This window comes from Enterobacter cloacae complex sp. P40C2 (genome assembly GCF_014930695.1).
GTDB classification, from domain to species: Bacteria; Pseudomonadota; Gammaproteobacteria; order Enterobacterales; family Enterobacteriaceae; genus Enterobacter; species Enterobacter pasteurii.
Window position 1 is genome coordinate 1 of sequence record NZ_JADBRP010000016.1, and the last position, 55,466, is coordinate 55,466.

Consider the following 55,466-nt stretch of genomic DNA (forward strand, 5'->3'; position numbering starts at 1 on the left):
GGGCTGGTGCCCTCACCCCGGCCCTCTCCCACGGGGAGAGGGAGAAAACACTAAAAATGGCAACGTGCGTTGCCATTTTGCTTTTACCTATCCGCCTAAATACGCGCTACGCACCGCCTCGTTCGCCAGCAGCGCGTCGCCGGTATCGGAGAGCACCACGCGTCCGTTTTCCAGCACGTAGCCGCGGTCCGCGAGCTTCAGCGCCTGGTTGGCGTTCTGCTCGACGAGGAAAATGGTCATTCCCTCTTTGCGCAGCTGCTCGATGGTGTCGAAAATCTGCTGGATGATGATCGGCGCAAGGCCCAGCGACGGCTCGTCCAGCAGCAGCAGGCGCGGCTGGCTCATCAGCGCGCGGCCAATCGCCAGCATCTGCTGCTCGCCGCCGGACATGGTGCCCGCACGCTGAATGCGGCGCTCCCACAGGCGCGGGAAGAGTTCGTACACCCACTTGATGCGGGTCTGGTATTCATCGCGGTGAGCAAAGAAGCCGCCCATCGCCAGGTTCTCTTCCACCGTCATGCGGGAAAATACGCGACGCCCTTCCGGGACAATCGCCACCGCTTCACGCATGATTTTGGCGGTCTGCCAGTCGGTAATGTCTTTGCCATCAAACACAATCCGCCCGCTGGTGGCGCGCGGGTCGCCGCACAGGGTGCCGAGCAGCGTGGTTTTACCCGCGCCGTTGGCCCCGATTAGCGTAACGATTTCGCCCTGATTGATGTGCAGGCTGACGTCGTGCAGCGCCTGGATCTTGCCGTAGTGCGCGTTGACCTTGTCGAACGTTAACATCGCTTTTTCCATCTTATGCCTCACCAAGGTATGCGCGGATCACGTCCGGGTTGTTGCGGATCTCTTCCGGCGTGCCGTTTGCCAGCGGTGTCCCCTGGTTCACCACGTAGATACGGTCCGAAATGCCCATCACCAGCTTCATGTCGTGCTCAATCAGCAGAATGGTGGTGTCGTGACGATCGCGCAACTCGGCAATCAGCTCGTCCAGCTCTTTGGTCTCTTTCGGGTTAAGCCCCGCCGCCGGTTCGTCGAGCATCAGGATTTCCGGCTGCGTCACCATGCAGCGCACAATCTCCAGACGACGCTGATCGCCGTAGGCCAGGTTGCTCGCCTGCCGGTTGGCGTGCTGAAGCAGGCCGATGCGGTCGAGCCAGGTGGCGGCGCGATCCAGCGCTTCCTCCTGCGTGCGGCGAAATGCCGGGGTTTTCAGCAGGCCGGAGAAGAGGCCAGTTTTCAGCTGCTGGTGCTGTGCCACCAGCAGGTTCTCAATGACCGTCATCTCGCGGAACAGGCGCACGTGCTGGAAGGTACGCACCACGCCCATGCGGGCAATCTGCTGGCCCGGCAGCCCTTCCAGGTGCTGGTCGCGCAGCATGATGGTGCCGCCCGTCGGCTTGTAGAAGCCGGTCAGGCAGTTAAAGACCGTGGTTTTTCCCGCGCCGTTCGGGCCAATCAGGGAGACGATCTCTTTCTTGTACAGGTCCAGGTTGACGTTGTTGACCGCCAGCAGGCCGCCAAAACGCATCATCAGACCGTTAACGGATAATAATGGCTGACTCATGCCTGCTCTCCTTTCGCTTCCGCACTCTTAAGCTTCAGCTGTGGACGCGTCATCGGCAGCAGACCCTGCGGACGCCAGATCATCATCAGCACCATCAAACCGCCCAGCATCAGCATGCTGTATTCGTTAAAGTCGCGCATCAGCTCGCGCGAGACCACCAGCAGAATGGCCGCGAGGATAACGGCGAACTGCGAGCCCATCCCGCCGAGCACCACGATCGCCAGCACGAAGGCCGATTCGGCAAAGGTGAACGATTCCGGGCTAACGAAGCCCTGACGCGCGGCAAACAGCGTCCCGGCAAAGCCGGCAAACGCGGCGCTGATGGTGAACGCGGTCAGCTTGATGCGGGTCGGGTTCAGGCCCAGAGAGCGGCAGGCGATCTCATCTTCGCGCAGCGCTTCCCACGCGCGGCCCAGCGGCATGCGCAGCAGACGGTTGATCACGAACAGGGTAATGACCACCAGCAGCAGCGCGACCAGATAGAGCCAGATCACGCGGTCGGACGGGTCGTACTTGATGCCAAAGAAGTTGCTGAAGGTATCCCAGCCGCCTTCGCGGGCGGTACGGCTGAACTCCAGGCCGAAGAAGGTCGGTTTTGGGATCTGGCTGATGCCGTTCGGGCCGCCGGTCACTTCGGTGTTGTTGAGCAGCAGGATACGGACGATTTCGCCGAAGCCCAGGGTCACAATCGCCAGATAGTCACCGCGCAGGCGCAGTACCGGGAAGCCGAGCAGGAATCCCGCCGCGGCGGAGACCAGCCCCGCCAGCGGCAGGCAGGTCCAGAAGCCGAGGCCGTAATAGTGGTTCAGCAGCGCAAAGGTGTAGGCGCCGATGGCGTAGAAGCCGCCGTAGCCCAGCACCAGCAGGCCAGACAGCCCCACCACGACGTTCAGACCGAGGCCGAGGATCACGTAAATCATGGTCAGCGTGGCGATGTCCACCGTGCCGCGCGACACCATAAACGGCCACGCCACGGCAGCCACCAGCAGCGCTACCAGGAACAGCTTCTGCTTCACGGTCGTACCGTCGATGGCCGGCAGTACGAACTTCGGCCCGGAGACGTTTTTCAGCGACTTCTGGAACACCGGGCGCAGCAGCTGGAACAGGAACACCACGGCGGTGCCGATGAACACCCACTGCCAGCGGATGTCGGCGGCGGTATCCACCACCAGCTTAGTGCCCTCAAGCCCGAGCTGGACGCCCATAAAGACGCCCGCCAGCACGAAGAACATGGCGGCAGAGAGCAGCGCCATTGCAAAATGCATCGGTTTCATACTTTCTCTACCTCCGGACGGCCCAGAATACCGGTAGGCATTACCAGCAGAACCAGAATCAGCAGGGCAAACGACACCACGTCTTTATATTCGGTGCTCAGGTACGCCGAGGAGAGCGCTTCGGCCACGCCCAGGATCAGGCCACCGATCATTGCCCCCGGAATGCTGCCGATACCGCCCAGTACCGCCGCGGTGAAGGCTTTCATTCCGGCCATAAAGCCAATGTACGGGTTAATCACGCCGTAGAACTGGCCGAGCAGTACGCCAGCGACTGCCGCCATCGCCGCGCCGATCACGAAGGTCAGGGCAATCACGCGGTCGGTATTGATGCCGAGCAGGCTCGCCATCTTCAGATCTTCCGCGCAGGCGCGGCAGGCGCGTCCCATGCGGGAGTAGCGGATGAAAACGGTCAGGGCCAGCATCGCCAGGAAGGTGACCACCCAGATAACCAGCTGCATGGTCGTGACGGAGGCAGAGAAGTTTTCGCTGGCGCCGACAACCCACTGGCCGTTAAACAGGCTTGGCAGCGCTACGTCGCGCGAGCCTTCGGTCAGGCTGACGTAGTTTTGCAGGAAGATCGACATACCAATCGCGGAGATCAGCGCAATCAGGCGCTTGGAGCTGCGCACCGGCCGGTAGGCCACCCGTTCGATACTCCAGCCGTAGGCGCTGGCGATCACAATCGCGCCGACAAACCCGGCGGCGACCAGCAGCCAGCTGCTGTCGATGCCCATCATCATCAGCGCGGCGATGATCATAAAGGAGACGTAGCTACCGATCATGTACACCTCGCCGTGGGCGAAGTTGATCATGCCGATAATGCCGTAAACCATCGTATAGCCGATGGCGATCAGCGCGTAGGTGCTTCCCAGCGTGACGCCGTTAAACATCTGCTGCATGAAATAGAGAAACTGCTCGGACATATGCAAACCTTTTTATACCCGCCCGGCGGTCCGGGCGGTGGGATGATTATTTGGCGGCCGAGGACGAACCGTCGGCGTGCCACTTAAAGACACCAAATTCAAATCCCTTCAGATCGCCTTTCTCATCCCAGTTCAGCGGCCCAATCACGGTGTTCGCCCCGTGTGCTTTTAAATCTTTCACCAGATCCAGCGGCTCTTTGCTGCCGGTACGATCCATTGCCGTTGCCAGCGACTGCACGGCGGCATAGGTGATCCAGACGTACGGACCGCTCGGATCTTTCTTCTGCGCCTTGAGCGCGTCCACGATAGCCTTATTCGCCGGATCCTGGTCATAGCGTTTTGGCATCGTGACCAGCATGCCTTCGGCAGAATCCCCCGCGATGTTCGACAGGGAGGCGTTGCCCACGCCCTCTGGCCCCATGAACTGGGTTTTCAGGCCGGTAGCGCGCGCCTGGCGCAGCATCTGGCCCATCTCCGGGTAGTAGCCGCCGTAGTAGACGAAGTCGATATTCTCTTTTTGCAGACGGGCGATCAGCGCGGAGAAGTCTTTCTCACCGGCGGTGATACCGTCGAAGAAGACGATGTTCGCGCCGCCTTTTTTCAGGCCGTCCTGCACGGAGCGCGCCAGGCCTTCACCGTACTGCTGTTTGTCGTGAATAATGGCAATACGCGCTGGCTTGACGGTCTCAAGGATATATTTCGCCGCGGTTGGCCCCTGGGAGGAGTCCAGACCGGCGGTACGCATGATGTGCTGATAGCCGCGCTGGGTCAGCTCCGGGTTGGTGGCGCCAGGAGTGATCATCAGGATGCCTTCGTCTTCATAGATGTCAGACGCAGGCTGGGTGGAGGATGAGCACAGGTGGCCGATGACGTACTGGATGCCGTCGTTAACGATTTTGTTGGCAACCGCGACGGCCTGTTTAGGATCGCACGCGTCGTCATACTCAACGCCCACCAGCTTGTCGCCTTTGATGCCGCCTTTGGCGTTGATGTCTTTAATAGCCTGACGCGCGCCGTTGAACTCCATATCACCCCACTGGGCGACAGGGCCGGACATCGCACCGACCACAGCAACTTTAATCTCTTCCGCCATCGCCGCCTGCGAAATCGACAGTGCAACTATCCCCGCGATTAACGTCTTCGCGTTCCTTTTCATCTCAGAATCCCCATTCGTGAAGTGATGTTTATATTTTGTTTTATTATGGTTAAAAAGCATTCTGTACTTTTAATGCACAACGCTATTTTTACCAGTGCCTTTAATGGTTTAGCGCAGGTTTATATCAAAAACCAGACTAATATCTCTATTTTTCAGGCGATTAAGGAAAGATAATATTCTGAAATCAGGCAGAGATAAACAAATAAAAGCGCCTTTTGCAGCATAAAATAACGGTACAATGCACGGAATAAATCACTGCCTTTCAGGTTAAAATCCTGCTTATTTTTCAATCCATGTGTTTTCGAACTACACAATGCATTGTCAAAAAACTAATCGCCTGGCAAACGGGAATAAAAAGAGAAAGCCCCGGGGCAGGTAAATTGAGTACACTGGCCCCACTTTTATTGATTTGGACAAGCAGCTAATGAAACTGACTATCGTTCGTCTGGTGACCTTTAGCGAACAGGATCATATCGACCTGGGCAAGATCTGGTCGGAATATTCCCCTTCGTCGCTGGCCGTCGACGAGAACCACCGCATTTATGCCGCACGCTTCAACGAGCGCCTGCTGGCTGCCGTTCGCGTGACGCTGAGCGGCACGGAAGGGGCGCTGGACTCGCTGCGGGTGCGCGACGTGACCCGCCGTCGCGGCGTCGGGCAGTACCTGGTTGAGGAGATTATTCGCGACAACCCGAGCGTGACCTCCTGGTGGATGGCCGACGTGGGCGTGGAGGACCGCGGCGTGATGGCGGCGTTTATGCAGGCGTTAGGGTTTACGGCGCAGGTAAACGGGTGGGAGAAGCGCTAGATTTGTGCGGCCTGATTCGTGCGGCCTGATGCCCTCATCCCAGCCCTCTCCCACGGGGAGAGGGGGCAAACATTAAAAAAAGGCAACTTACGTTGCCTTTTTGCTTTTATTTTGCGTCAGTAGCAGTACCGTTCGCATGCCAGTCAAACACGCCGAACTCAAAGCCCTTCAGATCGCCCTTCTCGTCCCAGGAGAGCGGCCCCATCACGGTTTCCACGGTGTTCGCCTTCAGCCAGGTGGCAATCTCAGCCGGATCGGCCGACTGGTTCAGGCCCGCCTGCAAGGACTGTAGCGCGGCGTAGGTCGTCCAGACGAACGCGCCGCTTGGATCCTGTTTCTTCGCTTTGATGGCATCCACAACAGGTTTGTTCGCAGGCACCTGGTCGTAGTTCTTCGGCTTGGTCACCAGCAGCCCTTCAGCAGATTCACCCGCGATGTTAGACAGAGAAACGTTCGCCACGCCTTCCGGCCCCATGAACTGGGTTTTCAGGCCCGCCGCACGCGCCTGGCGCAGGATCTGCCCCATTTCCGGGTGGTAGCCGCCGTAGTAAACGAAATCGATATTCTCTTTCTTCAGACGCGCCACCAGCGTGGAGAAGTCTTTCTCACCGGCGGTAATGCCATCGAAGAACACCACGTTAGCGTTCGCTTTTTTCAGGTTGTCCTGCACCGCACGCGCCAGACCTTCACCGTACTGCTGTTTATCGTGAACAATCGCGATGCGCTGCGGCTTCACTTTTTCCACGATGTATTTCGCGGCGGTTGGCCCCTGATCGGAGTCCAGACCGGTGGTACGCAGGATCAGCTTATAGCCGCGCGCGGTCAGCTCTGGCGCCGTCGCAGCCGGGGTGATCATCAGAATGCCTTCGTCTTCGTAGATGTCAGACGCGGGCTGGGTGGACGAGGAGCACAGGTGGCCGATAACGTATTTGATCCCGTCGTTCACCACTTTGTTCGCCACCGCGACCGCCTGTTTCGGGTCACAGGCATCGTCGTATTTTACGATCTGCAGCTTTTCGCCCTTGACGCCGCCCTTAGCGTTAATGTCTGCAACCGCCTGCTCCGCGCCCGTAAATTCCTGGTCGCCGTACTGGGCTACCGGACCGGACATCGCGCCCACCACGGCCACTTTAATATCTGCCTGCGCCATGGTGCTGAATGCCAACGCGATACATCCTGCCAGTAACGCTTTACCCTTCATATTCATCCTGAGATTCCCCATTATTATGGTTATTACGATTGTTGTGATGTTGTTGTGTAGCGCTTTATTTCAGTTATAGGCGTGCTGTTCGCGCTTTTTCAGCATACTCTGCTAAAACATACCCCATTTTTATGATTTTGGAATAGCTAATTTGAAATGAAAATATGATAAGCCCGGCCGTCATTTAGCCGGGCTTTTGGCTTTATCGTGTCAGCGAGGCGGAAATAATATCCAGCGCTTTACGGAACTGCGCTTCGGGGATGGTGAGCGGGTAGAGGAAGCGGATAACGTTGCCGTAAACGCCGCAGCTCAGGAGCAGCAGACCTTCGTTCAGCGCGCGCTCCTGCACCTGACGGGTAAATTCCGGCGACGGCTGTCCGGTTTGCGGATCGGTAAATTCCACCGCCACCATCGAGCCCTGAGCGCGAATGTCGGCGATCCAGGGGCAGCCATCCTTCGCTTTATGCAGCACTTCCACCAGATGATGGCCAAGATGCGCCGCGCGGGTGCAGAGATCTTCTTCGTCAATCACGTCCAGCACCGCATGGGCCGCAGCAATCGCCAGCGGGTTACCCGCGTAGGTGCCGCCCAGCCCGCCCGGCGCGGGGGCATCCATCACCTCCGCCCGGCCAGACACCGCCGAGAGCGGCATCCCGCCCGCCAGGCTTTTCGCCATGGTGATAAGGTCCGGCTTTACGGTGTGGTTTTCCATAGAGAACAGCTTGCCGGTCCGGGCGAAGCCGGTCTGCACTTCATCGGCTATCAGCAAAATCCCGTGCGCGTCGCACAGGGCGCGAAGCGACTGCATAAAATCAGCGGGCGCGATGTTGAAGCCGCCCTCACCCTGAACCGGTTCAATAATGATTGCCGCCACCTGATCGGGCGCAATATCCGCTTTGAAGATGCGCTCAAGGCTTTTTAATGCCTCCGCGGTGCTGACCCCGTGCAGATCGTTGGGGAATTGCGCGTGGAACACCGAGCCGGGGAACGGGCCGAAGCCGAGCTTATAGGGGGCCACTTTGCCGGTCAGCGCCATGGTCATGAAGGTGCGCCCGTGGAAGGCGCCGCCGAAGGTGATAAGGCCGGGACGTCTGGTGTACGCGCGGGCAATTTTTACCGCGTTTTCGACGGCTTCCGCCCCCGTCGAGAAAAAGGCCGTTTTTGCCGGGCCGTCTATCGGCACGCGCTGGTTGATGCGCTCGGCAAGCGTCACGTAGCCTTCATAGGGGACAATTTGATAAGCGGTGTGGGTAAAGGCGTGGAGCTGTTTTTCGATGGCGGCGATAACGTCAGGATGGCGATGGCCGGTGTTCAGCACGGCGATCCCGGCGGCAAAATCAATGTACTCGTTGCCCTCCACGTCCCACACCGTGGCGTTTTCGGCTTTATCGGCATAGAAGTTACACATCACGCCGATGCCGCGCGGCGTCGCCTGCACGCGCCGGTCGTTCAGTTCGTTATTTTTCACCCTGTCCCCCTGAGAAAGTCGCCTGCTTAGCGCATCAGTAAGTGTTTGCCAGGGGGGAGAAATTCGCCAGAGCGGGCGCTAAAAAAACAAAACCCCCGAATTTGCATTCGAGGGTTCTCGGTGTACTTCGCGGAAATTACGCTTCGATAGCGGCACGAAGTTTTTTCATGGCGTTCTTTTCAAGCTGACGCACGCGTTCAGCGGAAACGCCGTAGCGGTCGGCCAGCTCCTGCAGCGTGGACTTGTTGTCTTCGTCCAGCCAGCGGGCGCGGATGATATCCTGGCTGCGCTCGTCGAGACCTTCCATCGCGAAGGTCAGCTTGTTCGCCGCCTGGTCTTCCCAGTTATCCTCTTCAATGCCGTCGGCAAAGTTAGAGGTTTTATCCTGCAAATACAGGACCGGGGCCATCGGCTGGCTGTCAGAGGCGTCGTCGTCGGCGGACATATCAAACGTCATGTCCTGCGCGGCCATGCGGGATTCCATCTCGCGGACGTCTTTGCTGGAAACGCCCAGCTCGCGCGCCACCATTTCCACTTCGTCCTGGTTGAACCAGCCCAGACGCTGCTTGGTTTTACGCAGGTTGAAGAACAGTTTGCGCTGCGCCTTCGTCGTGGCGACTTTCACAATACGCCAGTTACGCAGCACGTATTCGTGAATTTCTGCTTTGATCCAGTGCACGGCGAAGGAGACCAGTCGAACACCCACTTCCGGGTTGAAGCGACGTACAGCCTTCATCAGGCCAATGTTACCTTCCTGAATCAAGTCCGCCTGCGGCAGGCCGTAGCCCGCGTAATTACGAGCAACGTGAACAACAAAGCGCAGGTGAGACAGGATCAGCGTTTTAGCTGCTTCCAGATCGCCCTGGTAATGCAGCTTTTCAGCAAGCTCCTTTTCTTCCTCGGCCGTTAACATCGGCCAGGTGTTCGCAGCCCGGATGTAAGATTCCAGGTTACCAACAGGGGCTAAAGCTAAAGTTTGCATTTCTTTGGTCATTCATTCCTCTCAATGTTTCTTCTGGTCCAGGTCGTCCCCATCAGGCAACAACCATGCCAAAGCGTTTGAGCAGCGAGATTAGCATTCACTCTTTTATCAGACAGTGATTTTATCCACAAGTTCCAGGTGCAACCGTGAATAAATTACGCACAAAATGTGACATGAAGATGATTACAGGGGAAGAGACAACAGGGACGCTTTCCCTGCAGAGCGAACATCTCGGTGCAGGGAAAGATTATATCACGCTTTTATTAGTCGGGAGTAAAGTGGCGTAAATGTTGAACCGTCGCCAGCCATGCTGCCACCCAGCCGATCATCGAACAGACCAGCAGCAACAGCAGGCACTCATCGAAACCTAAGCCACTGATATCAAACTTAGTTCCGAAAACCTGTGCTACCTCAGTGACGGCGGACGACAGCCGCATGACCAAAATTTCTGACAAAATCAATGAAAGAAATGCACCAGAAAAACCTAATAACGCGCCGCCATAGAGGAACGGACGGAGGATAAAGCCATCCGTTGCGCCAATCAGCTTCTGCACGTTGATGGTATCGCGACGGGCAAAAATGCTCAGGCGCACGCTGTTACCGATGACGAGGAACACCGCCGCCACCATCAGCACGCCGATCATCGCCGACACGCGCCCCACCAGCCCGGTCAGCGCGGCAAGGCGGGCAAACCAGCTGTCGTCCATGCGCACTTCATCAATCCCGTTAATGCGGGTGATGCGGTCGCGCAGGGTGTTGAGCGAATCAGTGCCCTGGAAATCGAGCTTCGGGATCACCACCGCCACGGCGGGCAGCGGGTTCTCTTCGAGCATATCCAGCGCCCCGCCAAAGCCGGACCAGTTGCGGAATTCGCCCAGCGCTTCGTCGCGGGAAAGATAGTTGACCTTCTCCACGCCCTGCTCGGCCTGAATCTGCCCGACCACCTGCGCCGCCGCGTTATCGTCGAGCGCCTTATCCAGATAAACGGTGATCTGCGGCGACGGATAATACTGGGACGCCGCCTGGTTCACGTTCTTATAAACCATGTAGCAGACGCTCGGCAGCGTCAGGGAGATGGCGATTACCATCACCGTCAGGAACGTCGCCAGCGGCTTGCTTTTCAGATCCTGTAACGCCCCCTGGAAGGCGTAGCGCACCTGTTCGTTGAAGACGTTGGTTTTGCGGGAGTTCGGTTTCGGTGTCGCCCTGGCGCGCTTTGGCGCATTGCGACTGCCGTCGCCGCCGCCCTGCGGCTTGCGGAAACGGTCAAACCGGTTGCTGAACTGCCGAATCTGGTTCATTGCATCACGCTTGTTCACCGTGGCCTCCGTGCAAGTGCCCGTCGCTCAGGGTCAGCATGCGGTACGAACGACGGGAGATAAGCCCCATGTCGTGCGTCGCCATCAGTACCGTGACCCCCACGCGGTTAAATTCCTCAAACAGACGCAGGATCCCTTCGGACAGGGCATCGTCCAGGTTACCGGTCGGTTCATCCGCCAGCAGCACGGCAGGCTTGTTCACCACCGCACGGGCAATGCCCACGCGCTGCTGCTCACCGCCGGACAGCTGGATAGGAAAGTTCTTCGCTTTGTCCAGCAGCCCGACCTTATCCAGCGCCGCAGAGACGCGACGGCGGATATCATCGTAGCTGGCGCCGGCAATAATCAGCGGGATCGCCACGTTGTCGAAAACCGTGCGATCCATCAGCAGGTGGTGATCCTGGAAAATCATGCCAATCTGACGGCGCAGAAACGGCACTTCACGATTCTTTAGACGGCTAATTTCATGGCCGCTGAACCAGATTTTCCCGGCGCTTGGCCGTTCGATCCCACAGATAAGCTTGAGCAGGGTACTTTTCCCCGCGCCGGAATGGCCGGTCAGAAATGCCATCTCGCCTGGCTGCAGGTGGAATGTCACCCCCTGCAGCGCTTGTCTCCCACCGAGATAGGCCTTGCTGACGTGTTCAAAGCGAATCATTGTTAGTCCTCTCGGGCAAATAATGCCTCAATAAAGTCGTCCGCCTTAAACGGACGCAAATCCTCAATACGCTCGCCCACACCGATGTAGCGGATAGGAATGCCGAACTGGTCGGCCACGGAGAAGATCACCCCGCCTTTCGCGGTGCCGTCCAGCTTGGTCAGCGTGATCCCCGTCAGCCCTACCGCTTCATGGAACAGCTTCGCCTGGCTGATGGCGTTCTGTCCGGTGCTGGCGTCGATAGTCAGCATAATTTCATGCGGTGCTTCTTCGTCCAGCTTCTTCATGACGCGGACGATTTTCTTCAGTTCTTCCATCAGGTGCGATTTGTTCTGCAAACGCCCTGCGGTATCGGCAATCAGCACGTCCACGTTACGCGACTTCGCCGCCTGAATGGCATCGAAAATCACGGAGGCAGAGTCCGCCCCGGTGTGCTGGGCAATAACCGGAATGTTGTTGCGCTGGCCCCACACCTGGAGCTGCTCCACCGCTGCCGCACGGAAGGTATCGCCCGCCGCCAGCATGACCGATTTGCCCTGCTGCTCAAACTGACGCGCCAGCTTGCCGATGGTGGTAGTTTTACCCACGCCGTTGACGCCAACCATCAGAATAACAAATGGCATTTTGCCTTCAATATTAAGCGGTTCGTCAACTTTTGCGAGAATTTCGCCCATCTCGTCTTTCAGCAGGCCGTACAGCGCTTCGGCGTCGCGCAGCTGTTTGCGGCTCGCCCCTTCGGTCAGGTTGGTGATGATCTTACGCGTGGTTTCCACACCCACGTCCGCAATCAACAGCTGCTCTTCCAGCTCCTCGAACAGATCGTCGTCGATCTTCTTGCCGCGGAACAGACTGATAAATCCGGAACCTAAGTTTTCTTTGGTTTTTAACAGGCTGCGCTTCAGGCGGGCGAAGAAACCTTCTTTGGTCGGCTTCTCCTGCTCCTGGGCGATCTCTTCTTCGGCCTGCTCTTCGACCTGCTCTTCTACCGGCACGACGATAACCGCTTCTTCAGCCGCCTGCGCCGCCAGCGCCTGCGCTTCCAGCTCTTCGTCGGTCAGCTCCGGCTCAAGCGCGGCTTCTTCTTCCACCGCCTCAACAATTTCAACGGTTTCCGCTTCGGCCTGCCACTCTTCGGCAGAGGCTTCTTCGGCTTTCACCTCTTCCGGCAGCGGCAGCGCCTCGTGTTCGATAGCGGCCTGCGGCGTTTTGACAATCTCTTCGACAACAACCGGCTCGGGCTTCTCGCTCTCCTGAACCTGTTCAGTGACCTCAACCACCTCTTCAGCAAAGGTTTCAATCTCTTCTTTGCTATGCGCCGTTTCTTCCGCCTCGACAACCGCAGCGGTTTCTACAGGCGTTTCAGGCTGTGACTGCTCTTCTGCAACCTGTTGTTCTTCGGTTTTCTGTTCTGTTTCTTGCTCTTTTTCACCGAAACCCAACCAGGAAAAGAAGCCACGTTTTTTTTGTTTTGCCATCTGCGACTACACTCCTCGCGGCGCTATATACAGGGAAGCTAAAAAAATGATGAAATAGTCTAACACTTTACTTAATTGACATCACCGCCCGCAATCGCAGGGCATTGTTAACAGAGCTTTCCTGAGATGAAGAAACCCACCCGCGCCCCGGCCGGTCAAATACGAATTATCGGCGGTCAGTGGCGAGGCCGGAAATTACCGGTGCCGGATAGCCCCGGTTTACGCCCCACCACGGACCGCGTTCGCGAGACGCTGTTCAACTGGCTTGCCCCCTCAATGGTAGACGCCAGTTGCCTGGACTGCTTCGCCGGGAGCGGTGCGTTAGGGCTGGAGGCGCTGTCGCGCTATGCCGCCAGCGCCACGCTGCTGGAGATGGAGCGCGGCGTCGCGCAGACGTTGCAGCAAAATCTGGCTACGCTGAAAGCGAACAACGCGAAGGTGGTGAACACCAACACGCTGAGCTATCTCGCGCAGCCGGGCACGCCGCATAACGTGGTGTTTGTCGATCCGCCGTTCCGCAAGGGGCTGCTGGAAGAGACGCTACTGTTGCTGGAAAAAAATGGCTGGCTGGCAGACGACGCGCTGATTTACGTTGAAAGCGAGGTGGAGAATGGTCTGCCACCCGTTCCCGTTCACTGGGATCTGCACCGCGAAAAGGTCGCAGGCCAGGTGGCTTATCGTCTGTATCATCGTCAGGCACAAGGAGGCTCCGATGCCAGTACTGATTAACCTGGGACGTTTGCTGATGCTGGGCGTCTGGGCATTTTTGATTTTGAATCTGGTGCACCCGTTCCCGCGTCCGCTGAACATCTTCGTTAACGTGGCGCTGATCTTTACCGCCTTCATGCACGCCCTGCAGATGGTGATGCTGAAAAACGGCCTGCCGAAAGATAGCCCACCGATGACCGGCTGGCAGCAGCTGCGGGTGTTTATTTTCGGCGTGTTCGAGCTGCTGGTGTGGATGAAGAAATTTAAGGCGCAGGTGAAGAAGTAACGTGCGGCCTGATGCCCTCACCCTAACCCTCTCCCACAGGGAGAGGGGACCGCATTATTCAGCCCTGAACCCTTCAAACCGCGACCCTTTGTAGCTCAGCGTCCCTTTCTCTCCCACCGTCAGCTGATGGTACTGCTGCGCCTCCAGGCGGAAGGTCATCTCCAGCCCGCCGGTTTCCGGCTTAAAGCTCGCGTCATAGCGCATCGCTGTGCCGGCTGGCGTGACCTGCTGCTGGCGTGAACGGCGATCGTTGAGCGGTTTCTCGCGCTTGTTGGTCACCACCACGCGCTTTTGCACCAGCGGCGCGGCATCGTTATCCGCCTTCTCGCGGCGCTGCTGCACGAAGCGAAACGAGGCGGCAATAACGATAATCGCCACCACGATAATGAAAAAAAGCGGCATCTTGCTCATTCAAACGTCCCATCAGATTATGCGGAATTCAGGATACCTCGCCTGCCCCGGCATTGCCAAACGGCCGCTCGCGTCACTACACTGGATCAGAAACTGATTATTCAGCCTCAACAGTTACAGGGAGTTAATATGCTTTGGTCATTTATCGCTGTCTGTTTTTCCGCATGGCTTTACGTCGATGCGTCCTATCGCGGTCCCGCCTGGCAGCGCTGGTTGTTTAAACCCGTCACGCTGCTGTTGCTTCTGCTGCTGGCCTGGCAGGCGCCGATGTTTAACGCCATCAGCTATCTGGTTCTCGCCGGGCTGTGCGCGTCCCTGATTGGCGATGCCTTAACCCTGCTGCCGCGTCAGCGCCTGCTGTACGCCGTTGGGGCATTCTTCCTCTCCCATCTGCTCTATACCATCTACTTTGCCAGCCAGATGACGCTCTCCATCTTCTGGCCGCTGCCGCTGGTGCTGCTGGTGATTGGCGCGCTGCTGATTGCGGTGATCTGGTCGCGCCTGGAAGAGATGCGCCTGCCGGTGTGTACCTTTATCGCCATGACGCTGGTGATGGTGTGGCTGGCCGGTGAGCTGTGGTTCTTCCGCCCGACCTCACAGGCCATGTCCGCCTTCTTCGGCGCGGCGCTGCTGTTGCTCGGTAATATCGTCTGGCTGGGCAGCCACTATCGCCGCCGCTTCCGCGCGGATAACGCTATTTCCGCCGCCTGTTACTTTGCCGGACACTTCCTGATTGTGCGTTCGCTGTACATCTAAATAACGCTTGACTCTGGAGTCGACTCCAGAGTGTATGCTGCGGTTAATGAGAAAATTATCATTACCGGAGACTGCCATGTCGACTCCAGAAGCACCCAAAAAAGTCCCACAATTCTCGGCGCTTAAGCTCAGCCCGGTTCCGCCGAAAGACGACTGTTGCTGCGAGGGAGCATGCGAAACGCAGGCTGACGTCCTGCCGGAAAGCGGTAGCCGCTACAGCTGGCTCGTCAACGGTATGGACTGCGCCGCCTGCGCCCGTAAGGTTGAAAACGCGGTAAGGCAGGTGCCGGGCGTGAACCACGTTCAGGTCCTGTTCGCCACCGAAAAGCTGCTGGTCAGCGCCGATAGCAACGTCAGCAAACAGGTAGAAGCCGCGGTCAGCAAGGCGGGCTATACCCTGCGCAGCGAAACGACGCCTGTTGAAAAGACCTCCTCCCTGAAGGAAAACCTGCCGCTCGTGACCCTCATCATCATGATGGCCCTGAGCTGGGGGCTGGAGCAGGTTAACCATCCGCTCGGCAACCTGGCGTTTATCGCCACCACGCTGGTCGGCCTGTTCCCGATTGTCCGTCAGGCGCTGCGCCTGATGCGAAGCGGCAGCTGGTTTGCCATCGAAACGCTGATGAGCGTGGCGGCCATCGGGGCGCTGTTTATTGGCGCGACGGCGGAAGCAGCCATGGTCCTGCTGCTGTTTCTGATCGGCGAACGTCTTGAAGGCTGGGCGGCGAGCCGGGCGCGTAAGGGGGTGAGCGCGCTGATGGCCCTGAAGCCTGAAACCGCCACGCGGGTTCTGAACGATAAGCGCGAAACGGTGGCCATCAGCACCCTGCGCCCGGGCGACGTGATTGAAGTACCCGCAGGCGGGCGCCTGCCTGCCGATGGCGCGCTGCTTACCGCCACCGCAGGCTTTGACGAAAGCGCCCTTACCGGCGAATCCATTCCGGTTGAACGCGCGGCAGGAGAGAAAGTGCCCGCCGGCGCCACCAGCGTTGACCGCCTCGTGCAGCTTAGGGTGCTGTCCGAACCGGGAGACAGCGCCATCGACCGCATTCTGAAGCTGATTGAAGAGGCCGAAGAGCGACGCGCGCCGGTCGAACGCTTTATCGATCGCTTCAGCCGGATTTACACCCCCGCCATCATGCTGGTTGCCCTGCTGGTGACCGTCGTTCCTCCGCTGTTTTTCGGCGCGCCGTGGGAGGGCTGGATTTATAAAGGGCTGACGCTGCTGCTGATTGGCTGCCCGTGCGCGCTGGTGATCTCCACGCCGGCGGCCATTACCTCCGGGCTGGCGGCGGCGGCATGTCGCGGTGCGCTGATTAAGGGCGGCGCGGCGCTGGAGCAGCTGAGCCAGATCCGGCACGTCGCCTTCGACAAAACCGGAACGCTCACCGTCGGCAAACCGCAGGTGACCGGCGTGTACCCGCAGGATGTCAGTGAAGACGATCTGCTGACGCTGGCCGCCGCCGTGGAGCAAGGCTCTACCCACCCGCTGGCGCAGGCGATAGTGCGCGAGGCGCAGGCGCGCGGGTTAACGATCCCGGCGGCAACGGCGCAGCGCGCGCTGGTCGGGTCAGGGATTGAAGCGGTGGTCGACGGAAAAAAAGTGCTGATCGCCGCGGCGGGCCACTCCCCTTCCGCCCGGGTTCAGGCGCTGGAGCAGGCCGGGCAAACGGTGGTGACGGTAATGCAGGACGGCGTACCGATGGGCTTGCTGGCGCTGCGCGATACCCTGCGTAATGATGCGAAAGAGGCCGTCGACGCACTGCACAAATCAGGCATACAGGGCGTAATCCTGACCGGCGATAACCCGCGCGCGGCGGCAGCGATCGCCGACGAGCTGGGGCTGGCGTTTAAGGCCGGATTGCTGCCAGCCGATAAGGTCAGCGCCGTCACCGAACTGAACCGCCACGCCCCTCTGGCGATGGTCGGCGACGGCATTAACGATGCCCCGGCAATGAAGGCGGCGACCATTGGCATTGCCATGGGCAGCGGCACCGACGTGGCGCTGGAGACCGCCGACGCGGCGCTAACCCACAACCGCCTGACCGGGCTGGCGCAGATGATTAGCCTCGCGCGGGCAACGCGCGCCAACATCCGTCAGAATATCGGCATTGCGCTGGGCCTGAAGGGGATATTCCTCGTGACCACGCTGCTCGGCATGACCGGGCTGTGGCTGGCGGTGCTGGCCGACACCGGGGCGACGGTACTGGTGACGGCGAACGCGCTGCGGTTGTTGCGTCAAAGGTAAAAGTGAAACGGCAACCGGGTTGCCGTTTCTGGTGTTTGCCCCCTCTCCCCGCGGGAGAGGGCCGGGGTGAGGGCATCAGGCCGCACGCGTCACTGCATCCCTAACACCCCCGGCAGCCACAGGGAAATCGCCGGGATGTAGGTCACCATCCCCAGCACCACCAGCAGGATGCCGTAAAACGGCAGCATTGCGCGCACAACGTGCTCGATCTTCTGCTTACTCACCGCGCTCGCCACGAACAGCACCGACCCGACCGGCGGGGTGATCAGCCCGATCCCCAGGTTGACCATCATGATCATGCCAAAATGTACCGGGTCGATCCCCAGGGCGTTGGTCACCGGCAGCAGCACCGGCGTCAGGATCAGGATGATCGGCGCCATGTCCATCAGCGTGCCTATCAGCAGCAGCATGATGTTGAGGTACATGAGGATCACGTACTTGTTATCGGAGAGCGAGGTGAAGAACTCGGTGATGCGCATCGGCAGCTGCATGTAGGTCATTACCGCGCCAAACGCTGCCGCAAAGCCGATCAAAATCATCACGATGGTGACGGTTTTAACCGTGCGGCACATCAGCTTCGGCAGTTCGCTCCACCTGTAGTCGCGGTAGATGAACATGGTGACGAAAAACGCCCACAGGCAGGCCACGGCGGCGGATTCCGTGGCGGTAAAGATTCCGGACAAGATCCCGCCGAGGATAATCACCACCGTCATCAGCCCCCACAGGGCGTCGAGCATAATTTTCAGCGCCTGCCTGAACGGGATTTTATCCCCCTTCGGATAGCCGCGCTTACGGGCGAAGCACAGGCAAAGCACCATCAGGCTTACGCCAAGCAGCAGGCCCGGCAATACCCCTGCGATAAACAGCGTGGCGATAGAGACCGTTCCCCCCGCCGCCAGGGAGTAAATCACCGAGTTGTGGCTGGGCGGGATCAGGATCGCCTGCACCGACCCGCTCGCCGTGACCGCCGCGGCGTATTCGCGCGGATAGCCCTTCTTCTCCATTTCCGGGATCATCACGCTGCCGATGGACGCCGTATCCGCCACCGACGAGCCGGAAATCGCGCCGAAGAACGTCGAGGCGACGATGTTCACCAGCGACAGCCCGCCGCGAATAAAGCCGACAAACACGTAGGCGAAATTCACCAGACGCCGGGCAATGCCGCCTTCCGCCATGATCGCCCCGGCGAGGATGAAGAACGGGATCGCCAGCAGGGTGAATTTATTGACCCCGCTGGTTATCTGGATCATCAGCGCCTCCAGCGGCAGGTCGATCCACAGCGCGCCCGCCACGGCGCTTAGGCCAACGGCGAAGGCCACCGGCATACCCAGCGCCAGCAAAATGGCGAGGGTGAATAACAAAATAAAAGCATCCATCGTTCACCCCTTAACTGTGATTGCCGATCAGCACGACCGGACGGTTTTCCTGCGAGCCAAACAGCAGGCGCTCAAGCACAAACAGGATCAAAATAGCCGACCCGACAGGCAGCGGCAGATAGCTTTCGCCGGAGGTCAGGAGCGGAAACTCTGCCACCGGCTGATCCCACAGCTCGACGCACAGCCAGTAGCTGTACCAGCACATCAGGCCGGCGATCAGCAGCATCAGCAGGTCTACCACCCGCGCGCACAGCCGTTGCAGCGACGCGGGCAGACGGTCGGTAAGCATGTTGACCGCAATATGCGATCCGGCGCGGTAGCTCACCGCCGCGCCGATGAAGGTAAACGTCACCATGCAGATGATGGCGACAGGCTCGGGCCAGGATTCCCCGCGATTGAGCACGTAGCGTGAGAAGATGCCAATGGGGATCACAATCGTCATCACCAGCAGCGAGACGCCCGCCACCGTCATGGCGAGCAGGTACAGACGGTCCATCCACTTCAGGTAGAGTTCGGACATACGTACTCCGGCTTACTGAACGTCAGCGATGGCTTTCATCAGATCCTGATGCTTGTCGCCATACTGCGCGCGCACCGGCTCCGTCGCCTTGATAAACACCGCTTTATCGATCTCGTGGAACTGCACGCCGCCGGCCTTCATTTTCTTAAGCGCCTGGTCGTTATACGCGTTCCACAGCTTGCGTTGCTCTAACTGCGCCTCACGGGCCAGCGTCAGGATTTTTTGCTGATCGTCGGCGCTCAGCTTGTCCCATTTTACTTTTGAGTAGAGCAGCATTTCCGGGGTGATAAAGTGGCCGCTCAGGGTGTAGTTTTTCGCAACCGGCATGTAGTTATGGGCGATAAAGGTTGGCGGATTGTTCTCCGCGCCGTCGATTACGCCGGTCTGCATACCGCTGTAAACCTCACTGACGCCCATCGCGATCGAGTTAGCCCCCATCGCTTTCAGCGTGGCCAGCGCCACCGGGCTGCCCTGCACGCGGATTTTCTTCCCTTTCAGATCGTCCGGCTTCACGATCGGCGCTTTGGTGATCAGGTTGCGGGTGCCGGAGTCCATCCAGCCGAGGAAGACCAGCCGCGATTTCGGGTTGGCGGTGAGCTTGTCGCCGATCTGCTTGCCGATGTCCCCGTCGATCACCTTGTGCATGTGGTCTTCATCGCGGAACACGTAGGGCAGCGTAAACACTTCGATATCCGGCAGGATGGCGGCAACCGGTGCCATAGAGACGCGGATCATATCAATCGCTCCCATCTGCGCCTGCTCAATCATCTGCTTTTCATCGCCCAGCACGCCGCCCGGGAAGACCTTAATCTCCAGCTTGCCGTCGGTTTGTTGTTTGAGTTTTTCACCCATCTGCTGCACGGCCACCACGTTCGGATAGCCTTCCGGGTGCACGTCTGCGGCTTTAATGGTTTGGGCGGAGACGGTGCAGGCAAAAGCAGACAGGCACAGAGCGGCCAGTAACGGCTTGAGGGTCGTTTTCATTAAGTAGCTCCAGGGTAGTGAGATAAGCGTTAAAACGGTGTTTTAGTTTTAGACGTTTAAAAATTAGACTACGGCTGGAAAAGGGAGGGTGAAGCGCCTCACAAAAGCGCTAAATTTTGAAACGATGGTTTAGAAAGATGATCTCCCTCTCCCTGCGGGAGAGGGTCGGGTGAGGACATCAGGCCGCACTCAGCCCTTACGAATCATATACCGGTACGGCAAGGCTTCCGTTTCCTGCGCCACCAGCTCGTGTTCCATGAAGGTACAAAAACCGGGAATATCGCGGGTGGTGGCCGGGTCATCAGCGATAATCAGCAGCGTTTCGCCGCTCTGCATGTTGCGCACGGTTTTGCGCACCATCATTACCGGCTCCGGGCAGCGGAGGCCCAGGGCATCAAGCGTGTGGTCAGGGCTGGAAAACAGGTCGGTCATTTTCTTCTCGTTCAGGTAAAAACGGCTGTAGTTTACGCCCCGCCGCCGTCAATGCAAACCAGGTTAACGATTGCGTGAAAATTAGCCATTGCAAAGCGTCGTCAAAGCAGTATCATGCGGCGGCTTTATTGGGTTCCCTCACCCCAAATATTAATCAAAAAGGTACAATATGAACTCCTTTACACAATCGCAGCGCGTTAAGGCGTTGTTCTGGCTTTCGCTATTTCATCTGCTGGTGATCATCTCCAGCAACTACCTGGTGCAGCTCCCGATCTCCATTTTTGGTTTCCATACCACCTGGGGCGCGTTCAGTTTTCCGTTTATTTTCCTCGCGACCGATTTGACCGTGCGCATTTTCGGCGCACCGCTGGCGCGGCGGATTATTTTTGCGGTGATGATCCCGGCGCTGTTTGTCTCCTACGCCATCTCCTCCCTGTTTTATATGGGAAGCTGGCAGGGCTTCGAGGCGCTGACGCATTTCAACCTGTTCGTCGCGCGTATTGCCGCCGCCAGCTTTATGGCCTATGCCCTGGGGCAGATCCTCGACGTTCACGTCTTTAACCGCCTGCGTCAGAACCATCGCTGGTGGATGGCGCCAACGGCCTCCACGCTGTTCGGAAACGTGAGCGATACGCTGGCCTTCTTCTTCATCGCCTTCTGGCGCAGCCCGGACGCCTTCATGGCAGAGCACTGGATGGAAATCGCCCTGGTAGACTACGCCTTCAAGGTGCTTATCAGCCTGGTATTCTTCCTGCCGATGTACGGCGTGCTGTTGAATATGCTGCTGAAAAGGCTGGCAGATAAATCTGAAATCTCCGCATTGCAGGCAGGTTAAGGGTTCGCTTTATCAGTTGTGATAAGATGAACGAATGAGCCGCTATGGCCGTTTATCGAAAGGAAGAAGTCAATGCGCAATCTGGTTAAATATGTCGGGATTGGCCTGCTGGTAGTTGGCCTTGCAGCCTGTGATAACAGCGACACCAAAACGCCTGCTCAGGGCGCGTCAGCAGAAAGCAACGCCACCGGTCAGCCGGTGAGCCTGATGGATGGCAAACTCAGTTTCTCTTTGCCCGCAGACATGACCGACCAGAGCGGTAAGCTGGGCACCCAGGCAAACAACATGCACGTCTATTCCGATGCCACCGGCCAAAAAGCGGTGATCGTGATTGTCGGTGACGATACCAGCGAAGATCTGGGCGTGCTGTCCAAACGTCTTGAAGATCAGCAGCGCAGCCGCGACCCGCAGCTCCAGGTGGTAACCAACAAGTCCGTTGAACTGAAAGGCCACACGCTGCAGCAGCTGGACAGCATTATCTCTGCCAAAGGCCAGACCGCGTACTCCTCAGTCGTGCTCGGCAAGGTCGATAATAAACTGCTGACCATGCAGATCACCCTGCCGGCAGACGATCAGCAGAAAGCGCAGACCACCGCTGAAAACATCATTAACACCCTCGTGATCCAGTAACGCTTCACCAGGATGACGTGGCCTCCGTCGCTTGCGCCGGGGGCCATTTTTTTGCCGCGACTTTCAGACTAACGCTCCAGACGAAGCAACTCCGGCGCACTACAATTAGCAGGCCCCCCCGGAAAAAGGAATTCTTATGACTGCCAGCCCGCCCGATAAAGCCGGACTCCATATTTTATTAAAACTCGCCTGCCTGGTGGTTATCCTTGCGGGTATCCACGCGGCGGCGGATATCATTGTCCAGCTGCTGCTGGCGCTGTTTTTCGCTATCGTCCTCAACCCGCTGGTGACATGGTTTTTACGCCGCGGCATCAGCCGCCCGGTCGCTATCACCATCGTGGTGATGGTGATGCTGGTTGTCCTGACGGCGCTGTTCGGCGTGCTCGCCGCCTCGCTGAGCGAATTTTCCACCATGCTGCCGCAATACAATAAAGAGCTGACGCGCAAGCTGGTCGATCTCCAGCGAATGTTGCCGTTCGTAAACCTGCATATTTCACCGGAACGGATGCTGCGCCGGATGGATTCCGAGAAGGTGATGACCTACGCCACGACCCTGATGACGGGGCTTTCCGGGGCGATGGCCAGCATTCTGCTGCTGGTGATGACGGTGGTGTTTATGCTGTTCGAAGTGCGCCACGTGCCGTATAAGCTGCGTTTTGCCCTGAACAATCCGCAGATCCATATTGCCGGTTTACACCGCGCGCTGAAGGGCGTCTCTAAATATCTGGCGCTGAAAACCCTGCTTAGCCTGTGGACCGGCGTAATTGTCTGGCTGGGGCTGGTATTGCTGGACGTGCAGTTCGCGCTGATGTGGGGCGTGCTGGCGTTTTTACTGAACTACGTGCCCAATATCGGCGCGGTGCTTTCCGCCGTCCCGCCGATGATCCAGGCGTTCCTGTTTAACGGATTTTATGAGTGTATGCTGGTGGGGGCGCTGTTCCTCGTCGTGCATATGGTGCTGGGCAACATTCTCGAACCGCGCATGATGGGCCACCGCCTGGGCATGTCAACGATGGTGGTGTTCTTATCGTTGCTGATCTGGGGATGGCTGCTGGGACCGGTGGGCATGCTGCTCTCCGTGCCGCTTACCAGCGTCTGTAAAATCTGGATGGAAACCACCAAAGGAGGCAGTAAACTCGCCATTCTGCTGGGGCCGGGTCGGCCAAAAAGCCGTTTGCCGGGATAACCGGGTGCAAAGGGTTAAAAGTGACCTTTATTCGCCAGCGCGCCGACAACATTGTAGGATGTGCGCAGCAAATCGCGCTGGCGAACAAAAAGACAACGAAACAGGTTTATCGCGGACGCGCGCAGATGAAATTTACACTCACCATTATCGACTGGCAGGCACGAGCGCCGGGACTCAGCGATGCCGACGCATGGCAGGCGTGGTCACGCCGGTCTGACGCCATCGATCCCGCTGCGCCGCTGGCGAAACTGACCGATCTGCCGATGATGACCGCCCGCCGCCTTAACCCGGGCAGCAGGCAGGCCGTCGATCTTGGCCTGGCCATGCTTCGCAAACACCGCATCGACGCCGTCGTCTACGCCAGCCGCCATGGCGAACTGGAACGCAATTACCGCATTCTGGAAGCGCTGGCGGCAGAGGAGCCTGTTTCACCCACCGATTTTGCGATGTCGGTCCACAACTCGGCGGTTGGCAATTTGACCATCGCTGCCCGCCAGCCGATCGTCGCGTCGTCGGTGTCCGCCGGTATGGATACTTTTCAGCAGAGCTTATGCGAGGTGCTGAGCCTGCTGCATGCGGGCTACTCCCGCGTGCTGCTGGTGGATTTCGACGGCCTGCTGCCCGCGTTTTACCACGCCGGGCTGCCGCCCCAGATGCCCGTCTGGCCCTACGCGCTGGCGCTGGTGATTGAAGCCGGAGAGGCGCTCAGCTGTGAAACGCACGGTAAAAGCGCAGGTGAAGAGCCCGCGCTGCCGCAAAGCCTGCAGTTCCTGCGCCATTATCTGAGCGACGAACAACGCTTCACGCTGCCCGGCGAGCGCCTTGAGTGGCAATGGACGCGCCGGTGAGCGGGCTGCTTACTCGCCTCGAACGGCTATGGCGCGTGCTGATGACCGGATTCTGCTTCGCGCTGTTCGGCTTCGGCGGGCTGATGCTGTCGCTGGTGTGGTTTAACCTGCTGCTGATTTTCCAGCGCGACCGCACCAGGCGCCGCCGTCTGGCACGCCGCAGCATCTCCGCCAGCTTTCGCCTGTTCCTCGCGGTGGTACGCGGGGTGGGGGTGCTGGATTACCGCTTCACGAACCTGGACGCGCTGCGCGCCGAGCGCGGCTGTCTGGTGATTGCGAATCACCCTTCGCTGCTGGACTACGTCCTGCTGGCTTCGGTGATGAACGAAACCGACTGTCTGGTGAAAAGCGCGTTGCGGCGTAACCCGTTCGTCAGCGGCGCGATCCGCGCGGCGGATTATCTGATTAACAGCGAAGCAGACGCCCTGCTTTCCGCCAGCCAGCGGCGTCTGGCCCAGGGCGACACGCTGCTCATCTTCCCGGAAGGGACCCGCACCCGGGTGGGCGAAGGGATTACCCTGCAACGCGGGGCGGCGAATATCGCCGTTCGCTGCAACAGCGCCGTGCGCGTGGTTATTATCCACTGTAGCGAACGGATGCTGGATAAACAGAGCAGCTGGTATAACGTTCCCCCCAACAAACCTGTTTTCACCGTGGATGTTCGCGAACGCATCAACATTCATGATTTTTATGATGCGAGCCAGCACGAGCCCGCGCTGGCGGCAAGGCAGTTAAACCGGCATATGCAGCATCAGTTAACAACCGGTCTTCAATCTTTGTCAGGAACGAAAGATGCAAGCGCTCTATCTTGAAATTAAGAATCTCATTATCTCTACGCTGAATCTGGAAGAACTTACCCCAGAGGATATTGATACAGACGCCGCGCTGTTTGGTGACGGGCTGGGTCTGGACTCAATCGATGCCCTTGAGCTGGGGCTGGCGGTGAAAAATCAGTACGGCGTAGTGCTTTCTGCCGAAAGCGACGAGATGCGTCAGCACTTCTATTCCGTTGCCACGCTCGCTGCTTTTATCCATCAACAACGCGCCTGAGAATGACCCGCTATGACAGAACAAAAAACGATTTATCAGGAAGTCTCTGCGCTTCTTATTACGCTGTTTGAAGTCGCGCCGGAGGATATTACGCCAGAGGCACGGCTTTACGAAGACCTGGATCTCGACAGCATCGATGCCGTCGATATGGTGGTGCACCTGCAAAAGAAAACGGGCCATAAAATCAAGCCTGAAACCTTCAAAGCGGTGCGCACGGTGCAGGACGTCGTGGACGTTGTGGAACAGCTTCAGCGCGACGCGTAACGTGCGTTCGATTCCGGTACTTCCCGTCCTGACGGGGCTGATGCTGCTGGCATGGCCGTTTTTGGTCGGCTTCGGTCTGGCGAATAATAGTTTGCACGGCATCCTGCCCGTGATGGCGCTGGTGCTGCTGTTGCGCGTCTGCCAGGCCCGCCGGCAGGACGGCCCCCTGCGCTACACCCTCGTGGGCGTAGCGCTCGTGGGCATCGTGCTTTGCGCCGCGAGCTATGTCCTGCACGCGCACCGGTGGGTACTGTATTATCCGGTGGCGGTGAATCTGGTCATGCTGGCGGCGTTTGGCGGCTCGCTGTGGACGTCAATGCCTGTCGTCGAACGGCTGGCGCGCCTGCGTGAACCGGATCTCTCCCCCGCCGGGGTACGTTACACGCGCCGGGTGACTCAGGTATGGTGCGGCTTTTTTATTATCAACGGGGCGATTGCGCTGTTTACCGTGCTGCACGGCGATATCCGCCTGTGGACGCTGTGGAACGGGATGATTGCGTATCTCCTGATGGGCACGCTGGCGATCTGCGAGTGGCTGGTGCGGCAACGGGTGATGAAAAACGATGATTAATCCTCTTCCGCTGAGCCAGTGGCTCAACGCGCCCCGTCCTGACGATACGCCCGTTGCCTGGCGCGGGGAGCGCCTCTGGACGCTCGGCGACCTGCGCCACGACGTCACGCGCCTGGTCGACGCGCTGCGTCATGAAGGCGGCGATCGCTGGGCGCTGTGCGTTGAGGACGGCTATCTGTTTATTGTCGCGCTGCTGGCAACGCTGCACGCGGGCAAAACGCCCGTTCTTCCCGGCCACGCCCGCGGCGCGCAGCTTGACGAGCAGCGGGCGCTGTTCAGCGGCATCCTGAGCGATACCGCGCTTGACGTTCAGGGGCGACAGCTGCGGGTGACTTGCGCAACGCGGACGGACCGCGCCTTTTCACCGCTGCCCGATATCGACGAAACGCGCGTGATTGAGCTTTACACCTCCGGCTCGACCGGCACGCCGCAGCGGGTGAGCAAGCCGGTGGTCAGCCTGGATCGCGAAGCCCGCCTGCTGGCGAACCATTTTGGCGATCGCCTGGCGGGCCGTCACGTCGTGGCTTCCGTGGTTCTACACCACCTCTACGGCCTGACGTTTCGTGTCGTCCTGCCGATGGCGCTCGGCCTGCCGCTGCACGCCAGCCTGCTCAGCTATGCCGAACAGCTCTCTGCCCTTCCCGACGATAAACGCTATCTTTTCATCAGCAGCCCGGCGTTCCTCAGGCGGCTTGACCCGTCGCTGACGCCGCCGCCCGTCGACCTGCTTCTCTCCGCCGGCGGCGTGCTGCCCTGGCGGGATATTGCCGCGGTACACGGCTGGCTCAGCGTCTGGCCGGACGAGATTTACGGCAGCACGGAAACGGGGGTTATGGCCTGGCGCTACCGTCAGGAGGAAAGCACCCTCTGGCAGCCATTCCCCGGCGTGACGTTTCACGGCGACCGCGTTTTGTCGCCGCTGATCCACGAGCCGGAGGGGATCGCGCTGGATGATATCCTGCATTTCACGACTGACGGGCGGTTCAGCCTCGCCGGGCGTCGGGGGCGGGTGGTCAAAATTGAAGATAAGCGCATTTCGCTCGAGGAAGTCGAGCGCCGCCTGCTGGCGCTGGACGGCATCCGCGAGGCCGCCGCGCTGGCGGTCACGCGCGGCGGGCGTCAGGGCATTGGCGCGCTGCTGGTGCTCAGCGACGAGGCGCGCCTGCACAGAGAAAGCGTGGGTAAAAATGTTCAGGAATCCGCCTGGCGTCGCGCCCTTCGTCCCTGGCTTGAACCGGTTGCCGTACCGCGCTGCTGGCGCATCGTTGATGAAATTCCGGTCAACAGCATGAACAAGCGCGTGACCGCGCAGCTACAGGAGCTATTTCATGAAGATGCATGAGATCGAACGCCGCCAGCCCGAGCCCGGGCATCTGGAGATAACGCTCTATCTCGACCCCGGCCTGGTCTGGTTCAGGGGGCATTTCGCCGTACAGCCGCTGCTTCCCGGCGTGGCGCAGCTCGACTGGGTGATGCATTACGCCGCCGCGCTGGCGCCGGGCTATCGCTTTCACAGTATTCAGAACGTGAAGTTTGCGGCCCCGCTGCTGCCTGAGAATACGGTGTCGCTGCTCCTGGCCTGGCAGCCCGAACGCCAGATGCTCACCTTCAGCTATCAGCGCCATGCGGGCGGCGAGCGCCTTACCGCCAGCAGCGGGAAAATTCGCTTATGCCAGTAGCCTTCCGCCCCTGCGTGCTGATCCCGTGCTACAACCACGGCGCGACGATGCCCTCGGTGCTGGCGCGCCTCGCGCCGTTCGATCTGCCCTGCCTGGTGGTGGACGACGGCAGCGATGCCCCCACCCGCCGCACGCTTGAAGCGCTGGCGGCGGAGCGACCGCAGGTGACGCTGCTGCGTCTGCCAGAAAACCGCGGTAAGGGCGCGGCGGTGATGCGGGGTCTGGAAGCCTGCGCAGCGCGCGGCTTCACCCACGCCGTTCAGGTGGACGCTGACGGCCAGCACGCTATCGAAGACATCCCCAAACTGCTGGCGCTGGCCGAACGCCACCCGGAGGCGTTAATTTCCGGGCAGCCCGTTTACGATGATTCAATTCCCCGCTCGCGCCTGTACGGACGCTGGATCACGCACGTTTGGGTCTGGATCGAGACCCTCTCCCTGCAGCTGAAAGACAGCATGTGCGGTTTTCGCGTTTACCCTGTCGCACCGGTACTGCGCCTTGCGGCAGAGGCGCCGCTCGGTAAGCGGATGGATTTTGACACCGAGGTGATGGTGCGACTCTACTGGCAGGGCAACGCCAGCTATTTTCTGCCTACCCGCGTGACCTATCCGCCGGACGGGATATCCCATTTCGATGCCCTGAGAGACAACGTGCGCATCTCGCTGATGCATACCCGCCTGTTCCTCGGCATGCTGCCGCGCATGCCCGCGCTGCTGATGCGTCGCCGCGCGCAGCACTGGGCGCGGCAGCAGGAGGTGAAAGGGCTGTGGGGCATGCGCCTGATGCTGCGCGTCTGGCAACTGCTGGGGCGAAAGGCATTTACCGTCCTGCTGTGGCCGGTGACCGCCGTCTACTGGCTCACCGCCCGCTCTGCGCGTCAGGCGTCCCGGCAGTGGCTGGCGCGCGTCAGGCGGGTGATGGCGCAGCGGCAAATGCCGCAACCCGCGCGGCTCAACAGCTTTTCCCACTTCCTGCGCTTCGGTCATGCCATGCTCAACAAGGTGGCCAGCTGGCGCGGCGAAATGAAGCTGCATCGCGATCTGGTCTTTGCGCCGGGAGCGCAGGAGGCGCTTGGTCTCGACGATCCTCAGGGCAAACTGCTGCTGGCATCGCACCTTGGCGACGTGGAAGCCTGCCGGGCGCTGGCGCAGCGTGAAGGGGCAAAAACCATCAACGCGCTGGTCTTTAGCGATAACGCCAGACGGTTTAAGCAGGTGATGGAGGAGATGGCCCCGCAGGCGGGCATTCACCTGATGCCGGTCACCGACATTGGCCCGGATACCGCCATCCTCATTAAAGAGAAGCTCGATCGCGGCGAATGGGTGGCGATCGTGGGCGATCGCATCGCCGTCACCCCACAGCGCGGCGGCAGCTGGCGGGTGATCTGGAGCGAGTTCCTGGGCCAGCCCGCGCCGTTCCCGCAGGGGCCGTTTATCCTGGCGTCCATCTTACGCTGCCCGGTGGTGCTCATTTTTGCCCTCTGCCAGCAGGGAAAACTGACCCTGCACTGCGAGCGCTTCGCCGACCCGCTGGTGCTGCCGCGCGGCGAACGCCAGCAGGCGCTACAGCAGACCGTCGACCGCTATGCGCAGCGGCTGGAGCACTACGCGCTCACGTCGCCGCTCGACTGGTTTAATTTTTTCGATTTCTGGCGACTGCCAGAGGTCAACGAGAAGGAGTAAAGGGTGCTGACCGATCCCCGCTTTACGGCTGAAGTTGAAATCATCGTCCCCTTCCACGACGTCGATATGATGGGCGTGGTGTGGCACGGCAACTACTTCCGTTACTTTGAGATTGCCCGCGAAGCGCTGCTCAACCAGTTTGACTACGGCTATCGCCAGATGAAAGCCTCGGGCTACGTCTGGCCCGTGGTGGATACCCGCGTGAAGTACCGCGACGCGGTGACCTTCGAGCAGCGCATCCGCGTTCGCGCCCGGATTGAAGAGTATGAAAACCGCCTGCGCATCGCCTATCAAATCGTTGACGCGCAAACCGGGAAGCGCACCACCACCGGCTACACCATTCAGGTGGCGGTGGATGAAGCAAGCCGGGAGATGTGCTTTGTCAGCCCGGCCATTCTGTTCGAACGCATGGGGATCGCGCCATGAAATGGATACCTCTTATCGCTCTGCTGCTTAGCCCGCTGGGCAGCGCGGTGACGCTGGATGAACTGCAGCAGCGGTTTGCGGAGCAGCCGGTCGTGCGCGCGCACTTTGAGCAGACCCGCACCATCAAGGGCATGCCCCAGCCGCTGCGCTCGCGGGGGGAGATGCTGATCGCCCGTGACGACGGCCTGCTGTGGGATCAACAGGCGCCGTTCCCGATGACGCTGCTGCTGGATGACAAACGGATGGTGCAGGCGATCGGCGGCCAGCCGCCGCAGACCATCACCGCCGACAATAACCCGCAGATGTTCCAGTTCAACCATCTGCTGCGGGCTCTGTTCCAGGCCGACCGTAAGGTACTGGAAGAGAACTTCCGCATCGATTTTCAGGATCGGGGGGAAGGCCGCTGGTCGCTGGTGCTGACGCCTGTCACCACACCGCTGGACAAGATTTTCGCCACCCTTGATTTGCAGGGCGCCCTCTATCTGGAGTCTATTCGCCTGAACGACAGGCAGGGCGACACGACGGATATCGCCCTTTCCCGCCACCAGCTTACGCCCGCTCGCCTGACCGATGCAGAACGCCAACGCTTTGCCGCACCGTAACCCTCTGCGCCCGGCGCTGCTGTGGGCTGGGTTATGCCTGATCCTGCTCGTCGTGCTGCTGTCGCTGCTGCCCGGCGCGCGGCTGAACAGCAGCGTGCTCGCCATGCTGCCAAAACAGACGCTCGGGGCAGTTCCTCCGGCCCTCAACGACGGGTTTATGCAGCGCCTGGACCGCCAGCTCGTCTGGCTGGTCAGCCCCGGCAAACGGCCGGACCCGCGCGTGGCGCAGCAGTGGTTAACCCTGCTGCAGCGCAGCCAGGCGCTCAGCGAAGTAAAAGGCCCGCTGGACGCCGCCGGGCAACGGGCGTGGGGGGATTTTTTCTGGCAGCACCGCAATGGTCTGATCGATCCGGCCACCCGCGCCCGCCTGCAAAACGGCGGAGAGGCGCAGGCCCGGTGGATCCTGTCGCAGCTTTACTCCGCCTTTTCCGGCGTGAGCGGCAGGGAGCTGCAAAACGATCCGCTGATGCTGACGCGCGGCGCGCAGCTCGCGCTGGCGAAGAACAGCCAGAAGATGCAGCTGATGGACGGCTGGCTGGTGACGAAAGATGAGGCCGGAAACTACTGGTATCTGCTGCACGGCGAGCTGGCGGGCTCCTCGTTTGATATGCAGCAAACCCACCGGCTGGTGACCACCCTTAACGCGTTGCAGCAGACGCTGAAAGCCCGTTATCCACAGGCGCAGCTGCTCTCGCGCGGAACGGTGTTCTACAGCGATTACGCCAGCCAGCAGGCCAAACGGGATATTTCCACGCTCGGCGTCGCCACGGTGCTCGGCGCGATCCTGCTGATTGTGTCGGTGTTCCGCTCCGTGCGCCCGCTGCTGCTGAGCCTGCTCTCCATTGCCATCGGCGCGCTGGCGGGCACGGTCGCGACGCTCCTGCTGTTCGGCGAGCTGCATCTGATGACGCTGGTGATGAGCATGAGCATCATCGGTATCTCGGCGGACTATACGATTTACTACCTCACGGAGCGGATGGTGCACGGCGCGACACAGACGCCCTGGCAAAGCCTGGAGAAAGTGCGTAACGCGCTGCTGCTGGCGCTGCTGACCACCGTCGTGGCGTATCTTTTCATGATGCTGGCTCCCTTCCCCGGCATTCGGCAGATGGCGGTGTTCGCCGCCGCAGGGCTGAGCGCCTCGTGCCTGACGGTGATTTTCTGGCATCCGTGGCTGTGCCGGGGTATGCCGGTTCGCCCGGTTCCCCTGAGCGGGGTGATGCAGCGCTGGCTGAACGCATGGCGCAACGGTAGAGCCCTCTCCGTCGGGCTGCCGTTAGCGCTGGCGCTGCTCTCCGCCATCGGGATCGCCAGCCTGCGGGTTGATGACGATATCGCCCAGCTTCAGGCGCTGCCGCAGGACATACTGGCCCAGGAAAAAGCCATCACCGCCCTGACCGGGCAGAACGTCGATCAGAAGTGGTTTGTGGTGTACGGCGCGTCGGCTCAGCAAACGCTGGAGCGGCTGGAGGCGTTTACCCCGGCGCTGGCGCAGGCGCAAAAAGCCGGCGAGTTTTCCCGCTGGCGCACCCTGCCGCTGAACTCGCTGACGCGCCAGGAGAGCGATCTGCGACTGCTGCGCGGCGCCGCGCCGACGGTAACGAACATGCTGCAAAGCGCGGGGATGAACGCCGTGACGCCGAATCTGAACGCCATGCCCGTCAGCGTGGAGGCGTGGCTCGCGAGCCCCGCCAGCGAGGGCTGGCGACTGCTGTGGCTGACGCTGCCGGACGGTAAAAGCGGCGTGCTGGTTCCGGTCGACGGCGTCAGAGACAGCGCCGCACTCGGCGAGCTGGCCGCCCGCCATGCAGGGGTCGTCTGGGTCGACCGTAAGGCCAGCTTCGACAGCCTGTTTGCGCTCTACCGCGCGCTGCTGACGGGGCTGCTGTGCGTGGCGCTGGCGGTGATTGCCTGCGGCGCGGTGGTGCGTCTCGGCTGGCGAAAAGGGCTGGTGGCCCTGGTGCCGTCCGTGCTGTCGCTGGGCGGCGGGCTGGCGGCGCTGGCCGTGGCTGGCCACCCGGTGAACCTGTTTTCCCTGCTGGCGCTGGTGCTGGTTCTGGGCATTGGCATCAACTACACGCTGTTTTTCAGCAACCCGCGCGGTACGCCGCTGACCTCCATGCTGGCAATTACCCTTGCCATGATGACTACCCTGCTGACGCTGGGGATGCTGGTGTTCAGCACCACCCAGGCCATCAGCAGTTTTGGCATTGTGCTGGTGAGCGGTATCTTTACCGCGTTCCTGCTCGCTCCGCTGGCGATGCCCGCTAACAAAGAGAACACACCATGACCCGTTTTATTCGCCTGGCGACGGTCGTGATGGCCCTGCTGCTGGCGGGATGTAGCCATACGACGAACCGCGATGACGCGCGCCCTCAGGCCTGGCTACAGCCGGGCACCCGCGTCACGCTACCGCCGCCGGGCATCACCCCGGCGATTCGTTCGCAGCAGCTTCTGACCGGCAGCTTTAAGGGTCAAACCCAGTCGCTGCTGGTAATGCTGAACGCAGACGAACATAAAGTGACGCTTGCCGGCCTCTCCTCCGTCGGGATCCGCCTGTTCCTCGCCACCTACGACGAGACCGGGATCCACACCGAGCAGTCGGTTGTGATGCCGCAGCTGCCGCCAGCCAGCCAGGTACTGGCCGATGTGATGCTTAGCCACTGGCCGCTCCGCGCCTGGCAGCCGCAGTTGCCGAAAGGCTGGACGCTGAACGATACTGACGCCAGACGCGAACTGCGCAACCCCGACGGCAAACTGGTTACGGAAATTGTTTACCTGAACCGCAGCGGCAAACGCGAGCCGGTCAGCATTGTGCAGCACGTTTTTAACTACCACATCACCATTCAATATCTGGGTGACTGAGATGATTTACCTTTCTGCGGTTGGCATGGTCAACGCCCTGGGCAACTCGGCTGATGAAATAGCGGCAAACCTGAACGCAGGCGTGGCGCCCGGGATGCGTCCGCGCGCGGGCTGGCTACAGGGCTTTCCGGAGGCCGTGCTGGGAGGCGTTGAGGGTGAACTTCCGCCTATACCCGAGCGTTTTTCCGCCCATCGCAGCCGCAACAACCAGCTGCTGCTGGCGGCGCTGGCGCAAATCCGGCCCGCGGTTGAGGCGGCCATTAACCGCGCAGGACGCGACCGCGTGGCGGTGGTGCTGGGCACCAGCACCTCCGGGCTGGACGAGGGCGATGAAAACGTGCGCCTCTCCCGTAGCGGGGAGCGCAGCCCGCAGTGGCAATACCCGCAGCAGGAGCTCGGCGATCCGTCGCGCTTTCTCGCCAGCTGGCTTGAGCTGGACGGCCCGGCGTATACCATCTCGACGGCCTGCTCCTCCAGCGCGCGGGCGATTATCAGCGGGCGTCGCCTGATCGACGCCGGGCTGGTGGACGTCGCCATCGTCGGCGGGGCAGACAGCCTGAGCCGCATGCCGGTTAACGGCTTCAACAGCCTCGAGTCACTCTCGCCGACCCTGTGCGAGCCGTTTGGCCGCGACCGTCGGGGGATCACCATTGGTGAAGCGGCGGCGCTCATGGTGCTGACCCGCGAGCCGGGAGAAATTGCGCTTCTGGGCGCGGGAGAATCCAGCGATGCGTACCATATTTCCGCCCCGCATCCGCAGGGTGAAGGGGCGATCCGCGCCATCAACCAGGCGCTGAACGAGGCGGGCATCACGGCGGAGGACGTAGGCTATATCAACCTGCACGGCACCGCCACGCCGCTGAACGATCGGATCGAGGCGCAGGCGATCCACGACCTCTTTGGCGAACGCGTGCCGTGCAGCTCGACGAAACACCTAACCGGCCACACGCTGGGCGCCGCCGGGGTCACGGAGGCCGCCCTGAGCTGGCTGATCCTGACCCGCGGCCTGCCGCTGCCGCCGCAGGATTTTTCCCGCTACGCGCCGGACGACACGCTCCCCGCCTGCGGCTTGCTGCACCACAGCGCGCCGCTGAAAAAGCCGACGATCCTGTCGAACTCGTTCGCGTTTGGCGGCAACAACGCCAGCCTTCTGCTGGGGAGAGTGTGATGCGCTATTTACCGCCAGGCGATTATCTTCCTCACGACGCGCCGATGATGCTGCTCGAAACCGTTGAAAGCGTCACCGACGACAGCGCCGTCTGCCGCGTGACGGTAAACGGGCAGGGCGTCCTTGCGCCCTTCCTGAACGCTAATGGCGACCTGCCCGGCTGGTTTGCGCTGGAGCTGATGGCCCAGACCGTGGGCGTCTGGTCTGAGTGGCACCGGATGCAAAAAGGGCTGCCGCACTGTGCGCTGGGTATGGTGCTGGGCGCGCGCGAGCTGGCGTGCGGCGCGGGTCATTTTGCCGCAGGCAGCACGCTGAACATCACCATCGAACGCCTGATGCAGGATGAACGCTTCGGCAGCTTCGAGTGCGCCGTTCAGTGCGACGGCGTGCCCCTCGCCACGGGCCGCGTGAATACCTTCCAGCCGAGCGAGGATGAATTAACCACACTTTTCAACCAGGGAACACCATCATGAGTCTGAGTCGATCCGTACTGGTCACCGGGGCCAGCAAAGGCATTGGCCGCGCCATCGCCCTTCAGCTTGCGGCGGACGGTTTTACCGTCGGCGTGCACTACCATCGTGATGAGGCGGGCGCGCAGGAGACGCTGGATGCGATTGTCCGGGCGGGCGGCGCGGGCCGTTTACTCACGTTCGACGTGGGCAACCGCGAGCAGTGCCGCACGGTGCTGGAGCAGGAGATCGCCGATCGCGGCGCGTTTTATGGCGTGGTAAGTAACGCCGGGATTACCCGCGACGGCGCGTTTCCGGCGCTCAGCGAGGATGACTGGGACCGCGTGATCCACACCAATCTCGACAGTTTTTATAACGTCATCCACCCCTGCATTATGCCGATGATTGGCACCCGCAGGGGCGGGCGGATCGTCACCCTGTCGTCGGTGTCAGGCATTATGGGCAACCGTGGGCAGGTGAACTACAGCGCGGCCAAAGCCGGGATTATCGGGGCCACCAAAGCGCTCGCCACCGAGCTGGCGAAACGTAAAATCACCGTCAACTGCATCGCGCCGGGGCTGATCGATACCGGCATGATCGAGATGGACGAGGCCGCGCTGAACGCGGCGATGTCGATGATACCCATGCAGCGCATGGGCCAGGCCGAGGAGGTGGCCGGGCTGGCGAGCTACCTGATGTCGGATAAGGCAGGCTATGTGACGCGCCAGGTGATTTCGATTAACGGAGGCATGCTATGACCCGCCGGGTAGTGATTACGGGCACGGGCGGCGTTACCGCGTTTGGCGAGGACTGGCCGACCATTTCGCGCCGCCTGCGCGGGTATGAAAATGCGGTGCACACCATGACGGAGTGGCAGGCGTATGACGGCCTGCAAACCCTGCTCGCCGCGCCGATTGAAGGCTTCACCCTCCCCGCTCACTATACCCGCAAGCGCATTCGCGCCATGGGCCGCGTGTCGCTGCTTTCAACCCGCGCCACCGAGCTGGCGCTGGAGCAGGCGGGCCTGATCGACGACGCGGTGCTCACCAACGGTCAGACCGGGATCGCCTACGGCTCGTCGACGGGCAGCACCGGGCCGGTCAGCGAGTTTGCCTCCATGCTCACGGAAAAGCACACCCATAACATTACCGGCACCACCTACGTGCAAATGATGCCGCACACCACTGCGGTCAACACCGGGCTGTTCTTTGGCCTGCGCGGACGGGTGATCCCCACGTCGAGCGCCTGCACCTCCGGCAGCCAGGCGATTGGCTACGCCTGGGAAGCGATTCGTCACGGATACCAGACGGTGATGGTGGCAGGCGGCGCGGAAGAGCTGTGCCCCTCGGAAGCGGCGGTTTTCGATACCCTGTTTGCCACCAGCCAGCGTAACGACGCGCCGAAAACCACGCCGTCGCCGTTTGACGTTCAGCGCGACGGCCTGGTGATTGGCGAAGGGGCTGGCACCTTAATTCTGGAAGAGCTGGAGCACGCCACCGCGCGCGGGGCGACAATTTATGGCGAGATCGTGGGGTTTGCCACCAACTGCGATGCGGCGCACATCACTCAGCCCCAGCGTGAAACCATGCAGGTGTGTATGGAGCAGTCGCTGGCGATGGCCGGTCTGCAGCCTCAGGACATCGGCTACATTTCTGCCCACGGCACGGCGACCGACCGCGGGGATATCGCCGAGAGCCAGGCGACCGCCGCCATTTTCGGCGACGGGGTGCCCATTTCATCCTTAAAGAGCTACTTCGGCCATACTCTGGGCGCCTGCGGGGCGCTGGAAGCCCTGCTGAGCCTGCACATGATGCGGGAGGGCTGGTTCACGCCGACGCTCAATTTAAGACAACCGGATGAGCAATGTGGCGCTTTAGATTATATTATGGGGGAAGCCCGCCCGATTGACTGCGAATTTATACAGAGCAATAACTTTGCCTTTGGCGGCATCAATACCTCAATAATCATCAAACGCTGGGCGTAACTATGTACCAGTTTGTACTGGGAAAGATCTCCACCCTTAGCGCGGACCCGCTGGCGTCAACGCTCGCAGACAGGGCACCTCAGGGTGCACGACGCGCTTCCTGGCTTGCAGGCCGGACGCTGCTCGCCAGAACCTTATCCCCCTCGCCTCTCCCCGAGATAATCTACGGCGAGCAGGGAAAACCGGCCTTCGCTAGCGGCCATCCGCTGTGGTTTAACCTGAGCCACAGCGGGGACGACATTGCCCTGCTGCTGAGCGACGAAGGCGAAGTTGGCTGCGATATTGAAGCGATCCGCCCGCGCGAGAACTGGCAGGCGCTGGCGAATGCCGTCTTTAGCCTTACCGAACATGCCGAGCTGGAGCGTGAAGCGCCGGAAGAGCAGCTTTCCGCCTTCTGGCGCATCTGGACGCGCAAAGAGGCCATCGTCAAACAGCGCGGCGGCAGCGCGTGGCAGATTGTCAGCATTGACAGCACCGCGCAGCCGCTGCCGGTCAGCCAGCTACGCGTCGGCTCGCTGAGCCTTGCGGTCTGTACGCCCACGCCCTTCACCCTGACGGCGGAATTAATCGCTTATTCCGGTACCTCTGCGGCATAAAAAAACGGCCATTCCGGTAAAACCGCAATGGCCGATGTGCATTTAACGCGTTGCGAAGCTTATTTTAAATTTTCAGGGAAGTTTGCCGGCAGCTCGCTGGCGGCACACGCAATTACGCTGTCATCGTTAGCGCCGCAGTCGCGTACAAAGGTAATCGTCGCAAATTCATCAATCACCTCCGTCGGATAGGCCGGACCGGCATCACGGTAGCTGTTCATCAGCGGAATGTGATCGTTCTGGAAGCAGACGGTTTTTTCCGGATTGTTCATGACCCAGCGCGGGAAGAAGATGGTGCCGTGGAACAGGCTGTCGCCCAGGTTCACAATCAGGCTTACGTCGGTACCGGTTGGCTCCGTCCAGGAAATTTTATAGATGCTCTCCCCGACGCGAACGATGTACGCCTGCTGATCTTTCACCCAACGGTTGCCCACCAGACCGCTGTGAATACGATAGTCGAGAGTGTTCTCGTTTTTGACGTAAATTTCGTAGTTCCAGCCATTATCGTAGGTATAAACCAGATGTTTGCCGACGAAGCCGCTTAAGTCATGTTTGTCGAAGGTGCTCATAAGATGTCTCCTTTGTTTTGATGAAGCTATCGTACCCCTTCAAAAAATGAATGAATAACGCTATTTTTGAATCAAATTCATCCAAAATTTAGATTGATAATGCATAAGACGACGCTAGAACAATGGGCCCTGCTGGAGAGAGTAGTTGAGGCTGGCAGCTTTGCCAGAGCTGCGGAGGAGACGCACCGCAGCCAGTCCTCGGTCAGCTATAACCTGTCGCTTTTGCAGGAGCGGCTTGGCGTGGCGCTGTTAATGACTGAAGGCAGGCGGGCGGTGCTGACCCCGGCGGGAGAGCTGTTGCTGAATCAGGTGAAGCCGCTGCTGAAAGCCTTCGCCTACGTTGAGACGCGCGCCGCCACCCTGCGCAGCGGTATGCGAACCCGTATCGATCTGATGGTAGACAGTATTTTTCCGCGCGGCCGGCTGTTTGCGATTTTGCGCCAGTTCCAGCAGCGGTATCCGCAAACGCAGGTGCGGCTCACCGAGGTGCTGGAAAACAGCCGGGAAGATGCGCTCAATGATGAAGCCGACGTGATGGTCTTAACCCGCCGCCAGGACATTACCGGGCTGGGTGAATGGCTAATGAACATTGATTTTGTCGCCGTCGCGCATCATGCGCACCCGCTTTTTGCGCTGGACACGCCGCTAAATGACGAGACGCTGCGGCCGTGGCCACGCATTCAGATCGCAGACAGCCAGCCCGCCGTTCGCCCGGGCGGCGAGTCGTGGACCTTTTCCACCATTGATGCCGCGATCGAGGCGGTGTTGTATCAGGTTGGGTACGGCTGGCTACCGGAAGAACGCATTCAGCCCCAGCTTCAGCAAGGCATACTCAAAACCCTGCCCCTCAGCCACGGCGTTCGACGCGCCACGCCGCTTCACCTCATCGTTAAGCGCTCCCTTAGCCCGCTGGACGAGCAGGTTGAGACGTTGTTGCGCCTTTTTAAGCAGGAGCCGCCATCGTCAACTGCTACGCTTTAAGGTCTGAAGGTTAAGACGACAAGGAGCGAACGATGAAAATCGATTTAACGGGGAAAGCGGCGCTGGTGACCGCATCAACCGGCGGGATTGGCTTCGCCATCGCCCGCGGACTGGCGGAAAGCGGTGCGGAAGTGATTGTGAACGGGCGCAGCATCGACTCGGTAAATAAGGGCATTCAGGCGCTGCAGCAGGTGGTGCCAGGCGTCCAGGTTCGTGCCGCCGTCGCCGATCTCAGCTCGCCGGAAGGCGTAGACGAATTGCTCAGGGTCGCCTCGCAGGTCGATATTCTGGTCAATAACGCCGGGATTTATGGTCAGCAGGATTTTTACTCCACCGATGACGATACCTGGGAACGCTACTGGCAAACCAACGTGATGTCCGGCGTGCGGCTCTCCCGCGCCCTGCTGCCGGGCATGGTGCAAAAAGGCTGGGGCCGCGTGGTGTTCATCTCGTCAGAATCGGCCTGCAATATTCCTGCGGACATGATCCACTATGGCGTAACGAAAACCGCGCAGCTCTCCCTGGCGCGCGGGCTGGCGAAGTTCGTGGCCGGCAGCGGCGTCACCGTGAACAGCGTGCTGCCCGGGCCGACAATGTCGGACGGTTTCGCCGCGATGATGAAAGACGAGATGGAGAGAACCGGTAAATCGCTGGAACAGCTGGCGAACGCGTTTGTGATGGCGAACCGCCCCAGCTCGGTTATTCAGCGCGCCGCGACGGTTGAAGAAGTGGCCAATATGGTGGTGTATGTCTGTTCAGTGCAGGCCTCCGCTACCTCCGGCGCGGCGCTGCGCGTCGACGGTGGCGTGGTGGATGACATAGTTTGACCCGTCAGTCACAGGTTAGAGAAAAAATGAGGACTGATATAAGGACTGTGAAGATAAAGCAGGTAAACTAGTGAACAGAATGTGTATTTAAGCTAAGACGTATTTATGACCAATATGATTGCCGACGAAGCCGTGGCCAGATCCAGCGTGCTCTCTGTCTTTGACTTTGATGGTACGTTGACGCACCACGACAGCTTTATTCCCTTCCTGCGCTTTGCCTTTGGCAAGCGCTACTTTGCGGGCCGCCTGGTGCGGATGGCCCTGCCCACGCTGCACTGCGTGCGCCGCAAGCTGACGCGTGATGAGCTGAAAGAGGTGCTGATTAAAACCTTCCTGACGGGGGTGGATGAGCACTGGTTACGCCAGCAGGCAGAGGCCTTTTGTGAAAAATACTGGAGCAAGCTGATGCGCCCGGAAGGCGTCATGGCCGTGGCTAACGAAGTCAATTCCGGTGCGGAAGTGACGATTTGCTCCGCCTCCCCGGCGCTGGTATTACAGCCGTGGGCCGACAAGCTCGGCATTAAGCTGATTGGCACGCAGCTGGAGGTGAAAGACGGCAAGCTGACCGGGCGGATCACCGGCAACAACTGCCGCTGCGCGCAGAAAGTGGCGAGGCTGGAGAAGGTGTATGGCGACCTGAACGCGTATCACCTGCGCGCCTGGGGCGACACGCGAGGCGACCACGAGCTGCTGGCAGCGGCGCAGGATCCGCACTGGCGGCACTTCCATCATCCGCGCAAGCGCCGGAACTCACCGATTAAGGGGTAAGTGCGGTCTTTTGCCCTCACCCCGCCCTCTCCCACAGGGAGAGGGAGAAAACCAAATCGTAGGCCCGGTAAGCGAAGCGCCACCGGGCGGTACATCAGGCCTCACGTTTCCCCGGGAACATCACGCTCGCAATAATCCCCAGCGCCAGCACGCCTAATACCACGAACAGGCTGGCCGTTGCGCCAATGCTGTAACCGTGATGCCAGAAGTGGTCGGTCGCATTTAGCCCCAGCTTGAACGCCACGAAGAACAGCAGCAGCACTACCGCTTTCTCCAGATGCACCAGATACTGCTTCAGCGCCTCCAGCACGAAGTAGAGGGTACGCAGGCCGAGGATCGCGAACATCATTGCGCTGTAGATAATCAGCGGCTCGCGGCTGACGGCAATGATCGCGGGGACGGAGTCAAAGGCGAACATGACGTCGGACAGCTCCACCACCGCGACGCAGAGCAGCAGCGGCGTCGCGTAGCGCTTCGCCTTCTTCACGCGGCCTACCATCACATCCTTGTTTTCAGGCTTCTCCAGTTCGGCATCCACCTCTTTCTGGGTCAGGATAAACGCATGGCTGCTGATTTTTGGCCAGACCGGATAGAAGCGTTTTACCAGGCGGTACGCCAGGTGACCGGAGTAATCTTCCACCTCGTCGCTCTCTTCATTGCGCCTCAGCATCATCACCGCAGTCCAGCCAACGACCAGCGCAAAAATGACCTCAACGTATGGCCCCAGGCTCAGCAGGCTGGTGCCGATGGCAACAAAAATACCGCGGAACACGATCGCCCCCAGCACGCCCCAGTAGAGCACGCGGTGGCGATACTTATCCGGCACGCCGAACCAGGCGAAGATCGCCATCATCACGAACAGGTTGTCGACGGAGAGAACCTCTTCCAGCGCATAGCCGGTGAGGAACAGGCTCGCCATCTCCGCGCCGTGGTGCACGTATAAGAAGCCGGCAAACGCCATGGCCATCATGACCCAGAAGATGGACCACATGGCCGCGCTTTTCAGCGAGATCGGTTTATCGTGACGGTGCATGAAGAGGTCGATAAACATCGCCCCAACGGCCATCACCACAAAGACAACAACGGTTTCCGTCGGGAAACCGAGATGAGCAGCAGACATAGACAACCCTTTTAAGAAGACAAAACACAACACCATGCAGGCTGGCGTAAACCAGAAGTGGAAATGGGGGAACGTGTTATTCGCATATACCCCACAAAACCGCAGCTCTTTGGCCGCGCAAGGTAGGTACTTTACCTCACAACGTGGGGTGGTGCATCTGTCGTTTAGGCACATTCCGCAGCGCGCATTATCTGTGAGTCACGTCTTATTTACATCATTTAAACCTTCCATTAACTGGATAAAAAGAACGCGCCGACGCTATAGTGGTTTTGTTTAATAAAACTGAGTTGTACCTGATAAAACCAAGAACAGACCCTGCGAGGAACACATGACAGAACATATTCGTAATGGCGTTGCCGCCATTGAGGACATAGAACGAGAAACTATGCGCAAGGTGATCTGGCGTATTCTTCCGTTTCTGATAGTCAGTTACCTGATTTCCATTATCGATCGCGGCAATATCGGTATGGCTTCGCTACAGATGAACGAGGATCTCGGCCTCAGCAAAGCGGCGTTTGGCTTCGCCAGTAGCCTCTACTTCGTGGCGTATTTTCTGTTTGAAGTTCCAAGCAATCTGGCGATGCAGAAAGTTGGCGCACGCTTGTGGATCCCCCGCATTATGATCAGCTGGGGCGTGGTATCCATGTGCATGGCACTGGTACAAAACACCACGTCGCTTTATATCGTGCGTTTTCTTCTGGGTGCCGCTGAGGCGGGCTTTTTCCCCGGCGTCGTGCTCTTTCTGACCTGGTGGATCCCTTCCCGCTACCGCGCGCGAATTATCGCGTCCTTTATGGTTGCGATCCCGCTGGCCAATTTTATCGGCTCGCCGCTGTCCGGGTTGATCCTCTCACTGGATGGCTGGCTGGGCCTGCGCGGCTGGCATCTGCTGTTTATCATTGAAGGTTTACCCGCGGTTCTGCTGGGTATTGCCGCCTGGTTTGTTCTTCGCGATCGCCCTCACCAGGCCAACTGGCTTAGCGCGGAACAGAAAAAATGGCTGGAAACGACGCTTGAAACCGAGCGTCAGCAGCAAAAAAATATTGGTCACCAGACGACGTGGCAGCTGCTCCGGCATCGTCAAATCTGGCTGCTGGCCCTGATTTACGCAGGCGCGTCATCGGCAGGCACCACGATCAGCGTCTGGTCACCGCAGCTGCTGAAATCGTTCCACCTGGATAATCTGGAGACCGGGCTGTTCAACGCCATTCCTTACGGCCTGGCATCCGTACTGATGATTGTCTGGGGACGGAGTTCTGACCGAACCAACGAACGCCGCTGGCATACCGCTCTGACCCTTTTCATGATTGCCGCAGGCGTAATCGCCGCATTTGTGAGCACCTCCCTTTTTGCCACGGTTATTATATTGAGCATCATTCTGATAGGGGCGTATTCAATGAAGGGGCCGTTTTGGGCGCTGGCGTCAGGCTGGATGAGCAGCACGTCTGCCGCTGCGGGGCTGGCCGCGATTGGCGCCATCGCTAACCTTATCGGCGGCGCGGTGATGGTTAACGCTTACGGCATCATCAGCGAGCGGACGGGTAGCCACACGCTGGCCATGCTTCCTCTGGCTGCGCTGTGCGTCGCAGGAGGTGTCGCGGTGCTGGTGATGGGACGGCAGGCGCGCAATTCGCATCTGCATGAAAAGCAGGTCACCCATTAGACATAACAAAAGCGGGACGCCCGTCCCGCGTTATGCTCAGAGGCTCTCTTCCGCAGCGTCTTGCGTTTCCCCATAAAACTGCTGGCAGAAAGCCTTACTCGCCCCCATTTTCTGCGACAGGCGACTGGCGGTGGCGTGCATCAGCTGGCTGATCCCCTGTTCACGGCGATCTTCAGTCAGTCTGGAGATGGGCCCGGTAAGCGCCAGCGCCGCAATCAGCTTGTCGTTAACGCCGAAGACGGGCATCGCAAACGCCGCGGTATGCGGATCCCGGGCGCCTGCGGTATAGAGCGGCACGGCGGGTTCCCCCTCCGGGAGCGCGTCATTCAGGCCCCAGTGGCGAAGCACCTTACTGATGGCAGAATCGTCCAGCGGAAACTGGGTGCCCGGCAGATTGCTGTGGCGTAGCCCGTGGGAGGCTTCCGCACGGAACAGGCACAAGCGTTGCCCGCCTTCCAGGACATACCAGCTGGCGCTCTCCTGAGAGGCCAGAGATAACGCCTGAAGCTCGGGCTGCACCACCCGGGAAAGATGGAAAGATTGTTCATAAAGCTTACCGAGGTAAAGCAGACGTGGGCCAAGCGCGTAATTGCCGTCCTCGTGCCTGACGACATAGTTCATTCGTTCAAGCGAATTCATTAACCGGTAAACCGTGGTTTTGTGATAACCCGACAGCTGCGCCAGCGCGGTCAGCGTCAGGCTCTCATCGCCGGGACGGAAGCAATCCAGTAAAGCCAGCGCCTTTTCGACCGCCACAACGCCTTCATTACCCATCATCATCTCCTTTTCTGCTCGGCAGTGAGTGTACCTTAATTTTTGTGAGTCACTTCGTGTTTACATCACAAACGCCGCCGCAGATCTGGCTAAAGGGAAAGCTACACCGCTATAGTTGTTTTGTATTGTACACCTGCATTGTACACAGTAAAACAATATGGAGGCATTCATGTCCGTTTCAGAAAAACCATTCATTAACCGTCAGTTCGAACGCGTGTCGACCGAAGAGGTTCACCAGGCCGCCGAGTATCAGGCCGCCATTCTGGCGGACGTTGCCGGTCGCCGCGGTACGCTGCATGGCCGTATCAAGCCGCTCGCACCTCACATGGCCGTTGCGGGTCCGGCGGTTACCGTGGAGGTGCGTCCGGGAGATAATCTGGCCATCCATGCCGCAATGGCCGTCGCGCAGCCGGGGGATGTGCTGGTTGTTGACGGAAAAGGCGACCTGACCTGCGCGCTGCTCGGCGAGATTATGGCGACGCAGGCTCAGGCAAGCGGTATCGCGGGCATCATCATTGACGGGGCGGTACGTGATGCCGACACCCTCAGTAAAGGGCACTACCCGGTCTTCGCGGCCGGCCTTAACCCCTGTGGCCCGACAAAATCAATTCCTGGCCGGGTTAATCATCCCATCTCCATTGCCGGAGCGACGGTACGAGCCGGGGATCTGGTTGTAGCGGACATCGACGGCGTGGTGGCGATCCCGCGCGATGAAGTTCAGGCCGTTATCGCCATGGCTAAAGGGAAACTCGAAACGGAGACCAGACGTCTTGCAGCTATTCGTGAGGGCGATTTACGTCCGCACTGGCTTAACGACGCGCTGCGCAAGGCGGGCATGTTATCTGACGGGGAGACGCTGTAATGGGAGGGAAACGCGTTGTGCTGGTCACCGGGAGCGATCTGGCAGACCAGGCTGTAGACATGCTGCGGGACGTTGACGTGGTGTATGCCGGCCGTCAGCCTACGGAAAATGAGCTGGTTACGCTGTGCGAGCGGCACAATCCCGTGGCCATCCTGGTGCGTTACGGCAGGATAACCGCGAGGATCATGGACGCTGCCCCCGCGCTACGGGTCATATCGAAACACGGAAGCGGCATTGACGTGATAGACCAGCCAGCGGCAGCGGCGCGTAATATCGCCGTACGTTCCGCCCCCGGCGCCAATGCGGCTGCGGTGGCAGAGCATACCTGGGCGTTGATCCTTGCCTGTGCCAAATCCGTGGTAACCCTTGATAAGCGCCTGCGCGACGGGCACTGGGATAAAGCCACGCACAAATCGATCGAACTGGAAGGTATGACGCTGGGGCTTGTCGGCCTGGGAGCTATCGGCTCGCGGGTTGCGGCTATAGGTCAGGCATTCGGCATGCGGGTGGTAGCGTACGATCCGTACGCTAAAACGATGCCTTCAGGTTGTGAGCGGGCAAACACCTTAACGGACCTGCTTTCCCGTGCCGACGTTATCTCCCTGCACTGCCCGCTCACCGACGAAAACCGGGGAATGATCAACGCAGAGACGCTCGCGCACTGTAAGCGTAACGCTATTCTGGTTAACACGGCGCGCGGCGGGTTAATAAACGATGAAGCCCTGTTCCACGCCCTGAAGGAGGGAACGTTGCACAGCGCGGCACTCGACAGCTTTACCAGCGAGCCACTGACCGCCCCGAACCTGTGGCAGAACGTCGAAAACGTCATTATCTCGCCGCATATTGGCGGCGTCAGCGCAGCGTCTTACATCAGGATGGGAACCGTGGCGGCCGGCAATATTCTGGACGTTTTGCGCGTGACTGACGACGCCACCGTCAGCCCGTAAGCGCATTGATGAATGACGGCGCCCGCCTGTCACTTATCCTCAGCGAGTGCCTGCGCGCATGCCCAGGCACTGGCCCACGCCCACTGGAAGTTATACCCGCCGAGCCAGCCGGTTACGTCCATCACTTCGCCAATAAAATAGAGGCCCGGCACGTTGCGGGCTTCCATCGTGCGCGAGGAAAGCTCATTCGTGTCAACGCCGCCCAGCGTTACTTCCGCCGTGCGGTAGCCCTCGGTGCCGTTTGGCTGCACGCGCCAGTTCGTCAGCGTTTCCACCAGCGTTTCCTGCTCGCGGCTGTTCAGCTGCTTAAGCGACACGTCCGGGATCTGCCCTAACGCCTGCAGACACTCAACAAGACGCTTCGGCAGCTGCATCGCCAGGGTATTTTTCAGGCTCTGATTCGGGTGCGCGGCGCGCTGTTCGTTAAGGAACGCGTCCAGATCGCAGTCCGGTATCAGGTTCACGGTGACAAACTCTCCCGGCTGCCAGTAGCTGGAAATCTGCAACACCGCCGGCCCCGAGAGGCCGCGATGGGTAAAGAGCAGGTTTTCGCGGAATACCGTACCGTCTTCGGCAGTGATAACCGACGGAACCGACACGCCGGAAAGCGTCTGAAGCTGTTCAAGCAGCGGCTTATGCAGCGTGAACGGCACCAGCCCGGCGCGGGTTGGCAGCACCTTCAGGCCAAACTGCTCGGCGATTTTGTAGCCGAACGGCGAGGCGCCGAGCCCCGGCATCGAGAGGCCGCCGCTGGCGATCACCAGATTATCGGCGCTGACGGTTTCGCCGTTGAGCTGCAGCGTGTACCCCTGCTCGTCGCGCGCGACCTCGAGCACTTCCGTGCGCAGGCGCATCACCACCCCGCCTTTCTCGCACTCGGCCACCAGCATATCGACGATTTGCTGGGCGGAGTCGTCGCAGAACAGCTGTCCCAGCGTCTTCTCATGCCAGGCGATGCCGTGTTTACCCACCAGTTCAATGAAATCCCACTGGGTGTATCGCGCCAGCGCAGATTTACAAAAATGGCGGTTCTGGCTCAGATAGGCCGCCGGCTCGACATAAAGGTTGGTGAAGTTACACCGCCCGCCGCCGGACATCAGGATCTTGCGGCCAGGCTTTTTTCCGTTATCCAGCAGCAGCACGCGACGACCCGCCTGTCCGGCCATTGCCGCACAAAACATACCCGCCGCACCGGCGCCAATTATTACGGCATCAAACCTTTCCACGTCAAAATCCTCTTCGTTAACTGCCGCGGATTGTAAAGTTTCCTCAGTGGTCGCACCAGCGTAAAAAGATATTACAAAGCCATTCCATTGATATTTAAAGATTATCCTTTCAGGCACATTTCTCAAATCAGGTGGTATGTCAAAAAAAGTCTATATTTCACTTTGCCCGTTGCGCATTTGTCCTGGATAATGCGCCGCGTTCATGTCCTCAAAATGGCGTAACGTCCTATGCTACATTTGTTTGCCGGCCTGGATTTACATACCGGGCTTTTATTATTGCTTGCTCTGGTTTTTGTGTTGTTTTACGAAGCGATCAACGGCTTCCACGACACCGCAAACGCAGTCGCAACGGTTATCTACACTCGCGCAATGCGATCGCAGCTTGCGGTTGTTATGGCGGCGGTATTTAACTTTTTTGGTGTCCTCCTGGGCGGACTGAGCGTTGCGTATGCGATCGTGCATATGCTGCCAACGGATCTGCTGCTTAACGTTAGTTCTGGTCATGGCCTTGCCATGGTGTTCTCAATGCTGCTTGCCGCCATTATCTGGAACCTCGGAACCTGGTATTTCGGCCTGCCTGCATCCAGTTCTCACACCCTTATCGGCGCGATTATCGGTATCGGGTTAACCAACGCCCTGATGACCGGCACATCGGTTGTTGATGCGCTGAACCTGCCTAAAGTGCTGGGCATTTTTGGCTCTCTCATCATCTCCCCTATCGTGGGTCTGGTCGTTGCGGGTGGATTAATTTTCATTCTGCGTCGCTACTGGAGCAACACGAAGAAACGCGCGCGCATCCACCTCACGCCAGCAGAGCGTGAAAAGAAAGACGGTAAGAAAAAGCCGCCGTTCTGGACGCGTATTGCGCTGATCGTTTCCGCCATCGGCGTTGCCTTCTCTCACGGTGCGAACGATGGTCAGAAAGGTATTGGTCTGGTGATGCTGGTTCTGATTGGCGTCGCACCGGCGGGATTCGTGGTTAACATGAATGCCTCTGGCTACGAGATCACCCGTACCCGTGATGCGGTGAACAACGTTGAAACGTACTTCCAGCAGCACCCGGATCTGCTGAAGAAAGCAACCGGCGTAGACCAGCTTATCCCTTCTCCTGACTCTGGCGCACTGACTGCACCGGGCGAGTTCCATTGCCACCCGGCAAACGCGATTAACGCGCTGGAACGTGCGAAGGGCATGCTGGCCGATATCGAAAGCTACGACAAACTGGCTGTTGAACAGCGCGGACAGCTGCGTCGCATCATGCTCTGCATCTCCGACGTGACCGATAAAGTCGCGAAGCTGCCAGAGGTGACTGCTGACGACAAACGTCTGCTGAAGAAACTGAAAGGCGATATGCTCAACACCATTGAGTACGCGCCAATCTGGATCATCATGGCCGTCGCGCTGGCGCTGGGTATCGGTACGATGATTGGCTGGCGTCGTGTGGCGACCACCATCGGCGAGAAGATCGGTAAGAAAGGCATGACCTATGCGCAGGGTATGTCCGCGCAGATGACGGCGGCGGTTTCTATCGGTCTGGCAAGCTACACCGGTATGCCGGTATCAACAACCCACGTACTCTCCTCTTCCGTGGCAGGTACCATGATTGTTGACGGCGGCGGTTTGCAGCGTAAAACCGTGACCAACATTCTGATGGCCTGGGTGTTTACCCTCCCGGCGTCCATCCTGCTGTCTGGCGGTCTGTACTGGATTTCGCTGAAGCTGATTTAATCGGTTGAAGGCGACAAAAAAGCGGGTCAGGAAACTGACCCGCTTTTTTTATGTTCGAAATTTGTTAACTTACTCATTTTATTAGGAAATTCTGAACATTTTATGTTCAGAAAATCTCCATACAAGAATCTATCATCTCCGGCAGGACTCATAACGCATACTGGAGAATGTATGGCTTCTGTTCCAACTCCCGGCCCTGGTTCAATTGTTATAGTTAACAACATGCGTGAAGCGCGACAAAATGGAATGTCACGAAATATGGCGACGGCCTCTACCTATTACTGGTTTTATCAAAAAGTCCGAAATGGCGGACCATGGGATTATAAAAAATTCGATCCGTATTTTGCTGCTTTCGGTAATTTCAACTTCGGTGCAGCAGGGATTGCTGCAGGAATTCCTGCAAAGATCCTGCTCATGGGCGCAGGTTGGGCTCAGCATCGCGCAGGTACCTCAAGACCTGAATGGGGTAATTGGTACGATAAGCCGCCTTACGGTGACGACCCAACCGATCAGCGCAATATCAGAGAAGGAATAGACTATGCCATTCAGAACGGTTATTAGATGGCTCCATCGGCTTCTCACGCTTGTACTTCTCATCATGGTTACGGGTTTTATCTGGCTAAACCAACAGCCCGATCCCCGCAGTAACGACGAGCTGCAGCATGTTTATCACGTTTCGGATAGCGTCTGGCTGTACATGACGGCGAATCATCACGGTGGCGCAACCGTGCCAACTATTTACCGTTATTATCTGTCAAATAAGCTGGTGGGCGAAGACGCGGACATTATTCAGCAACTCTCTACAAAATTTCCCGTCATAGAGGGCACTGGCACTATTACGAATGCCAGCTTAACCAAAAACGGGGCAGTGAGCATATCTTACAGCGGTAAAGTTATCTCGATTCAGGAAAATATCTCAGACCTCCGGTTCACGATTACGCCTTAAGCTACATAATAAAAAGGCGAGGACGCCCTCGCCTTTTTATGCTCAGTGCCAAATCATCAGTGCAATCATACTCACCAGCACCAGGCCACACAGGGCGCTGGTCAAAATGAACTGACGACGCAGGCGCTCGCAGCGACGGATAAACTCTTCATCGTGGTGATCGCGGTAGCGCTGGTAGTAGATATACCCCACCAGACGCATCTGCTTGCTGGGCTGCCCGTGCGAGGTGAAGAACCCTCCACCGTCCACATACTGATAAAGCAACGGATCGCAACCACGAAGTACCACTAACAGCGCACGTAACGATGAGAAGTAGCGCGCCATATTCACTATGCAAACCACGCATAACGCCCAAAACAATGCGACGGTGCTAATCATACATCCTCCCCGGCGTCCGCCCACGAAGCGAGGCTCCTGAGCTACCGCACACCAATGCCCTGACAGACAGTTCAGTGAAAGAATGACTAAAAGTCGATCCGGTTCGCGTTTTGATATCCGAACGGCTCACTGAATAGTGTAGGAGATCCGTTAATTTTTTTGCCACAAGGTTAATCGTTATCAACACCAAAGCTTGAAAAATATGTTTAACTGGGCCGTAATGAAAGCATCAGACGACGCTTTCCCATTTAGTCATCGATAACTTAAGGAAGGAGTAACACTATGGCTTACAAACACATTCTTATCGCGGTAGACCTCTCCCCGGAGAGCAAAGTGCTGGTTGATAAAGCAGTCTCTATGGCACGTCCCTACAACGCGAAAGTTTCGCTGATTCACGTTGATGTGAATTACTCCGACCTTTACACCGGTCTGATCGACGTGAATCTTGGCGATATGCAGAAACGCATCTCCGAAGAGACTCACCACGCGCTGAGCGAGCTTTCCACCAACGCGGGCTATCCGATCACCGAAACCTTAAGCGGTAGCGGCGACCTGGGCCAGGTGCTGGTTGATGCGATTAAGAAATACGATATGGACCTGGTGGTGTGCGGTCATCATCAGGACTTCTGGAGCAAGCTGATGTCTTCAGCGCGCCAGCTGATTAACACCGTTCACGTGGATATGCTGATTGTTCCTCTGCGCGACGAAGAAGACGAGTAAGTAAGGTACAAACCTTACCCCTCACCCTAACCCTCTCCCCATAGGGGAGAGGGAACGATCGAGCCCCTCGCCCCTACGGGGAGAGGGGTTGGGGTGAGGGGATATAAATATCAAACCGGTGCCCTTTAGTGGTCACCGCATTGGTCGTGGCAACGTTCGCCAGCGGCGGCGCGTAGTCAGGCCGTTTCACCACCACCCGCTTCGTTGCAAGCTGGCGGGCAGGCTCCAGCAGGCCGTCCGCATCTAAATCCGGCCCCACCAGCGACTGAAACACACGCATCTCTTTCTTCACCAGCGCGCTTTTTTGCTTGTGCGGGAACATGGGGTCGAGGTAAACCACCTGCGGGCGCGGCGCAATGTCCGTCAGGGCCGTCAGGCTTGACGCGTGGATCAGCTGCAAACGCTCCTGCAACCACGGGCCGATTTCCGGGTCCGCGTAACCTCGCGCCAGCCCGTCGTCGAGCAACGCGGCGACAACCGGGTTACGCTCCAGCATCCGCACGCGGCAGCCCACCGAGGCCAGCACAAACGCGTCGCGCCCTAGCCCCGCCGTGGCGTCAACCACGTCCGGCAGATAGCTCCCTTTAATGCCGACCGCTTTGGCCACCGCTTCGCCCCGGCCGCCGCCGAACTTGCGCCGGTGCGCCATCGCTCCGCCGACAAAATCGACAAAAATCCCGCCAAGCTTCGGTTCGTCGCGCTTGCGCAGCTCGAGATGTTCCGGCGTCATCACCAGCGCCATCAGGGTGTCTTCATCGTGCTCCAGCCCCCAGCGGGCCGCCAGAACAGATAAGGCGCCGTCTCCGGCGCCCGTTTCATCTACTAAGCAGATCTTCACGTAGCAATCAGCCTTTGATCCCGTAATGCTCCAGCATCGCATCCAGCTGCGGCTCGCGGCCACGGAAGCGTTTGAACAGCTCCATCGGCTCTTCTGAACCACCGCGGGTCAGAATGTTATCGAGGAACGACTGCCCGGTTTCGCGGTTGAAGATCCCCTCCTCTTCGAAGCGAGAGAAGGCATCTGCCGCCAGCACGTCGGCCCACAGGTAGCTGTAGTAGCCCGCCGCGTAGCCGCCTGCAAAGATATGGCTGAACGCGTGCGGGAAGCGTCCCCAGGTAGGCCCTGGAATAACCGCGACCTGCTTTTTAATCTCGGCCAGGGTCTCGAGGATTTTTGCCCCCTGCTCCGGGCTGAACTCGGCGTGCAGGCGGAAGTCGAACAGGCCGAACTCCAGCTGGCGCAGGATAAACATCGCCGCCTGGTAGTTTTTCGCCGCCAGCATTTTATCCAGCAGCGCTTTCGGCAGCGGTTCGCCGGTCTCGTAGTGGCCGGAAATAAACGCCAGCGCGTCCGGCTCCCAGCACCAGTTTTCCATAAACTGGCTTGGCAGCTCGACCGCATCCCACGGCACGCCGCTGATACCGGCGACGCCTGCGGTTTCGATGCGGGTCAGCATGTGGTGCAGACCGTGTCCAAACTCGTGGAACAGGGTGATCACTTCATCGTGGGTGAACAGCGCCGGCTTGCCGCTGACCGGACGGTTGAAGTTACAGGTCAGGTAGGCGACCGGTTTTTGCAGGGTTCCGTCCGCTTTACGCATCTGGCCCACGCAGTCGTCCATCCACGCTCCGCCGCGCTTGTTCTCACGCGCGTAGAGATCGAGGTAGAAGCTGCCGCGCAGCTCGTTTTTCTCGTCATACAGCTCGAAGAAACGCACGTCCGGATGCCAGACGTCGATATCGGTACGCTCTTTGGCGGTGATGCCGTAGATGCGTTTTACCACTTCGAACAGGCCGTTTACGGCTTTGTTTTCCGGGAAGTACGGGCGCAGCTGCTCGTCGCTGATGCTGTAGAGGTGCTGCTTCTGCTTTTCGCTGTAGTACGCGATATCCCACGGCTGAAGCTCATCGACGCCAAACTCCGCTTTGGCGAAGGCGCGCAGCTGGGCCAGTTCTTTTTCACCCTGCGGACGGGCGCGTTTCGCCAGATCGGTGAGGAAGTCGAGCACCTGCTGCGGGTTCTCGGCCATTTTGGTGGCGAGGGATTTATCCGCGTAGCTGTCGAAGCCCAGCAGCTGTGCCAGCTCGTGACGCAGGGCGAGGATTTCCGCCATCACCGGGCTGTTGTCCCATTTGCCCGCGTTCGGCCCCTGATCGGAGGCGCGGGTGCTGTAGGCGCGGTACATCTCTTCACGCAGCGCCTGGTTGTCGCAGTAGGTCATCACCGGCAGGTAGCTCGGGATATCCAGCGTTAACAGGAAACCCTCCTGCTCTTTCGCTTCGGCCTGGGCTTTTGCCGCCGCCAGCGCGCTTTCCGGCATACCCACCAGCTCCGCTTCGTCGGTAATCAGCTTCGTCCAGCCCATGGTGGCGTCGAGAACGTTGTTGCTGTACTGGTTGCCAAGCTCGGACAGGCGCGCCGCGATTTCGCCGTAGCGAACCTGCTTCTCTTTTGGCAGGCCAATCCCGGACAGTTCGAAATCGCGCAGGGCGTTATCGACCGATTTTTTCTGCGCGGTGTTGAGCCCTGCATAGTGGTCGCCGTCGCGCAGGTCGCGGTAGGCTTTGTACAGCCCTTCGTGCTGGCCGACCCAGGTGCTGTACTCGGAGAGCAGCGGCAGGGTCTGCTCGTAGGCTTCGCGCAGCTCCGGGCTGTTTTTCACCGAGTTCAGGTGGCTCACCGGGGAGAAAATGCGCCCCAGCACGTCGTCCACTTCGGCCAGCGGCTGACACAGATTTTCCCAGGTGTACGGCGCGCCCTGCGCGACCACGTTTTCTACCGCCGCGCGGCAGTTTTCCAGCGACTGCGTAACGGCTGGAACCACATGCTCGGGGAGGATTTTAGAAAACGGTGGCAACGAAAAAGGCGTCAGTAATGGATTGGTCATAAACGCTGTCCTGTTGAAATAGGTGAATGTAGCGCGCATCCGGCGCTGTGCATATTGTTCAGTAATGGGGTTAAGTGTAGAGGATTTCAATAGCCGCGCTTACCGCGCCTGCGGGTAATCTGAACCGTTCTGCTGTAAACTGTGGCAAATCGTCATTTCAGCGGAATTTCATTACCCATGCTTAGTTATCGCCACAGCTTCCACGCTGGCAACCACGCCGACGTTCTCAAACATACCGTTCAGAGCCTCATTATCGAATCGCTTAAAGAGAAGGATAAACCGTTTCTCTATCTGGACACCCACGCGGGCGCGGGCCGTTATCAGCTGAGCGGCGAGCATGCCGAGCGTACCGGTGAATATCTCGAAGGGATCGCCCGTATCTGGCAGCAGGACGATCTGCCTGCCGAACTGGAGCCGTACATCGGCGTGGTGAATCATTTCAACCGTAACGGCCAGCTGCGCTATTACCCTGGCTCTCCGCTGATTGCCCGCCAGTTGCTGCGCGAGCAGGACAGCCTCCAGCTGACCGAGCTGCACCCGAGCGACTTTCCGCTGCTGCGCTCTGAGTTTCAGAAAGATAACCGCGCCCGCGTGGACAAAGCCGATGGCTACCAGCAGCTGAAAGCCAAACTGCCGCCGGTTTCCCGCCGCGGCCTGGTGCTGATCGACCCGCCGTACGAAATCAAAACCGACTATCAGGCGGTGGTAACCGGCATCAACGAAGGTTACAAACGCTTTGCCACCGGGACGTATGCCCTGTGGTATCCGGTGGTGCTGCGCGCGCAGATCAAGCGCATGATTAAAGACCTTGAAGCCACCGGCATCCGTAAAATCCTGCAAATTGAGCTGGCGGTACGCCCGGACAGCGACCAGCGCGGCATGACCGCTTCCGGCATGATCGTTATCAACCCGCCGTGGAAGCTGGAAGCGCAGATGAACAACGTGCTGCCGTGGCTGCACAAAACGCTGGTGCCTGCCGGAACGGGGCACGCCACGGTCAGTTGGATCGTGCCGGAGTAATCGCAGCCATCGGTGGAAACTATTGATTTCAGGTATACAATCGCGGCAATTCACGATTAAGGACAAAAGCTATGACTAAGCATTATGACTACATCGCAATCGGCGGCGGCAGCGGCGGCATCGCCTCCATCAACCGTGCGGCCATGTACGGCCAGAAGTGTGCGCTGATTGAAGCCAAAGCGCTGGGCGGCACCTGCGTGAACGTGGGTTGTGTACCGAAGAAAGTGATGTGGCATGCCGCGCAAATCCGTGAAGCTATTCATATGTATGGCCCGGACTACGGCTTTGACACCACCATCAATCATTTCGACTGGGACAAGCTGATCGCCAGCCGTACCGCCTACATCGACCGCATCCATACCTCGTACGATAACGTGCTGGGCAAAAATAACGTCGACGTGATCCGCGGCTTCGCCCGCTTCGTGGACGCGAAAACGATCGAAGTGAACGGCGAGACGATCACCGCCGATCACATCCTGATCGCCACCGGCGGCCGTCCGAGCCACCCGAACATTCCGGGCGCGGAATACGGTATCGACTCCGACGGTTTCTTCGAGCTGCCAGCCCTGCCAGAGCGCGTTGCCATCGTGGGCGCAGGCTACATCGCGGTTGAGCTGGCCGGCGTGATTAACGGCCTGGGCGCGGAAGCGCACCTGTTCGTG

The 55,466-nt window shown here is 59.2% G+C and carries 60 protein-coding genes (1 of these 60 running past the window's edge); 37 read left to right on the top strand and 23 right to left on the bottom strand.

The window, feature by feature from the left end; all coding sequences use genetic code 11:
- Positions 1-87: 87 nt before the first annotated feature.
- The 5 genes from livF to livK are packed head-to-tail and all read right to left on the bottom strand — an operon-like array spanning position 88 to position 4,923.
- Positions 88-801, bottom strand: coding sequence for a high-affinity branched-chain amino acid ABC transporter ATP-binding protein LivF (gene livF, locus IM304_RS20480; RefSeq protein ID WP_023298801.1), 714 nt, complete (start codon positions 799-801; stop codon positions 88-90).
- Position 802: 1 nt separating this feature from the next.
- Positions 803-1,570 (bottom strand): high-affinity branched-chain amino acid ABC transporter ATP-binding protein LivG, encoded by a 768-nt coding sequence (gene livG, locus IM304_RS20485; protein ID WP_148420554.1) that lies wholly within the window; start codon positions 1,568-1,570, stop codon positions 803-805.
- Complete coding sequence (locus IM304_RS20490; RefSeq protein ID WP_148420553.1) at positions 1,567-2,844, bottom strand: high-affinity branched-chain amino acid ABC transporter permease LivM; 1,278 nt, start codon at positions 2,842-2,844, stop codon at positions 1,567-1,569. The genes livG and IM304_RS20490 overlap by 4 nt, the downstream gene beginning before the upstream one ends.
- Positions 2,841-3,767 carry a high-affinity branched-chain amino acid ABC transporter permease LivH gene (gene livH / locus IM304_RS20495; protein WP_148420552.1) on the bottom strand — a complete coding sequence of 309 codons (927 nt, stop codon included), beginning with the start codon at positions 3,765-3,767 and terminating at the stop codon, positions 2,841-2,843. The genes IM304_RS20490 and livH overlap by 4 nt, the downstream gene beginning before the upstream one ends.
- A gap of 46 nt (positions 3,768-3,813) precedes the next feature.
- Complete coding sequence (gene livK, locus IM304_RS20500; RefSeq protein ID WP_148420551.1) at positions 3,814-4,923, bottom strand: high-affinity branched-chain amino acid ABC transporter substrate-binding protein LivK; 1,110 nt, start codon at positions 4,921-4,923, stop codon at positions 3,814-3,816.
- A 424-nt stretch (positions 4,924-5,347) separates the two neighbouring features.
- Here livK and panM point away from each other — a divergent pair, with 424 nt between their 5' ends.
- Complete coding sequence (panM, locus tag IM304_RS20505) at positions 5,348-5,731, top strand: aspartate 1-decarboxylase autocleavage activator PanM (RefSeq protein ID WP_193355809.1); 384 nt, start codon at positions 5,348-5,350, stop codon at positions 5,729-5,731.
- A 106-nt stretch (positions 5,732-5,837) separates the two neighbouring features.
- Here panM and livJ read toward each other — a convergent pair whose 3' ends face one another.
- The 6 genes from livJ to ftsY all read right to left on the bottom strand — a co-directional run bounded on the left by livJ (position 5,838) and on the right by ftsY (position 12,834).
- The gene (gene livJ / locus IM304_RS20510; protein WP_193355808.1) at positions 5,838-6,938 is read right to left on the bottom strand and encodes a branched chain amino acid ABC transporter substrate-binding protein LivJ; all 1,101 of its coding nucleotides are present in this window, start codon (positions 6,936-6,938) and stop codon (positions 5,838-5,840) included.
- Positions 6,939-7,134: 196 nt separating this feature from the next.
- Positions 7,135-8,400, bottom strand: a complete 1,266-nt coding sequence (locus IM304_RS20515; RefSeq protein ID WP_193355807.1) for a 4-aminobutyrate--2-oxoglutarate transaminase — start codon at positions 8,398-8,400, stop codon at positions 7,135-7,137.
- Between the two features lie 136 nt (positions 8,401-8,536).
- On the bottom strand, positions 8,537-9,394 hold the full coding sequence (gene rpoH, locus IM304_RS20520) for an RNA polymerase sigma factor RpoH (RefSeq protein ID WP_000159624.1): 858 nt from the start codon (positions 9,392-9,394) through the stop codon (positions 8,537-8,539).
- A gap of 251 nt (positions 9,395-9,645) precedes the next feature.
- A complete protein-coding gene (ftsX, locus tag IM304_RS20525; RefSeq protein WP_148420547.1) occupies positions 9,646-10,701 on the bottom strand; it encodes a permease-like cell division protein FtsX in 1,056 nt (351 codons plus the stop codon).
- Entirely contained in the window at positions 10,688-11,359 is a 672-nt protein-coding gene (gene ftsE, locus IM304_RS20530) for a cell division ATP-binding protein FtsE (protein WP_003861525.1), read from the bottom strand. Before ftsE ends, ftsX begins: the two co-directional genes overlap by 14 nt.
- Before the next feature lie 2 nt (positions 11,360-11,361).
- Positions 11,362-12,834 carry a signal recognition particle-docking protein FtsY gene (ftsY, locus tag IM304_RS20535; protein WP_193355806.1) on the bottom strand — a complete coding sequence of 491 codons (1,473 nt, stop codon included), beginning with the start codon at positions 12,832-12,834 and terminating at the stop codon, positions 11,362-11,364.
- A gap of 126 nt (positions 12,835-12,960) precedes the next feature.
- Here ftsY and rsmD point away from each other — a divergent pair, with 126 nt between their 5' ends.
- Together rsmD and IM304_RS20545 are read left to right on the top strand one after the other, a co-directional pair.
- A complete protein-coding gene (gene rsmD / locus IM304_RS20540) occupies positions 12,961-13,563 on the top strand; it encodes a 16S rRNA (guanine(966)-N(2))-methyltransferase (RefSeq protein WP_148420545.1) in 603 nt (200 codons plus the stop codon).
- Entirely contained in the window at positions 13,547-13,828 is a 282-nt protein-coding gene (locus tag IM304_RS20545) for a DUF1145 family protein (RefSeq protein ID WP_148420544.1), read from the top strand. Before rsmD ends, IM304_RS20545 begins: the two co-directional genes overlap by 17 nt.
- A 54-nt stretch (positions 13,829-13,882) precedes the next feature.
- Here the strand turns inward: IM304_RS20545 and IM304_RS20550 are convergent, their stop codons facing one another.
- On the bottom strand, positions 13,883-14,239 hold the full coding sequence (locus IM304_RS20550) for a DUF2500 domain-containing protein (RefSeq protein WP_193355805.1): 357 nt from the start codon (positions 14,237-14,239) through the stop codon (positions 13,883-13,885).
- Positions 14,240-14,368: 129 nt separating this feature from the next.
- Between IM304_RS20550 and IM304_RS20555 the strand changes: the two genes are divergently transcribed.
- Both IM304_RS20555 and zntA read left to right on the top strand, forming a co-directional pair.
- A complete protein-coding gene (locus IM304_RS20555) occupies positions 14,369-14,995 on the top strand; it encodes a lysoplasmalogenase (RefSeq protein WP_063865366.1) in 627 nt (208 codons plus the stop codon).
- 76 nt (positions 14,996-15,071) lie between these two features.
- Positions 15,072-17,243 (top strand): Zn(II)/Cd(II)/Pb(II) translocating P-type ATPase ZntA, encoded by a 2,172-nt coding sequence (gene zntA, locus IM304_RS20560; RefSeq protein WP_193355804.1) that lies wholly within the window; start codon positions 15,072-15,074, stop codon positions 17,241-17,243.
- Positions 17,244-17,332: 89 nt separating this feature from the next.
- Here zntA and IM304_RS20565 read toward each other — a convergent pair whose 3' ends face one another.
- From IM304_RS20565 to tusA, 4 genes are all read right to left on the bottom strand, one after another.
- On the bottom strand, positions 17,333-18,619 hold the full coding sequence (locus tag IM304_RS20565; RefSeq protein WP_193355803.1) for a TRAP transporter large permease: 1,287 nt from the start codon (positions 18,617-18,619) through the stop codon (positions 17,333-17,335).
- 10 nt (positions 18,620-18,629) lie between these two features.
- A complete protein-coding gene (locus IM304_RS20570) occupies positions 18,630-19,139 on the bottom strand; it encodes a TRAP transporter small permease (protein WP_148420540.1) in 510 nt (169 codons plus the stop codon).
- A 12-nt stretch (positions 19,140-19,151) separates the two neighbouring features.
- Positions 19,152-20,123, bottom strand: a complete 972-nt coding sequence (locus IM304_RS20575; RefSeq protein ID WP_193355802.1) for a TRAP transporter substrate-binding protein — start codon at positions 20,121-20,123, stop codon at positions 19,152-19,154.
- Between the two features lie 189 nt (positions 20,124-20,312).
- Positions 20,313-20,555 (bottom strand): sulfurtransferase TusA, encoded by a 243-nt coding sequence (gene tusA / locus IM304_RS20580; RefSeq protein ID WP_148420538.1) that lies wholly within the window; start codon positions 20,553-20,555, stop codon positions 20,313-20,315.
- Between the two features lie 169 nt (positions 20,556-20,724).
- On the opposite strand from tusA, the gene IM304_RS20585 reads away from it, so the two are divergent.
- From IM304_RS20585 to acpT, 20 genes are all read left to right on the top strand, one after another.
- A complete protein-coding gene (locus IM304_RS20585; RefSeq protein WP_022649676.1) occupies positions 20,725-21,390 on the top strand; it encodes a 7-cyano-7-deazaguanine/7-aminomethyl-7-deazaguanine transporter in 666 nt (221 codons plus the stop codon).
- A 72-nt stretch (positions 21,391-21,462) separates the two neighbouring features.
- The gene (locus IM304_RS20590; RefSeq protein WP_148420537.1) at positions 21,463-22,020 is read left to right on the top strand and encodes a DcrB family lipoprotein; all 558 of its coding nucleotides are present in this window, start codon (positions 21,463-21,465) and stop codon (positions 22,018-22,020) included.
- A gap of 136 nt (positions 22,021-22,156) precedes the next feature.
- Positions 22,157-23,206: an AI-2E family transporter gene (locus IM304_RS20595; protein ID WP_003861270.1), complete on the top strand. Its 1,050-nt coding sequence runs from the start codon at positions 22,157-22,159 to the stop codon at positions 23,204-23,206.
- 125 nt (positions 23,207-23,331) lie between these two features.
- The gene (locus IM304_RS20600) at positions 23,332-24,054 is read left to right on the top strand and encodes a beta-ketoacyl synthase chain length factor (RefSeq protein ID WP_193355810.1); all 723 of its coding nucleotides are present in this window, start codon (positions 23,332-23,334) and stop codon (positions 24,052-24,054) included.
- Entirely contained in the window at positions 24,039-24,866 is an 828-nt protein-coding gene (locus tag IM304_RS20605) for a 1-acyl-sn-glycerol-3-phosphate acyltransferase (RefSeq protein WP_148420535.1), read from the top strand. The genes IM304_RS20600 and IM304_RS20605 overlap by 16 nt, the downstream gene beginning before the upstream one ends.
- Positions 24,847-25,104 (top strand): phosphopantetheine-binding protein, encoded by a 258-nt coding sequence (locus tag IM304_RS20610; protein WP_003861263.1) that lies wholly within the window; start codon positions 24,847-24,849, stop codon positions 25,102-25,104. The genes IM304_RS20605 and IM304_RS20610 overlap by 20 nt, the downstream gene beginning before the upstream one ends.
- Before the next feature lie 12 nt (positions 25,105-25,116).
- On the top strand, positions 25,117-25,368 hold the full coding sequence (locus IM304_RS20615; protein WP_176609276.1) for an acyl carrier protein: 252 nt from the start codon (positions 25,117-25,119) through the stop codon (positions 25,366-25,368).
- Positions 25,340-25,939, top strand: a complete 600-nt coding sequence (locus IM304_RS20620; protein ID WP_193355801.1) for a hypothetical protein — start codon at positions 25,340-25,342, stop codon at positions 25,937-25,939. The genes IM304_RS20615 and IM304_RS20620 overlap by 29 nt, the downstream gene beginning before the upstream one ends.
- Entirely contained in the window at positions 25,932-27,281 is a 1,350-nt protein-coding gene (locus IM304_RS20625; protein ID WP_193355800.1) for an acyl-CoA synthetase, read from the top strand. The genes IM304_RS20620 and IM304_RS20625 overlap by 8 nt, the downstream gene beginning before the upstream one ends.
- Complete coding sequence (locus IM304_RS20630; RefSeq protein WP_193355799.1) at positions 27,268-27,618, top strand: hydroxymyristoyl-ACP dehydratase; 351 nt, start codon at positions 27,268-27,270, stop codon at positions 27,616-27,618. Before IM304_RS20625 ends, IM304_RS20630 begins: the two co-directional genes overlap by 14 nt.
- Positions 27,609-29,300, top strand: coding sequence for a glycosyltransferase (locus IM304_RS20635; protein WP_193355798.1), 1,692 nt, complete (start codon positions 27,609-27,611; stop codon positions 29,298-29,300). Before IM304_RS20630 ends, IM304_RS20635 begins: the two co-directional genes overlap by 10 nt.
- Positions 29,301-29,303: 3 nt before the next feature.
- Positions 29,304-29,726, top strand: coding sequence for a thioesterase family protein (locus tag IM304_RS20640; protein WP_193355797.1), 423 nt, complete (start codon positions 29,304-29,306; stop codon positions 29,724-29,726).
- On the top strand, positions 29,723-30,328 hold the full coding sequence (locus IM304_RS20645; protein ID WP_193355796.1) for an outer membrane lipoprotein carrier protein LolA: 606 nt from the start codon (positions 29,723-29,725) through the stop codon (positions 30,326-30,328). Before IM304_RS20640 ends, IM304_RS20645 begins: the two co-directional genes overlap by 4 nt.
- On the top strand, positions 30,297-32,618 hold the full coding sequence (locus IM304_RS20650) for an MMPL family transporter (protein WP_193355795.1): 2,322 nt from the start codon (positions 30,297-30,299) through the stop codon (positions 32,616-32,618). The genes IM304_RS20645 and IM304_RS20650 overlap by 32 nt, the downstream gene beginning before the upstream one ends.
- Positions 32,615-33,193: a DUF3261 domain-containing protein gene (locus IM304_RS20655; protein ID WP_193355794.1), complete on the top strand. Its 579-nt coding sequence runs from the start codon at positions 32,615-32,617 to the stop codon at positions 33,191-33,193. Before IM304_RS20650 ends, IM304_RS20655 begins: the two co-directional genes overlap by 4 nt.
- A gap of 1 nt (position 33,194) precedes the next feature.
- Complete coding sequence (locus IM304_RS20660; RefSeq protein WP_193355793.1) at positions 33,195-34,361, top strand: beta-ketoacyl-[acyl-carrier-protein] synthase family protein; 1,167 nt, start codon at positions 33,195-33,197, stop codon at positions 34,359-34,361.
- On the top strand, positions 34,361-34,834 hold the full coding sequence (locus tag IM304_RS20665) for a 3-hydroxy-fatty acyl-ACP dehydratase (RefSeq protein ID WP_148420524.1): 474 nt from the start codon (positions 34,361-34,363) through the stop codon (positions 34,832-34,834). The genes IM304_RS20660 and IM304_RS20665 overlap by 1 nt, the downstream gene beginning before the upstream one ends.
- 2 nt (positions 34,835-34,836) lie before the next feature.
- Positions 34,837-35,568 (top strand): 3-ketoacyl-ACP reductase FabG2, encoded by a 732-nt coding sequence (locus IM304_RS20670; protein ID WP_148420605.1) that lies wholly within the window; start codon positions 34,837-34,839, stop codon positions 35,566-35,568.
- Positions 35,565-36,794, top strand: coding sequence for a beta-ketoacyl-ACP synthase (locus tag IM304_RS20675; RefSeq protein WP_193355792.1), 1,230 nt, complete (start codon positions 35,565-35,567; stop codon positions 36,792-36,794). The genes IM304_RS20670 and IM304_RS20675 overlap by 4 nt, the downstream gene beginning before the upstream one ends.
- A 2-nt stretch (positions 36,795-36,796) precedes the next feature.
- The gene (gene acpT, locus IM304_RS20680; protein ID WP_148420522.1) at positions 36,797-37,390 is read left to right on the top strand and encodes a 4'-phosphopantetheinyl transferase AcpT; all 594 of its coding nucleotides are present in this window, start codon (positions 36,797-36,799) and stop codon (positions 37,388-37,390) included.
- 59 nt (positions 37,391-37,449) lie between these two features.
- Here the strand turns inward: acpT and IM304_RS20685 are convergent, their stop codons facing one another.
- Positions 37,450-37,956 (bottom strand): phenolic acid decarboxylase, encoded by a 507-nt coding sequence (locus tag IM304_RS20685; RefSeq protein ID WP_148387039.1) that lies wholly within the window; start codon positions 37,954-37,956, stop codon positions 37,450-37,452.
- Between the two features lie 99 nt (positions 37,957-38,055).
- Between IM304_RS20685 and IM304_RS20690 the strand changes: the two genes are divergently transcribed.
- The 3 genes from IM304_RS20690 to IM304_RS20700 all read left to right on the top strand — a co-directional run bounded on the left by IM304_RS20690 (position 38,056) and on the right by IM304_RS20700 (position 40,532).
- On the top strand, positions 38,056-38,937 hold the full coding sequence (locus IM304_RS20690) for a LysR family transcriptional regulator (protein ID WP_193355791.1): 882 nt from the start codon (positions 38,056-38,058) through the stop codon (positions 38,935-38,937).
- Positions 38,938-38,969: 32 nt separating this feature from the next.
- Positions 38,970-39,764, top strand: coding sequence for an SDR family NAD(P)-dependent oxidoreductase (locus IM304_RS20695; protein ID WP_193355790.1), 795 nt, complete (start codon positions 38,970-38,972; stop codon positions 39,762-39,764).
- 105 nt (positions 39,765-39,869) lie between these two features.
- Entirely contained in the window at positions 39,870-40,532 is a 663-nt protein-coding gene (locus IM304_RS20700; protein WP_148420519.1) for an HAD family hydrolase, read from the top strand.
- Between the two features lie 94 nt (positions 40,533-40,626).
- Here IM304_RS20700 and IM304_RS20705 read toward each other — a convergent pair whose 3' ends face one another.
- The gene (locus IM304_RS20705) at positions 40,627-41,652 is read right to left on the bottom strand and encodes a TerC/Alx family metal homeostasis membrane protein (RefSeq protein WP_148420518.1); all 1,026 of its coding nucleotides are present in this window, start codon (positions 41,650-41,652) and stop codon (positions 40,627-40,629) included.
- A 328-nt stretch (positions 41,653-41,980) separates the two neighbouring features.
- Here IM304_RS20705 and IM304_RS20710 point away from each other — a divergent pair, with 328 nt between their 5' ends.
- Positions 41,981-43,315 carry an MFS transporter gene (locus IM304_RS20710; RefSeq protein WP_193355789.1) on the top strand — a complete coding sequence of 445 codons (1,335 nt, stop codon included), beginning with the start codon at positions 41,981-41,983 and terminating at the stop codon, positions 43,313-43,315.
- Between the two features lie 36 nt (positions 43,316-43,351).
- Here IM304_RS20710 and IM304_RS20715 read toward each other — a convergent pair whose 3' ends face one another.
- Positions 43,352-44,089 (bottom strand): IclR family transcriptional regulator, encoded by a 738-nt coding sequence (locus tag IM304_RS20715; RefSeq protein ID WP_148420604.1) that lies wholly within the window; start codon positions 44,087-44,089, stop codon positions 43,352-43,354.
- 169 nt (positions 44,090-44,258) lie between these two features.
- On the opposite strand from IM304_RS20715, the gene IM304_RS20720 reads away from it, so the two are divergent.
- Both IM304_RS20720 and IM304_RS20725 read left to right on the top strand, forming a co-directional pair.
- Positions 44,259-44,951, top strand: a complete 693-nt coding sequence (locus IM304_RS20720; protein ID WP_193355788.1) for an RraA family protein — start codon at positions 44,259-44,261, stop codon at positions 44,949-44,951.
- Positions 44,951-45,898, top strand: a complete 948-nt coding sequence (locus IM304_RS20725) for a hydroxyacid dehydrogenase (protein WP_193355787.1) — start codon at positions 44,951-44,953, stop codon at positions 45,896-45,898. The genes IM304_RS20720 and IM304_RS20725 overlap by 1 nt, the downstream gene beginning before the upstream one ends.
- A gap of 29 nt (positions 45,899-45,927) precedes the next feature.
- On the opposite strand, the gene IM304_RS20730 is transcribed toward IM304_RS20725, so the two are convergent.
- A complete protein-coding gene (locus tag IM304_RS20730; RefSeq protein WP_193355786.1) occupies positions 45,928-47,124 on the bottom strand; it encodes an NAD(P)/FAD-dependent oxidoreductase in 1,197 nt (398 codons plus the stop codon).
- A gap of 228 nt (positions 47,125-47,352) precedes the next feature.
- Here IM304_RS20730 and pitA point away from each other — a divergent pair, with 228 nt between their 5' ends.
- The 3 genes from pitA to IM304_RS20745 all read left to right on the top strand — a co-directional run bounded on the left by pitA (position 47,353) and on the right by IM304_RS20745 (position 49,798).
- The gene (gene pitA, locus IM304_RS20735) at positions 47,353-48,852 is read left to right on the top strand and encodes an inorganic phosphate transporter PitA (protein WP_148420513.1); all 1,500 of its coding nucleotides are present in this window, start codon (positions 47,353-47,355) and stop codon (positions 48,850-48,852) included.
- Positions 48,853-49,023: 171 nt separating this feature from the next.
- Positions 49,024-49,413, top strand: a complete 390-nt coding sequence (locus IM304_RS20740) for a polymorphic toxin type 44 domain-containing protein (RefSeq protein ID WP_193355785.1) — start codon at positions 49,024-49,026, stop codon at positions 49,411-49,413.
- Positions 49,391-49,798, top strand: coding sequence for a hypothetical protein (locus IM304_RS20745; protein WP_193355784.1), 408 nt, complete (start codon positions 49,391-49,393; stop codon positions 49,796-49,798). The genes IM304_RS20740 and IM304_RS20745 overlap by 23 nt, the downstream gene beginning before the upstream one ends.
- 42 nt (positions 49,799-49,840) lie before the next feature.
- Here the strand turns inward: IM304_RS20745 and uspB are convergent, their stop codons facing one another.
- Positions 49,841-50,176, bottom strand: coding sequence for a universal stress protein UspB (gene uspB / locus IM304_RS20750; RefSeq protein ID WP_059294351.1), 336 nt, complete (start codon positions 50,174-50,176; stop codon positions 49,841-49,843).
- A 282-nt stretch (positions 50,177-50,458) separates the two neighbouring features.
- Here uspB and uspA point away from each other — a divergent pair, with 282 nt between their 5' ends.
- Positions 50,459-50,896: a universal stress protein UspA gene (uspA, locus tag IM304_RS20755; RefSeq protein ID WP_003861223.1), complete on the top strand. Its 438-nt coding sequence runs from the start codon at positions 50,459-50,461 to the stop codon at positions 50,894-50,896.
- A gap of 73 nt (positions 50,897-50,969) precedes the next feature.
- On the opposite strand, the gene rsmJ is transcribed toward uspA, so the two are convergent.
- Positions 50,970-51,734, bottom strand: a complete 765-nt coding sequence (rsmJ, locus tag IM304_RS20760; RefSeq protein ID WP_193361511.1) for a 16S rRNA (guanine(1516)-N(2))-methyltransferase RsmJ — start codon at positions 51,732-51,734, stop codon at positions 50,970-50,972.
- Between the two features lie 7 nt (positions 51,735-51,741).
- Positions 51,742-53,784: an oligopeptidase A gene (prlC, locus tag IM304_RS20765; protein WP_193354550.1), complete on the bottom strand. Its 2,043-nt coding sequence runs from the start codon at positions 53,782-53,784 to the stop codon at positions 51,742-51,744.
- Between the two features lie 177 nt (positions 53,785-53,961).
- Between prlC and IM304_RS20770 the strand changes: the two genes are divergently transcribed.
- Together IM304_RS20770 and gorA are read left to right on the top strand one after the other, a co-directional pair.
- On the top strand, positions 53,962-54,804 hold the full coding sequence (locus tag IM304_RS20770; RefSeq protein ID WP_006808562.1) for a 23S rRNA (adenine(2030)-N(6))-methyltransferase RlmJ: 843 nt from the start codon (positions 53,962-53,964) through the stop codon (positions 54,802-54,804).
- A 71-nt stretch (positions 54,805-54,875) separates the two neighbouring features.
- On the top strand, positions 54,876-55,466 hold the beginning of the coding sequence (gorA, locus tag IM304_RS20775) for a glutathione-disulfide reductase (protein WP_148420509.1). Its footprint extends 762 nt past the window's final position; only the first 591 of its 1,353 coding nucleotides appear in the window; the start codon lies at positions 54,876-54,878; the stop codon falls past the right edge of the window.

Coding starts and splice junctions, on each gene's coding strand:
- livF (WP_023298801.1), bottom strand. CDS start 801: ATGGAAAAAGCGATGTTAACGTTCGACAAGGTCAACGCGCACTACGGC.
- livG (WP_148420554.1), bottom strand. CDS start 1,570: ATGAGTCAGCCATTATTATCCGTTAACGGTCTGATGATGCGTTTTGGC.
- IM304_RS20490 (WP_148420553.1), bottom strand. CDS start 2,844: ATGAAACCGATGCATTTTGCAATGGCGCTGCTCTCTGCCGCCATGTTC.
- livH (WP_148420552.1), bottom strand. CDS start 3,767: ATGTCCGAGCAGTTTCTCTATTTCATGCAGCAGATGTTTAACGGCGTC.
- livK (WP_148420551.1), bottom strand. CDS start 4,923: ATGAAAAGGAACGCGAAGACGTTAATCGCGGGGATAGTTGCACTGTCG.
- panM (WP_193355809.1), top strand. CDS start 5,348: ATGAAACTGACTATCGTTCGTCTGGTGACCTTTAGCGAACAGGATCAT.
- livJ (WP_193355808.1), bottom strand. CDS start 6,938: ATGAATATGAAGGGTAAAGCGTTACTGGCAGGATGTATCGCGTTGGCA.
- rpoH (WP_000159624.1), bottom strand. CDS start 9,394: ATGACCAAAGAAATGCAAACTTTAGCTTTAGCCCCTGTTGGTAACCTG.
- ftsE (WP_003861525.1), bottom strand. CDS start 11,359: ATGATTCGCTTTGAACACGTCAGCAAGGCCTATCTCGGTGGGAGACAA.
- ftsY (WP_193355806.1), bottom strand. CDS start 12,834: ATGGCAAAACAAAAAAAACGTGGCTTCTTTTCCTGGTTGGGTTTCGGT.
- rsmD (WP_148420545.1), top strand. CDS start 12,961: ATGAAGAAACCCACCCGCGCCCCGGCCGGTCAAATACGAATTATCGGC.
- IM304_RS20545 (WP_148420544.1), top strand. CDS start 13,547: ATGCCAGTACTGATTAACCTGGGACGTTTGCTGATGCTGGGCGTCTGG.
- IM304_RS20550 (WP_193355805.1), bottom strand. CDS start 14,239: ATGAGCAAGATGCCGCTTTTTTTCATTATCGTGGTGGCGATTATCGTT.
- IM304_RS20555 (WP_063865366.1), top strand. CDS start 14,369: ATGCTTTGGTCATTTATCGCTGTCTGTTTTTCCGCATGGCTTTACGTC.
- zntA (WP_193355804.1), top strand. CDS start 15,072: ATGTCGACTCCAGAAGCACCCAAAAAAGTCCCACAATTCTCGGCGCTT.
- IM304_RS20565 (WP_193355803.1), bottom strand. CDS start 18,619: ATGGATGCTTTTATTTTGTTATTCACCCTCGCCATTTTGCTGGCGCTG.
- IM304_RS20570 (WP_148420540.1), bottom strand. CDS start 19,139: ATGTCCGAACTCTACCTGAAGTGGATGGACCGTCTGTACCTGCTCGCC.
- IM304_RS20575 (WP_193355802.1), bottom strand. CDS start 20,123: ATGAAAACGACCCTCAAGCCGTTACTGGCCGCTCTGTGCCTGTCTGCT.
- tusA (WP_148420538.1), bottom strand. CDS start 20,555: ATGACCGACCTGTTTTCCAGCCCTGACCACACGCTTGATGCCCTGGGC.
- IM304_RS20585 (WP_022649676.1), top strand. CDS start 20,725: ATGAACTCCTTTACACAATCGCAGCGCGTTAAGGCGTTGTTCTGGCTT.
- IM304_RS20590 (WP_148420537.1), top strand. CDS start 21,463: ATGCGCAATCTGGTTAAATATGTCGGGATTGGCCTGCTGGTAGTTGGC.
- IM304_RS20595 (WP_003861270.1), top strand. CDS start 22,157: ATGACTGCCAGCCCGCCCGATAAAGCCGGACTCCATATTTTATTAAAA.
- IM304_RS20600 (WP_193355810.1), top strand. CDS start 23,332: ATGAAATTTACACTCACCATTATCGACTGGCAGGCACGAGCGCCGGGA.
- IM304_RS20605 (WP_148420535.1), top strand. CDS start 24,039: ATGGACGCGCCGGTGAGCGGGCTGCTTACTCGCCTCGAACGGCTATGG.
- IM304_RS20610 (WP_003861263.1), top strand. CDS start 24,847: ATGCAAGCGCTCTATCTTGAAATTAAGAATCTCATTATCTCTACGCTG.
- IM304_RS20615 (WP_176609276.1), top strand. CDS start 25,117: ATGACAGAACAAAAAACGATTTATCAGGAAGTCTCTGCGCTTCTTATT.
- IM304_RS20625 (WP_193355800.1), top strand. CDS start 25,932: ATGATTAATCCTCTTCCGCTGAGCCAGTGGCTCAACGCGCCCCGTCCT.
- IM304_RS20630 (WP_193355799.1), top strand. CDS start 27,268: ATGAAGATGCATGAGATCGAACGCCGCCAGCCCGAGCCCGGGCATCTG.
- IM304_RS20635 (WP_193355798.1), top strand. CDS start 27,609: ATGCCAGTAGCCTTCCGCCCCTGCGTGCTGATCCCGTGCTACAACCAC.
- IM304_RS20645 (WP_193355796.1), top strand. CDS start 29,723: ATGAAATGGATACCTCTTATCGCTCTGCTGCTTAGCCCGCTGGGCAGC.
- IM304_RS20650 (WP_193355795.1), top strand. CDS start 30,297: ATGCAGAACGCCAACGCTTTGCCGCACCGTAACCCTCTGCGCCCGGCG.
- IM304_RS20655 (WP_193355794.1), top strand. CDS start 32,615: ATGACCCGTTTTATTCGCCTGGCGACGGTCGTGATGGCCCTGCTGCTG.
- IM304_RS20660 (WP_193355793.1), top strand. CDS start 33,195: ATGATTTACCTTTCTGCGGTTGGCATGGTCAACGCCCTGGGCAACTCG.
- IM304_RS20665 (WP_148420524.1), top strand. CDS start 34,361: ATGCGCTATTTACCGCCAGGCGATTATCTTCCTCACGACGCGCCGATG.
- IM304_RS20675 (WP_193355792.1), top strand. CDS start 35,565: ATGACCCGCCGGGTAGTGATTACGGGCACGGGCGGCGTTACCGCGTTT.
- acpT (WP_148420522.1), top strand. CDS start 36,797: ATGTACCAGTTTGTACTGGGAAAGATCTCCACCCTTAGCGCGGACCCG.
- IM304_RS20685 (WP_148387039.1), bottom strand. CDS start 37,956: ATGAGCACCTTCGACAAACATGACTTAAGCGGCTTCGTCGGCAAACAT.
- IM304_RS20690 (WP_193355791.1), top strand. CDS start 38,056: ATGCATAAGACGACGCTAGAACAATGGGCCCTGCTGGAGAGAGTAGTT.
- IM304_RS20695 (WP_193355790.1), top strand. CDS start 38,970: ATGAAAATCGATTTAACGGGGAAAGCGGCGCTGGTGACCGCATCAACC.
- IM304_RS20700 (WP_148420519.1), top strand. CDS start 39,870: ATGACCAATATGATTGCCGACGAAGCCGTGGCCAGATCCAGCGTGCTC.
- IM304_RS20705 (WP_148420518.1), bottom strand. CDS start 41,652: ATGTCTGCTGCTCATCTCGGTTTCCCGACGGAAACCGTTGTTGTCTTT.
- IM304_RS20710 (WP_193355789.1), top strand. CDS start 41,981: ATGACAGAACATATTCGTAATGGCGTTGCCGCCATTGAGGACATAGAA.
- IM304_RS20715 (WP_148420604.1), bottom strand. CDS start 44,089: ATGGGTAATGAAGGCGTTGTGGCGGTCGAAAAGGCGCTGGCTTTACTG.
- IM304_RS20720 (WP_193355788.1), top strand. CDS start 44,259: ATGTCCGTTTCAGAAAAACCATTCATTAACCGTCAGTTCGAACGCGTG.
- IM304_RS20725 (WP_193355787.1), top strand. CDS start 44,951: ATGGGAGGGAAACGCGTTGTGCTGGTCACCGGGAGCGATCTGGCAGAC.
- pitA (WP_148420513.1), top strand. CDS start 47,353: ATGCTACATTTGTTTGCCGGCCTGGATTTACATACCGGGCTTTTATTA.
- IM304_RS20740 (WP_193355785.1), top strand. CDS start 49,024: ATGGCTTCTGTTCCAACTCCCGGCCCTGGTTCAATTGTTATAGTTAAC.
- IM304_RS20745 (WP_193355784.1), top strand. CDS start 49,391: ATGCCATTCAGAACGGTTATTAGATGGCTCCATCGGCTTCTCACGCTT.
- uspB (WP_059294351.1), bottom strand. CDS start 50,176: ATGATTAGCACCGTCGCATTGTTTTGGGCGTTATGCGTGGTTTGCATA.
- uspA (WP_003861223.1), top strand. CDS start 50,459: ATGGCTTACAAACACATTCTTATCGCGGTAGACCTCTCCCCGGAGAGC.
- prlC (WP_193354550.1), bottom strand. CDS start 53,784: ATGACCAATCCATTACTGACGCCTTTTTCGTTGCCACCGTTTTCTAAA.
- IM304_RS20770 (WP_006808562.1), top strand. CDS start 53,962: ATGCTTAGTTATCGCCACAGCTTCCACGCTGGCAACCACGCCGACGTT.